Source organism: Acidovorax sp. AC410 (assembly GCF_979253235.1).
In genome coordinates this window covers 4748712-4804227 of record NZ_CEEDCG010000001.1, presented here as the reverse complement: position 1 = coordinate 4804227, position 55516 = coordinate 4748712, and the positions used below count along the sequence as shown (strand labels likewise).

The window sequence follows — 55516 nt, the reverse complement described above, 5'->3', positions numbered from 1 at the left end:
GCCCACGCGGCATGTGGCTGCATCCCCCAATTGGGTGCCCCGCCCTATCGTGTGACGCGTGGCACAGACAGTGCGCCGCTTTGCGCCAAAGATCGGCGCAGCCCCATCCTTGCATGCGCTGCATGCGCTGCCCTGCGCAAGATGGATTGTCTTTTTTATCTTTGGAGCCGAGAGGATTTCGACCATGCCCGTGACCACCAACGCCCCTTCGTCCGCACCGCACCGCCACCACCCAGGCCGCCGCCGCGCGCCCGTGGCCCGCATCACCCTGGCGGCGCTGCCGCTGCTGCTGCTGGCGGCTTGTGGGGGCGGGGGTAGCGGCGATGGCGATGGCGGCCCGGTCGAGCCGCCCGGCACCGGCCTGATGGTGGGGGGCACGGTCAGCGGCCTGGGCGAGGGGCGCAGCCTGGTGCTGCGCAACTACCGCGCGGACAACCTGACCGTGACCGCCAATGGCCGGTTCGTGCTGGGCCGCCGCTTTTCCGCCTACGAGGGGTACCAGATCAACATTGCTTCGCAGCCGGACGGACAGCGTTGCAAGGTGACACAAAACTCCATTACCGCAGGCACGACGCATGTGACCGACGTGGCCGTGAACTGCGAGAACCTGCCCGCCGGCACCCACAACCTGGTGGCCCAGGTCACGGGCCTGGTGCCCGGCAGTCCGCTGGTGCTGCAGAACAACCAGGGCGATGACCTGCGGGTCACGATCGATGACCAGTACCTGTTCAACACGCCGCTGGCGGGCGGCGCAGCCTATGCGGTGCAGGTGCAATCGCAACCGGCTGGCCAGACCTGCACCGTGACCAACGCCAGCGGCACGGTGGGCAACACCGATGTGCGCTCGGTGCAGGTGGCGTGTGGCGGTGAGCCCCTGGCGTTCCCCGAAGGGGCCTGGGTCGGCGACCGCTGCGGCCCCGGCGCCAGCAACCCGAGCTCGCGCAGCCACCTGAACATTTCGCGCACGGGCGAGGGGCGCGCCACCTTCAGCCAGGGCCGGGTGTTCTTCGACAACAACCCCTTCTGCTCAGGCTCCGGCAGGGTCGCCTATGACGACAACCTGCAGGGCACCCTGGTCGTCGACCGCCAGGAAACCCGGGGCAGCCTCACCGCCTTCTGGGGCCAGCAAGCCCTGCGCTCCGGCAGCCAGCAGCGCGTGGTATGGGCGCGCAAGGGCCCCTACCTGTGCCTGCTGCCGATGGCCACGGCAACGGTGATCTACCCCAACCCAACCACCGAGTACACCACGCTCGACGGCGTGGAAAAGGACGCGGACGAGGCCATCCGCATCAGCGCCTGCCATCGGGTGTCGCGCTTCTGATGCAGGGGCGGCCGGTGTCACAGATCTCCATCCCGAAGTGACCCACCGGCCCCGCAGGAGCCGGGTCACCCAAAGGGTGTCGCCCGCACCAACGCCGCGTGCGCGGCAGCAACTTGAGCGGCTCCGGCAAGGCGCTGCCGCTGCTGCAGGCCATCGCGATCACGCTGGAGGTGCAGGCGACACAAGCTCTTGCGAAATAGCGCTTTGGACCATGTACCACAGCTGCTACCCTGCGATGCGCTGAACACCATAGAAAGCAAGCACACACGGATGGGAAAGAAAAAACAAGCGACTCCCAGTCTGGTAGTGCCTGCTTGCCCCGACCTCTGGTCCGCCAGCAGCCAACAGTCGTACGCCTACCAGTTGCCGCTCCACCACGCGTACAGTGACCGCCACTACACCTGCCAGCACTGCAAGCAGGCGACGGTGTTCACCGCGCTGCAACAGCGCGAGGCCTACGAGGTGCGCAAGGCCTACATATGGCAAGACCGGGTGCTGTGTGCCGAGTGCTTCGCCACCCGCATGCAGATCGAAGCCGGGCTGCGAGCTTGCGCGCACCGCTGGCAGACCGACAGGGTCGCATGCCAGGCCGACACCCCGTTCCTTCGGTGCTGGCACGGCCTGCTGCAGCAGCATGTGGACTACGGCGGCAGCCTAGACGAGGGCAACACGCACATGCTGGAGGCCCTGCTGCGGGGGCGCGAGGACTGATGGCTCATGGCTCTCTCTGCGCGCCGGGGAGGCATCCGTTGAACAGGTTTCTGCGTTGCATCACCTATGCGATGGCGTGGAGCGGCCCCGGCTGCTTCGTGTACACCCAGCACTGGTTCGACAAGACCATTCGAGGTGGGACCGCCATGCCGGATGCGGCCCACACCGTGCTTGTAACCAACCACGATGGTCTCTACCGCTACATCACCGCCGCGCAGCACGCCCACTACGAACGGCTCATCTGGGCCACCGCCGTGCTGATGGTGGTGTTTTTTGCCGCGTGCTATTGGGAGAAGCTGCGTCGCGACAACCTACGGCAACGCTGATGCGCCGCCGCGGTGGCCAGGACAGGCGCGTACACTCCGCCGCCATAGGCGATGGACTGCGCGTATTTCGGCTCTCCTGGACATCCCGTTCGGCACTGTGGACACCGAGTTCGGCACCGCGAGCAGAGGGCACCAAGAGGCCGGCCAAGCCATTGCTGAGTCCAGTTGGGGCGATGGGCTAGACTTTCCGCTCTCGTCCGGGGCTGTGTGAAAACGTCGATAGACGACTTTTGCGGGGGTACTTCAACCCTTGCGCGCATCCAGCTCGTGCGTTGTAGGCCGATCTGAGCGGTCGATTTCTGGGCGGGCCTTCAAACCGACGGTCCAACACGCGTTTTCACACAGCCTCGGCCCAAAGCAGCCTTCCAAACAGACCGGCAAAATTCGCAGTTGTCTGCCTCCAGGTTAAGCGTTCACTGGTCGTAGCACCGTGGGCCTTGGGGGAGCATCATGCAAAACGCCAGCGGTCGGTAAACACCAAACTGAATTATTCCCTCAGCAAGCTGTCGCATTGTGTATTCACCATCGATGACACGAAAGCTGCCCGTTTCGTTGCACGATTTTGAAGACCAGTAGCCTTTGGCAATGTAGGAGTTGGGTCCGCACCAGCCGAGGGTTGTCGATGTGTAGGTGGTGTGGTCCCGCATCCCGCTAACGACCGTAGCTGTCAGACTCTCTCTCTCCAAGGTCACATCGACTGCCACGGGGCAGTCGGCGGCCTCAGGCCCTATGCACGCAATCTTGATGGTGCCAGCGGTAGCAAACATCGGCAGCGACAGCACTGCGAGAAGAATCAGGTTTTTCATACTCACCTCGTGACAACTTCATGGGAAACCCTGCAGCGACATGGAGGCAGCACCGCGGACGCCTGCTTATCCATCGTATCAGCGGCATCCGGTCTTGCCGGGCGAAACCGGACAGCCTGTTGCGCCAAGGCTGTCACCGCCTGCAAACCGGTTTTCCGGCAGTCTCGCCGGTGCCCGCACCTTCCAGTTTGCATACCGCTTCGATCTTGCGGGTGGTGAATTGAATTGAACCTTGCGCGAGTTGGCGCATGGAGAGTTCGCCATTGACTGTCCTGAAACTCCCTGAAAGGACGCAGTTCTGGCCGATGGGGACCCAGCCACTGGGCTGGCCGCCGGCGGTGCTGTTGCCGCACCATTCGAATTCGGTCCATCGGCCAGTGCCGTCTGCGTTGAGTTGGCGAAATCCCGCGATCAGTCTCTCTTTGTCGAGCGTCGCATCAACCACCACAGGGCAGTCGTCCCCCATGCCGGTGATGCACGCCACCGTCACCTTGTCCGCTCGGGCGGGGAACAGAGGCATGGTGGTACACCCTGGCGGCCGGCCAATGGCGCTGCAATAAACCTGACTTCTCCGGGTCTCGAACACCAGCGAGGCTTGCGCCATTTGCCGCTTGGTCAGTTCGCCGTTGACGGGTCGGGATCTCCCGGTCAAGGCGCAGGTGGTGGTGCTGGATGCATCTAGCCACTGCAGTGGCGCATTGCCCATCAGCGTGAAAGGAGTGCACCACAAAAAGGCCACGCGCCCCACCGAGCCATCGCCGTGGCGCTGGCCGTCGAACGAGGCGAAGAGGGCCTCCATGTCCGGGTTCAGGCTCACCGCCATGGGGCAATCGTCCGACTCCGGGCCAATGCAGGAAATGTCCAACTCGGCAGCGCCTGCGATCAAGGGGGCACACAGCGCGAGGGCGGTCAGTACGCGGTTCACTCCAGTTCCAATCATTTGCGAAATCTGTGAGTGACCGCTCCTGGCCAAGGCTGTGTGAAAACGTCGATAGACGACTTTTGCAGGGGTACTTCAAGCCTTGTTCGCGTCAAGATCGTGCGTTGTAGGTCGATCTGAGCGGTCGATTTCTTGCTGAGTCGTCAAGCCGAGGGCAAAACGCGCGTTTTCACACAGCCTCGACCGATAGCGAAAGTCTGGCTGTTCGCGCCAGTGCCCTGCACTACCCAAGAGCCGACCCGGGGAAGCCGAACAGTTGCCCATCGTCAGCGCAGCGACCTGGGAATGTCCACGAGAGCCGATCTGTGTGGCCAGTTCCCGCCCGCCGTTCCCTCTGTCCAATCCCATGCGCCCCCACTGTCCAGCAGCGACCAAAATACGCTCACTGCGCGCCTCAGGGTGGCGAGACCACCGTATGCGCTTCCCGCATCTGCCCGGTGTCCACCATCTCGGCGAACGACCGGCCCCAGCCGATGTAGATCTTGGCGCCGATGAAGCCGCGCACGTCCAGGCCCGGGTACTCGATGCGCTGCGGGCTGCCCGATGCGGCGCGGTTGGCTGGCGCATCGCAGGCGCCCGGGCACTGGAAGGTCACGAAGCCGTTCCCGCCCAGAAACATCAGCTGGCTATTGTGCAACACCGCAAGCCACAGTTGCTGCCCGGGGATGGCAGGGACGTTGCTCACGTCGATCACCATGCGGGTGTCGATCAGCGGGCCTTGCAGGCTGGCCGCGATCACCACTTCCGGTGCAGGTACCACAGCCCCGGGGCCGATGACCACGCTGGACGTGCCCTGCTGCGTGTAGCTGCGCAAGGTCATGTAGGCGTTGTTGTTGGCGTCCCTGGCGAGCTCTCCGACCAGGAACTCCCCATTGGCCCCCACCGTCATCGAGCGCACGCTGCACAAGACGCCCGACGGTTGAACGGGGACGGTGTCGCAGTCGTTCGGGGAACGGACCAGGGTCGTGACGCTGCCATCGGCATCGATACGGCGGATGGACTGGCGGCTCAGGAAGGTCGTCACCCAGTCCCTGCGATCCAACACGAACAGGCGGTCCTGCCGGTCGAACGCCATGTCCACCAGGTCGCCAAACCTGGCCACGCTGGCCGCTCCGTCGGCCTCGCCTTCGGTTTCGGTGTCGGCCCCTTCGGTGCCAGACACCACAGTGGCCTGGCCGTCTGCGGCGTACTTGCGGATCACATGGTCATTGGAATCTGCCGAATAGAGGGTGCCTGCAGAATCGATCGCCAGGATCACACTGGCGAAGGTGCGGTCGGGGTAAAAGGCAAAAACCTGCGAGGAGTATTTGCTGGTTGCGCTGACGAAGGTGCTCACCACACCGTCGGCTGTGATCTTGCGGATCCGGCCGGACACGGGCGGGCCGTTGGGGGTCGCGCGGGGGGTGGACTGCGCCACATAGACCGTGCCTGCCTTGTCCACGACGATGCTGCTGGGGCTGCACAGGGTGGCGGCCTGGCCCACGCCGTCCTGCGTGCCGCACACCCCTGGCTGGCCCGCCAGGGTGGTGACATCCCCTGCGGGGCTGATCTTGCGCACCACCTGGTTCCCGTTGTCTGCCACGTAGATGTTGCCTGCGGCGTCCACCGCCACTGCAGACGGCAGGGCGAACTTCGCGGCAGGGCCATTGCCATCCGCGTAATGAAGCGAGTAGACACTGGGCGCCAGGGTACCTGCCACCGTGGTGACCTGCCGGTAGTCGGCGCTGAGCCTGCGGATGAGGTTGTTGCCGCTGTCTGCAATCACGACTTCACCGGATGGGGCCAAGGCCAGTCCCTTCCAATTGGAGTTGATGCGCGCGACGTCGGCGGGGCCGTCCAGGCCGGGCGTGATGGTGTCCGCAAAGGCGCCCCCGTGGGCGGCAAGCATGGTGGCCGCGAGGGTGGCCAGCAGGCCTGTGCGTCGCAGTCGGGTGGGGGGTACGGTGTATGGCATGGAGCTCCCTCAAAAATGGATGGCGTTTTTGTACGAGACCCCCACTTTATGGTTCGACGCCTGCAAGTGCCGTAACGATTTGTGGTGGCCAGGCTTGCGTTGGCACAAGCGCCATTCCAACAGGGAGTGCTGCGCGCGTCTGTGACAGAGCGCACAGGCAAATACGCGCATCCAGCGCGCGCACCAGTCCACTGAAGCCGAGAAAAACAAAGCCCGCTTGCGCGGGCTTTTTTCATCTACCGTATGGTGTGGACGAGCTGGTAGCGCTTGCTGGCCATCATCTCGTACAGCGTGCTGCTTTGCTTGTCACTCTTCAGTCCGTAACCGACATACAGCGTGGAGCCCCGCAAGGCGCGCAGATCCTGGTTCGAGATCAGCACGGTGGTCCTGTTCTCCAGCCCGTGGATCCAGGGTTGGGGAATGCCGAACGGTGTAAGGGGTGCAAAACCGTACCCGTTGTAGCTGAATCCCGATGAATCCGGCCCAAAGACCATGAGATAGACGTCGCCCTCTACGCCACTGGCCAGGTGTTCGCTACTGATCTGCACCCGCACCGTGAGCGTCTGGAGCTCCATCGGCCCCGTCACGGTCATCTCGCCCAACTGTGGCGGCGCGGTGCCGTCGAACACCACGGGCGTTGGCTTGACCGGCGTGGCCCCGGCAGCCCCGGTGCCCAACTGCCCCACGCTGTTGCTGCCCCAGGCCATCAGGGTGCCCTCCAAGGTCAGGGCCAGGGTGTGCTGGTTGGCCGCCGCGATCTGGGCATAACCGCTGCCGACCAGTTGCGGGCTTTCTGCATCGCCGGTGGACGCCGTGCCCAGCTGGCCGCTGGCGTTGGAGCCCCAGGCCCACACCGAGCCATCGGTCTTGAGCGCCACCGTGTGGGCCGCACCCTTGGCCACCTGGCGGTAGCCGCTGCCCAGCGATGCGGGCGGCTCATCGCCCTTCCACTGCCACAGGGTTCCATCCTTCTTCACCCCCGCAGCGGTGACTGCGTTGAGCGTGACCTGTTCGAAGTTGCTGTCCACCGGGCCGGCGCTGCCATAGCCGGTGCGCCAGGTGTTGAGGAAATGGTTGGTTGCCACAAAGCGCAGGGCGCCGCCATCGAGCACCAGCAGTGCGTTGTAGGGGCCGGTGACCAGCTGTTGGGTGCCCGCGGGCAACGGGTCCAGCAGCGCATTGCTGTCGCCGCCACCTTCGGCCACGCTGTAGACGCTTTTGGCATCGCCCCAGAACCAGACCGAGCCGTCGGCCTTCTGGGCGGTGTCCGACGTCAACAGCTTGGCAAAGCCCGTGCCGATCTGCACCGGCGAGGTCTCGTAGAACACCTTGCTCTTCAACAGGGCGTGGCCCCACATCCACAGGCTGCCATCGGCCTTGAGCGCCACCATGTAGCGGCTGCCCACCGCCACCTGGGTGAAGCCGGCGCCGATCTGCACCGGCTTGCCCGCATCGACGGAGGTGCCGTTGCCCAGTTGCCCGTTCATGTTGTTGCCCCAGGTCCACAGCGTTCCATCGCTCAGGACGGCGGCCGAGTTGGACGAACCGGTTGCGAACTTCACGACCGTTGCGGCGTGGGCACCGAGCGCGGCAGCGAACAGGGTGCACACGATTCCCAGTTTCGCCGCCAGTTGGCGGGGTACAGCGGTCTGCAGCGCCTGCAAGGGATGGGCCAACAGGTCCAGGAAATTCATGGGGATCCGCCTTTCAAAACAAAAAGGAATGAAGGGAAAAATGACTGAATCAAAGAAGGAAGCACGCACCCCGGATTCGGCCTTACCGGCGCGCTGCGCAGTATGGGGTGGAGAACGCGGGTTGACCCTCCCCCGGACAGGTAGGGCTTCGGGTTGTCAGTTGCACCGCCTGGGTGCGAATGGTTCTTGGCGACACGCCTGTGGCGCCTTGCACCGCCCCTTCACTCCAGGAACAGTTCCGCAAGCATCGAGCGCAGCCATCGGTTCCCGGGATCGTGGTGGAAGCGCTCGTGCCAGTGCTGCTTGATGGCAAAGGTCGGCAACGGGAACGAGGTCTGCACAAGGCGCACCGCCGCAATCCGTGCCAGGGTCTGGGCGACGCGTGCGGGCACCGTGGCGACCAGGTCGGTCTGCGCCAACAGGTTGCCCAGGCCCGGCAGCGTGTGCAGGGTCAGCACCACATCGCGCTGCATCTTGAGGCGCTTGAGCTCCTGCTCCAGCAAGCCATGCCCCGTGCCCGGTGCAATGATGGCCACGTGGCGTTCCCGCCGGTAGAGCGGCCGGGTGACCCGCGAGGCCAGGCGCGGGTGCGCTTTTCTCACCACGCAGGCAAACCCTTCCTCGAAGAGCTTTTGCTGGTAGAAGCCCGCATCGAGTTCGGGCATGTAGCCCACGGCCAGATCGGTATCGCCGGATTCCAGGCGGGCCGCCGTTTCGGGGGCGATCCGCAGCACCTCGATCTGGATGCCCGGGGCCACTGTCTCGACCTTCTTGACCAGTCGCGGCAGAAACTCCAGATGGCTGACGTCGGTCATGCTGATGCGAAAGTGCCGCTTCGAGGTCAGCGGGTCAAAGACCACCTGCTGCTTGGTGGCGCTGCGCAGCAGTTCCAGCGCTTGCCGCAGGGGCACGAGCAGATCGGCCGCATGCGGCGTGGGCACCATGCCCTGCGCAGTTCGCACGAACAACGCGTCGTTGAACTGCCGCCGCAGCCGCGCCAGGGCCAGGCTCACCGACGTCTGGGGAATGTCCAGGTTTTCCGCCGCGCGCGACACGCTGCGCGTCTTGTAGACCTCATCGAACACGGAGAGCAGCCGCATGTCCATTATTTCAAATCCTGCTGAGAGCTATGCCGCGCATTAAATAGACGCAATGTTGCTCTCCCCCTAAAGTTTGCGCAATCCCCGTACCGCATTCGGGGGACACAGAAGGAGACAACAACCATGGCATCCGACACGCGGTCCATTTTTTTCACCGCATTCCCATCCATACGCGCTGCCGCACTGGCATGCCTCTGCCTGGCCGGCCTGCCGGCCTGGAGCCAGGAGTGGCCGCAAGGCCCCGTCAGGCTCGTGGTGCCCTTCGATGCAGGCTCGACCCCGGACCTGGCCGCGCGGGCCATTGGCGAGCGGCTGGCGGCCCGGCTGCACCAGCCCTTCGTGGTCGAGAACAAGAGCGGTGCGGCGGGCAACATCGGCACCGACGCGATTGCCAAGGCGAGCCCCGATGGCCGCACCATCGGCGTGAGCATCGCCGGCCCGCTCGGGGTGAACGCGCTGCTGTTCAAGAAGCTGCCCTACGACCCCGCCAGGGACCTTGCCCCCATCACCATCGCCGTCTCCCAGCCTTCCGTGCTGGTGGTGGGCAAGAAGCTGGAGAGCACCGACGCCAAGGCGCTCGCCTCCACCATGAAAGGGGCGAAGCTGACGTTTGCGTCCATCGGTGCCGGGTCGATCTCGCACCTGGGCATGGCCGCGCTGGCCGCCCAGAGCGGCGCCGATGCGGTGCATATTCCCTACCGCGGATCGGGGGCGGCCGTCACCGCCCTGTTGTCCGGTGAGGTCGACATGGCGCTGCTGCCGGCGGCGGCGGTCATGCCCCACGTCAAGGCAGGCAAGCTGTCGGCCCTGGCCGTGGCTTCGCCGACGCGGTCGCCCTCGCTCCCCCACGTTCCCACCCTCGCAGAGAGCGGCCTGCCCGCCATCCAGGCGGACGCCTGGATTGCCTTCGTCGCGCCGGCTCGCACCCCCGACGCCATCCTGAAAACCCTGCAGAACCAGATCGCGCAGATCCTCGCCGAGCCGGCCATGGTGGAGCGATTCCGCGCGCAGTACATGGACCCCGCAGGCGGTTCGCCCGAAGACATGCGCAAACAACTCGGCGCCGACATCGCACGCTGGAAGCCGGTGATCGAAGCCAACCGCATCGCCCTGGATTGATTGACTGATTGACCGACACATGAAGGAAGAGAACGACATGGCTGCATCGACACTGCTGGAGCCCGCGCGCCACCTGCCGGTCTTTGGTGAATACGACGTGGTGGTGGTGGGCGGCGGGCCGGCCGGACTGGCGGCTGCGGTGAGCGCGGCGCGCAGGGGGGCCCGGACCCTGCTCGTGGAGTCCTACGGCTTTCTGGGCGGCATGGGCACGGCAGGCGGCGTCACCAACTTTGCCGGCCTGTACGGCCGGCATGAAGGGGAGATGAAGCTCTTGGTGCGTGGTGTCGTTGACGAGCTGCTGGACCGCCTGGAGGCGCAGGGAGGGCTGAACCAGCCGCAGGACGGCATGCAGGGGCGCATCCGGGTGCGCTCCTACGACACCTCCATCTACAAATGCGTGGCCGACCAATGGCTGCTCGGTGCGGGAGTGCAGTTGCTGTTCCACGCGCGGGCCGCAGGGGTGCTGCGCGATGGCAACCGCATACAGGCGCTGGTTGTCGAGACGAAATCGGGCCGGCAGGCGATTCGCGGCAACGTGTTCATCGACTGCTCCGGCGACGCGGATGTGGCGGCCTTCGCTGGCGTTGCGCACGAGGTTGGCGATGGGCACGGAAGCGGCCTGTTCCCCTCGACGATGTTCCGGGTCGGCCATGTCGATGCCGATCGGGCGCTGCCGGCCGTGGGCGAGTTCAAGGCGATCAACGGGTTCATGGAACGGGCGCAGGAACAGTTCCCGGGCAGGTACCAGTTTCCCCGCGAAGGCGCGATCCTGCGGCCCCAGATCCATCCGGCGGAGTGGCGTGCGAACGTCACCTCCATCGCCAATGCCCAAGGGCAGGCCATGAACGCCGTGAACGCCGTCGAGCTGAGCGACGGCGAGGTGGAGGGCCGCCGGCAGATCGCCGAGTACTTCCGGTTCCTGCGCGAACAGGTTCCAGGGTTCGAAGGCTCGCGCATCGTGGAGATCGCGCCGCAGATCGGCATCCGCGAAACCCGCCGCATCGAGGGCCTGTATGCGCTGACGGGCGATGACATTCTCGGATCGGCCCGCTTTGACGACCGGATCGGCTTCAACGCCTGGCCCATGGAGCTGCACCGTGCAGGCGGCATCTCCTGGGGCTTCCCGACGGACGAGCGCAGGGCCTACAACGACCTGCCCTGGAGGATGCTCGTGCCCACGGTGTTGGAGAATCTGCTGGTGGCAGGCCGCTGCGCATCCATGACCCACGAAGGCCAGTCTGCGGCGCGCGCCAGCGGGGGTTGCTTCGTGATGGGGCAGGCTGCGGGCACGGCCGCCGCCCTGGCCGGCGCCCAGCGGCTGCAGGACACCGATGTGCAGCAGCTGCAGTCGTGCCTGCGCGAGGACGGTGCGCTGCTGGAGGCCTGAGCTCTGCCTGGGCGAAGCTGGCAGCGGTTGCTGATCCGGTGGCGCGGGACCTGTTGACGGCCTGCAACAGGCCAGGCGAACAGGGCGCCGCCCGCCGCTATAGTGTGCCGCTGGCGCATGCGGGGCATTCACGGAGCCCGCTTGCCAGGCGACGAAGCCTACCGTGTGCCCGGCCGCACCCATTTTCTCACCACACAAAGCGATGCACCTCCGTCCAGCCCTGCCCTGTGCCCCATCTGCCCACCGCTTGGTGATCGTGGAGGGCATCATGGGCTCAGGCAAATCCACCACGATGCGGTTCATCGCGCAAAGCCTTCAGGACGCTGGCCACGCCACCTCGCCTGTGCATGAAAGGACCGACCCGCATCCCGTGCGAGCGACAGACGAGTTGGAACACTGGTTCCAACCATGGCTCGACGCAACGCCCGCCCAATTGGCCGCGCGCAGCGTCAGCAGGTGGGCAGCGCTGGTCGAGGAGTCGCAGGCAGACGGCACCATCCGCGTCATGGATGGCCAGCTGTTCCATGGCGACTTCACGAACCTGTTCCTCATGGAGGCCACCCCCGCTGCCCTGCACGACCACACCCAGGCACTGGCATCGGCCCTCGCTCCGCTGAACCCTTTGGTCGTGTATTTTTGGCAGGAGGACGTCGCGCAGGCCATCCGAACCGTGTGCGAGGAGCGCGGCGCCGACTGGGTGGCATACCAGGTCAACTGGAAGCTTGCAACGCCGTACAGCAAGCGCCGCGGGTTGACAGGGCTGGAGGGGTTGATTGCCCTGTACCAGGACTACCGGCGGCTGACTGACGGGCTGTTTGAACGCCTTCCACTTTCAAAGCTGGCGATCGATAACTCAAGGTAAGATTGGCCCGCCTACCACGCACTCATCTTGCAGGCCTTGGGCTTGCCGTCGGTCGCGCCTGACCGGAAATCTGCGCAACCCCGACACGTGGAATGAGTCTTCCGTTAAGAACTGGCATGCAATGACCATCGTTTTCATGCATACACATCGGCGCATACGGAGGGTGTCAAAAGCCCGAGAAGTGGACCTGCACAGGCAGTTTCCCTGGCTTGCGGAGGTTCACGTCGGAGACATTCCCGACGATGTCCAAACGCTGGCTGTGTCGGTGTTTGACCACTGGCTCTCAAAGGCGGAGGCCTGCGCTTTGCTTGAGAATGTGCCTCGTGATGAGCAGAAGCGTCGCGATGGTCTGCTCAGCAGTTTCTGTCGATACATGGCACAGGATACGGAGGTATTGTCCTTCGTTATGCGTGGCCGCGACAAAGACCGGTGCGTTTTTAGAAGCTTTGTATCTGCTGTTGATCTCGCAAGCTATTGCCAAGCCAATGGTGGAAAGCTTCTCAAACATCGGCATTTTCATGTGGTGCTTCCAGAGCTGGGCTGTGCGTTCTACGAGAGCTGGGATGACACCTGCATTTTCTATTTTGTTTCCCAAGCTGTGGAGAGCAAGGCGATCCAATGGGCGCAGATGGCTGGCGTTCATATCCTGAAGAGTTGAATTCGTCCATCGTGTGATGCTGGTGTCTGCGTGGGAGCAAGGCCGCCGCGGCATTTCGCCAAGCATGGGATGATGCCTCCCCATACACCCCACCCGCCACCATGAGCCACCGCTGCTTTCGCTTCAAGCCATCGCACCCGGACCTCAGCGCCCAGCAGATCGCGGCCATTCGGCGCGTCAGCCCACACTCCATCGCCGAGATCCGGCGCCGGGCGGCGGCACAGGAGTCCGTGCTGGACATCGCGGTGTTCTCGGGCGAGTGGCCCGCTAGCAAGGCCCAGATCGTGGCGCTGCTGCAGGGCATCGAGGCGGGGACCCTGCCGCTGGTGGTCTTTGATGCGGCGCTGGCAGGGCGTGCCCACGCACAGGCGTCGTCCGAGGAGCCGCTGACCATCGGGCAGGCGCGCCAGCGCCTTCGGTTGCTGCGGGAGATTGCGCTGGAGCAGGACATGCACGCGCAGCTCGAAGCCGGCCACATCACCGCGCCCGAGGAGTACACGCCCCCGCCGGAGGACGAGGCCTGAGCACCCGCCCTCACTGGGCCTGCCCATGGCATCATGCCCACCCCGCAAGGACGCCACGAACAGAGGAGCGCCGGTGAGCAGCATCGACCAGGAGACCGCAGAACGCCTGGGCTTCCCCAAGCCCCACTACGTTGCCATCGAGCGCGAGCGGCGCTGGCTGTGCCACGAAGTGCCGCGCGAACGCATTCACCGCACGGAGGCGATCACCGACCTCTACGTGACCGGCGCGCGGCTGCGGCTGCGGGAGGCCCGCCCGGTCGGCGGCGGCACCCCCAGGCTGCGGCTCACGCGCAAGGGGGACGTGGACATCCACACCCGGCTGATCACGTCCATCTACCTGCCCGAGGAGGAGTTTGCAGTGCTCGCCGCATCGCTGCCGGGGCGCCGCATCAGAAAGCTGCGGCACCGGCTCGTGCCGGTGGACGGCGTGTTCGTGGTCGTCGACGAGTTCCTGGGCGAACTCGCCGGCCTGGTGCTGGCCGAGGCGGAGTTCCCGAGCGCCGAACTGCTGGCCGCATTTGCGGGACCTGACTTTGCGATCCGCGAGGTGACCGACGACCCGCGTTTCACCGGGGGCTACCTCGCGCACAGCGGCATCCCTGCGTAGCCGCGGGCACGCACCGCACCGACACGCGCCAGTTGCGCCCGCACCTGTTTCGCATCGCGCACAAAGCCGTGCGTATTTCGGCCTTGCTGCACATCGGGGTCGGAAGATCGTACACACCACGGCCGCCGCGCGGGCCTGCCCCACCCATCGCCCAGCCTCACCCAAATGGGTGCGCGCGCTCGCTTTGTGACACCCGACACAGACGGATCGCCGCGGCTCGGCAAAGATTGGAGCAGCCCCACCCTTGCGTGCGGACCTCACCGCACCGCCGCACTGCTGCGAGCGCTACACGGGTGGGCTGTCTTTTTTATCTTTTGAACCGAGAGGGTTTCGACCATGCCAGTGACGACCACCACCCCGCCCCCATTGCACAGCCCTTCTCGCGCCCTCGCGAACAGCAACAGCACCGCCGCAGCGGCCGCGTGACTGCAGCCCGCGTAGCGCTGGCGGCACTGCCGCTGCGTGAAAGACAGATACCCCATACAAGGCGACTCATGACACAACATGCACTCAAAAAGCGACAGCAACGCATCGGCCTTTTAGCCGTATTGATTGTTCCCATGCTCTCCGCATGCGGAGGCGGTTCCGGCAGTTCGGTCGAAACGCCTGCCCCACCACCCTCTTCTTCGGCCACCTTGTCCCTCCTTGCTGGTTATGCGGTCAGTGAAGGCAATCAGGACGGCCCCACAAGCACGACCGCGAGCTTCAGCACGAAAGTGGGGGGAATGGCCTTGACCAGTTCGGGGGAAGTGGTCATCGCAGATACCAACAATAACCTGGTACGCAAGCTCAGCGCCAATGGCGAGCAAGTCAGTACCTTGGCCGGAGGCTGGGTGCCTTTGGGCGCCACTCCTGGCACCCCATCCAGTTATTCGGACGGCAACGGCCAGAACGCGCGGTTCTACCGCCCCGCTGCGGTTGCCGTGGACGCAGCAGGAAACACCTACGTGGCCGATGCCGCGAACCACCTGGTGCGCAAGATCAGCACAGCAGGACTCGTGACCACCTTGGCTGGCCGGGCAGGGGTATGTGGTAACCAGGATGGTGTGGGCAACGGCGCCACCCTGTGCAACCCCAGCAGCATCGCCGTAGACAAGACAGGTACGGTCTATGTGTCAGAAGCTGATCTCCCTGGTCAAGCTCAAACAGGTCGAATCCGCAAGATCACTGCGGATGGTGCAGTGAGCACAATCGCCAGCCAAACCAGAGGACGCAACCCACTCCTCGCCACTGATTCTGCGGGGACTCTCTACGCAGCAGACGCCGGACTGATCCTCAAGTACTCGGCAAACGGCCTGGCCACTGCGGTGTCGGGCACCGAAGGGCAGCTCGGCAAAACCATCGTGGCCATGACCTTCGACCCAGCTGATCGCCTGATTGTGCTGGACAAGGAGGTGATCTCCGAACTGATGCTCGGCCCCCCATCCATACGGTATGTACGGCTTGGCATTCGCCATGTCGGCAGCGATGGACGTGTCACGACCCTGGTCAGCGCCCCATCCGACTGCCACAATTACAGCGGACGCAGCAACGATGACCTGTGCCAGGCCATTACCATGGTGGCCAAAGCCAATGGCCAATTCCTGGTGGCCGAAGGCATCGGCGGCAGCAGTACCTCCTATAAATACGTGCAGTTGCGCAGCTACACACAGCAGGGCACGTACACGGTGGTCGCAGGCCCGGTTTCTCCCACAGGGGCCAAAGATGGGCAAGGCGATGCCGCGCGCTTTGACCAGCCTTCGGCGCTGGCCTTCGATGCATCGGGGATGCTGTATGTGCGCGACAAGGGCAACAACACCATCCGCACTGTGCAAGCAGACGGTCTGGTAGGCACCCTGGGCCAGCCCGGAGGGCGGTGCACTTCGATCACAGGCCTGGGCAGGGAATTGCTTGTAAGTGGAGTTTCCACAGTCCCCGGATCGGCCTTGGCCGCTGACGGAGCAGGCAACCTTTACACCTATATTGATTCCCGCATCCTGAAGTTGCGCAATTGCGAGGCCGTGCTTCTGGCGGATGTGAATCCATTGCTGAAAGTGGATCCATCGACGGGCACGGGCAGACCCGCCGTCAACCCCATCACCGGCATTGCTGCGGACAGCACAGGCAACGTCTATGCGTCCTCCTACCAAGGAGTCATCTTCAAAATAGACACCAAAGGGACAGCCACATTGTTCGCAGGCAGCGAAGCCCAGTGGGGGCACACGGATGGTCAAGGCCAAGCCGCAAGATTTTCGTGGCTGGGCAACATGACCACCGATGCAGCCGGTAACCTCTATGTGGTCGATAGCCTGAACAACTTCAAGAGCTTGGGTCCAACCATCCGCAAGATCACTCCGTCCGGGCTCGTCAGCACTTTGGCAGGTAACCCTGACGCCCCCCCCGGCCATGCCGATGGCCTTGGTTCAGCGGCCCTGTTCTCGGTGGATTGGCCAGAGGAGCCAAAGACCGCCAGCCTCGCGGTGGACAACAAAGGCAACGTGTATGTCTCCGACCCTGCCAACAGTGTGATCCGCAAGATCACTCCTGGCGGCCAGGTCAGCACCCCCGTGGGACAGGTGGGACGCCGGGGATTTGCAGCAGTGGACCTGCCAGGCAGCATCGGCCGCCCCGCCGGCATTGCAATCCGTGATTCCAGTCTCTCCATCTCCGTCCCCCATGCGGTGATCCAGGTCAGGCTTCCTGATTGATCCCAGGATACCGAACCTTCTCGATGGCTTCCTTCTTAGAACCTGTTCAACGTCTTTTTGAAGCCGCGCAAGTCCCTTTTCGGGATGGGATGCTAGGCGCGGTGCGCAGCCGATAGCCCGTGCTATCGGCAAGCGCCGCAACGCCGCAGACCGCCCGAAAAGGCACTTGCCCGAAGGGTTGGGGCGAAATCGGGCGATTGGACGCCCCGGCTGCTTGCATGGGCATGAGCCCATGCGGCGCATCCGAAGCATCCACTCATCCCGATTGCGCCCCAACGCGGCTGCAAAAAGACCTTGAACAGGTTCTTAGGAGCCAGCGAGTGACCGCCGCAGTACAGTCCGTAGGTGATGCGTGGCTTCTCATGGCCCACGATGTCCGCTGAGAGGTTCTCCGAGTTCCCAGCGTTTTCCAGCAAGGTCACCACAGTCTTTCTGATCGAGTGGAGGACCTTATCGTTGGGGAACCCGAGAACCTGTTTCAGCTGATAGATTCAAGATGGGATAGCCGGACGCATACGTAGGGTGGACACTCACGGTGGAGCTTGTTTGGTATGGCATCGTGGGCATGTTGGCTGTGGTGGCACACCGAGTGCGCTGGCGGCATTTCTGGCTCCTAGCCCTCTCCACGCTGCTGTCCATCGGCTGGATCAAGGCTGCCAACGCCGGAGCGCTGGATTTTCTGTACGACTCGCACTGCTGCACGCACCACCGTGCACGGCACGCGACTGAGAGGGAGAACCACCGATGCGACGGCAGATCTGGCGCACCACCCTGGCTGCGCTACTGGCCAGCGCCAGCTTGGGCGCTGGCGCGGGGATGTCTTTGCCCATCACGGCCGTGGAGCTCGATGGCGTGAGCATGGCCAAGCTGCGCGGCTCCATTGCCTTGCCGCGGCCGGACCTCGCCATCACCGAGCTTTTAACGTACGTCTACCCCGAAGACATCCTGCGCAAGGACAGCCCCCGGTCTGCCCCTTACGCGAGTTTTTCGACAGAGGTGTTCGAGACCGGACCCGGTTACCAGCGCAAACGGGTCGGAAACTGCAAATTCGAGCAAGCGCAGTGGACCTGTCGGGGCCATGACCTGATCGCCTTTGACAACGGCATTGCGGCAGGCGTGTCCACTACCATGCCGACCGCGCTGGTCCTGCGTATCCTGAACTTCGCCCAGCAGTTGGCCGCGGACGAGCGGAAATTTTTCATAACGTCGTACGACAACGGCGACCGGTTCTCGGTCACCGTGGGCGACGGCTGCACCTCCACGATGTCCCTGCGGCGCAAGGGCGAGACTTTCGAGGTGGTGTTTCCGGAATGGCGCAACGCGCGGGTCTGCCATTGAGGCAGCACATTGCAAACGGCTGCGACACCAGCCACGGCAGCAACGGCTGCCTCACCCCCTTGCCATCTTGCTTGCACCGACGACATAAACCCATCTCCACGCTCCGCGCACGCCACGGCGCCGTCCACCACGCCGTTCACCCTGCCGTCGCTGCTGTGGTTGGGCCTTTGCCTGCTCTGGCCCCTGTGCGCGGGCGCCCAGGAGCAGCTCTTGGCCGATTGCTGCCTTACTAGCAGCAGCAGCTTTGGGCCCAAAGCCGACAGTGCGCAGAACCTAGACCATTGTGTTGCAGGCATATCAGCGAGCACATGGGCACCGCATTGAGCAACCGTCAGAGCATAGCCAAGGTGTTCAGTTCGAGCCGATCGACATCAATGACAGCACTTGATCATGCAACACTGTCCCCGCCTGAACCTCCTTTGCCCATGCGGGAGAGGCGGCAAACACTTGCTTCGCATCGCCAAGGCCGCACCCTCGCACTTCACTAATGGCCTTGATTGTTTGTATCGGGGTGGCGCCAGCTGCGCGCAACTCGAGAAGGGCGCCCTCAAAAGATGTGCCTGCTTCCAATGCGGCCCTTAGGATGCGTGTCGGGTGTTCCATATGGCTTACTCTATCGCGGAATGACTCCTTCTGGCCGAGGCTGTGTGAAAACGTCGATAGACGACTTTTGCAGGGGTAATTCAACCCTTGCTCGCATCGAGATCGTGCGTTGTAGGCCGATCTGAGCGGTCGACTTCTGAGTCGACTGACAGGTCAAGGGCGCAACGCGCGTTTTCACACAGCCTCGGCCGATTCTGGCCTTCGTAGCCGCCCATCATCTTTAGGTTTCGCATGGTTCACCTAGACTGCTCTGGTATCTGGTTCGGTTCGCAGCTGGACGAGAAGCACCTCTTTCAGTGGGCTGCGGAGATCCCCGGCTTTTTGCGCTGGGAGCAAGACACCTTGGTAATTCGCTCTAGGCTGTCCGAGGCATCCCTGCGAGATCTGCTTTCATTGTTCAGCCGCTACGAAATTCCGATGGCGCAGCTCGCTCAGTTTCAGACATCCAAAAACGAGCATTGGTTTGCTGCGCCGCACATGTACTGGCACAAGAGGGTGTTCGGCAGCCAGAAACCTAACCGGGCGTTGCAGTGGACCGCCCCAGCGTCCGCTGAACTTGAACGTTATATGCCACCGGAATGAGCTCGTCTGAGCAAAGGCCCTGGGTCATCCTCTCGACGCGGTACGGCGGCGACACTCGCGAACCCACCACGGATCAACTGCGACGCGGGTTGGCGGAGGTTTATCACGAGAACATTCCGTCCATGACGGAGCGTGACTATGCTGAGCACCCTAACGCATCGCTCCGCTATGGGTTCGATGACGGCCCGATGTATCTCTTAAACATTTATCGCAGCAAGACCGTATATTTCTCGCAATGGTCCGATCAAGACTATGAGCGCGAGCTCGAGCCGGAGTTGGAGCGAATCAACGTAAGCGAGAGCGAAGCATTTCGGCTATGGGACCTACTCGCGGCCGGAAAGATTGATGAGATCAAAGGGAGCGTGTGGGATGCAACATAACGTGCCAATCGACATGGACGCACAGCAGCAGGCCGCGGCTTTCGCCGCAGTTGCGGTGCGCCGGTCATCTTCACGTTAGGCATTTGCAACATGCACGAGCAGATCCTCCAACTTGAGGCACCAAAGAGCCGCACGTTGCACTTGTGGTTTGAGCCTTGGGCTGAAGGTTTCGCATTTCCTGCAGGCACGGCAATTGAACTGCGAGCTAAGTCGCCCGTTGAGGGAAAGCTAGAGATTGAGGCATCACCGGAGCAACGGCGGTCTATGTTTGGTCAGAGAGCACGCTTCGAGTTTTAGTCAACGGGGCCGAAGTCTTGTCATTCCAACAACCCGTCCCTGAAGGGCTCAATAAGGAGATGGTAGCGCTCTTGTTTGGTGCTCCACCAATTCCAACGCAGCGGAAGGTGGCGCATCTCCAAGGCGTCCCAGGTGGCGCTTCTGGCGCTAGTCATTTGTGAGTCAAGCTGATGCGTCAGGTCTAACCAGTCAATCAAGCGGATAAACAACAGCGGCCAACTGTCGTGCGCTTTTGCCCATTACGTGCCGCCGTTGTTTGCCGCTTATCTCCAACGTTGAGCGCCCGCTTTCATTTGATTTGACCGGCTGCTCTTGGCCGACAGCCGAAGTCTAGCTGTCAGCGCCCCTACCCTGCATCACCCAAGAAGGCGACTCAGCGAAGCTGGAAAGATGCCCATCGCCAGCGAACTTGGAATGTCCACGAGCGCCGATGTATGTGTCCGGTTCACCCCGGCCCCGCCGTACCACTGAATTCGATCCGACTGCCCAGAAGTGACCGAATACCCAGCGCACGGATTCCACCCGGGTTCAGGTACCGGCACCTCCCTCCATGCGCGCTTTCAGCGCCGCCAGGCCCCGGTCTGCCCGCTGCCGCATGACCCGCCTGGCCAGCGGCAGCAGCAGGCAGCGCACGGCAAGGCTCTGGCTTCGGCTGAACATGCGCCAGGTGAGCTCGCAGGACTGCGGCGCCGTGGCATGCAGCGAGATCTCCATGCGCGGCAGGAGCGGCACAAACCGCCCCTCGGTGGCGAAGAACCCGGGGGCCCTGGCCTCCTGCACCTGCAGGGTGACCTGCCGGCGCCCCCGGAGTGGCACGGCCACGGTTTCAAGGTACTCCTTGCCCGGCTGCCCATGGGCGAGCGCGCCGATTGATTCGATCGAAATGACGCCCGGGAACCACTCGCCAAACTGCTCCATGTTCGATATGTAGCCAAACACCGCCTGCACAGGCCGGTGGATGGAGACCGTCTTTTCGACCAGCAAATGCATGGTGTGCCCTCTTCAAAAAAGCCATGCTAATCTGTAGAGCAAGGTCTACAGTCAAGGGAAATTTCGATGCGCATATCGGAGCTGGAAAGCCGCACCGGCCTGGGCCGCCACGCGCTGCGCTTTTACGAACGCGAGGGGCTGCTCGTCGGCGTGCAGCGCGGCCAGAACAACTACCGCGACTACCCCGAGTCGGCCGCCCGGGACGCAGCCCTGCTGCAGCAACTGCAGTCGCTGGGCTTCTCGCTGCAGGAGATTCGCCAGGTGCTCGATGCCATGCGCGCCAAAAGCATCGACTGCGCCAAGGGCGCCCGCCTGATGGCCGACAAGCGCACGGCGATCGAGGCCCAGATCGCCAACCTGCGCAAGGTAAGCAAGGTGCTGCTGCGCGAACAGCAGCGCCTGCAAGAGCGTGCCGCGCGGTACAAGCCTTCCGGCGCACCGTCAGCGCCGCCAGTCCCCGGGCGGCCTGCTGCCTCATGACCCGCCCGGCCCGTGGGGGAGTGGCGCCCCGGCATGCGGCAAAAGCCCCCTGCGCGGCAAGAGCGGTAGGTGCCGCCCCATGGTCGCGAAGAATGTGAAAGCGTCCCGGATCCGCTCGGTGGCCGCCCGGCACAGGTTCTGCGCACCGACCACGCGCGCGCTGCCCGTGCGCGACAATGCAACGCGGTCCCGCGACCCGAACCATTGGCAGTGCGCCCTCCTCCACCTTCATCGCCAAGGCAGAGCCCATGTCTTACGTCATCCACCTCTGGGAGCACGAGGCGCCACGCTCGATGGAGCAGGCTCTGCAACTGCACGAGCACCTGCTGGACTCGCCAGACCCCGCCCCGCTGCGCCGCTTTGCCGACCTGCTGGCCCGGCTGGTGCAGCGCTTTCCGGCCCAGGTGGGTGGCGTGGGCGCAGACGCCGGTGATGGCACCTGGGTCGAGCCTGCGCCCCCGCAGGTGCAGACCCAGGGGGTGGTTCTCAGCCTGGCGCTGTACGGTGACGGCCCCGCGCAGTTGCTGCCGGCGCTGATCGACGAGGCCGATGCGCTGGGGCTCACGGTACTCGACGAGCAAGGTGGCTGCGTCTACCTGCCTGGCCGCCTGCAGCTGGACATGGACGGCGTCTCGCCCCGCCCGGCGGCGGCCCGGCAGCCCGCGCCGGCAGATGCCGAGCGCCTGACGGCGGGCATTCTGCGGGCGCGCACCAAGGCCGTGCTGCAGGCCCCCTTGCAACGGCACGGCTTTGTGCTGGCCAAGGGCGGCGATACCTGGTCCGAGTTCCAGCGCCAGACGCCGGCCGGGCTGCAGGCCATCAAGATCTACCGTACCAGCGAGCTGTGGCAGCACCTGTTCTATTGCTCGCTGACGCCGAGCCTGCCACCCGCCGTGGCCGCCGCCGTGGCCCCCGCCAAGGACATACGCCTCTTCGTGCCAGCGGGCACCGCACTGCAGGACTTTGCGCGCTTCGACTACTCGAACGACTTCGATTGCTTTATCGCCTGCACCATCGACCAGCTTGACCGGCTGCTGCCCGCCTTCCTGGCCTCGATCGAATCGCTGTGCCTGCCTGCACTGGACGCTTGCCAGACAGCGTCTGACGTGCTGGATTTCGATGCGGCCGGCACTGCACCAGGCAGCGGCGCCCACCTGGCCGACAGCGCCGTGCTGCTCGCCCTGAACCACCTGACCGCCCGCGAAGACATGGCCCTGGCGGTGGAGCGCCAGTGCCTCAAATCCGGGCACGACCGCGGGCGGCAGCGCATACTGAACGAGGTGGCAGGCCGCCTGGCGGCCTTATAGCGTCTGGTGCTGGCGCCGGGGGCGGGCGCCTGGCTTTTGCCGCGCCAGCGCGTGCGCTCGCAAATCCATAGCTGCCCCGCCAGCACCGGCCGTCTTTTGGCAGCAGCCGCATCAATCTCCTGGCCGCCCAGCCCAAAATACTGTAAATTCATCCAGTCTTTTGGAGATGAGCATGGATGTTCTGGACGCCACCTACACCGTCGCCCTGTGCGACTACCCCGGCCTTGCGCAGGCCCAACGCACCGCTGCAGAGGTGCGCTTTGCCGTTGCCCTGGAGCACCAGTTCGGCAGCCCCGACGACATTGCCGCCACCCTGCACACCATCGACGCGCTGGAGCGCGTCGAGCCCGAGGACGTCTCGGCGCACGACCTGGTGGCCCTGCAGCGCTGGGTGCGCGCCCTGTCCATCGCGCGCCTGGCGGGCTACCGGGGCCTGGCCGTGCGCGACGGCAGCCGCTTCGAAGTGCGCCTGGGGTAGCAGCCTGTGCGCAGGGCACAGGCCACGCCGTCCGCCCGCGCTGCCGGCACCCACGTACGAACCGCACCTGCACCATGGACCAGTCGAGCCTGTTTGGCGATGCACCGGTGCGCGCCTCCATTCCCGGTCTGGTCTACCAGGCGGGCTTTCTGGGGCGGGCAGAAGAGGCAGCGCTCATCGCCACCCTGCAGTCACTGCCGCTGCACGCCGCCCGGTACAAGGAGTACCTGGCCCGGCGCCGGGTGACGAGCTTTGGCGGCTCGTACGATTTCGACACCCACCAGTTGCGGCCGGGCAAGCCGCTCGACGAACGCCTTGCACCCCTGCGGGCCCGCGTGGCTGCGTGGCAGGGGCTGCAGCCCGGGGACCTGTTTCACGCCCTGGTGTCCGAATACGCGCCGGGCACGCCCCTCGGCTGGCACCGCGACGTGCCGGACTTCGAACGCATCATCGGCGTGTCACTGGGCGGCCCGGCCACGCTGCGTTTTCGGCCCTGGCCCTACAGCCCGGCGCTGCAGCGCCAGATGGTGGCACTGGAGGTGGAGCCCCGCTCCATCTATGTGCTGCAGGGCGATGCGCGCTGGAAGTGGCAGCACAGCGTGGAACCGACCCAGGAGCTGCGCTGGTCGGTGACTTTCAGGGACAGGCGCTGAGCGCAGGCCCCAGGGATCCTCTGCATAAACCTCGCGGATCGGCGGTAGTGCGGATCGGGATGGGCCGCAAGGCGTCTTCGTGCAGTCAATAGCAGGGCTATTGGCAAGAGAAGCAACGCAGCGGACCGCCAAAGGCCGCGCTGCCAACGGCCGCAGGGATTTGTGCAGAGGGTCCCTACCCCTACACTGCTGCCATCGACGGCCACAGCGCCCATGCACAACAGGCTGGAGGATCCCCATGTACTACGCCATCGTGGCACTGCTCATGTTCGTGCTGCCCATCGCCTCCATCGGGTGCGAGGTGGCCTTCACGTCCGCAGCGTTCGACGGCATGTCGATACTCAAGTGGTATGTCTTCTGGGCCGTAGGGTGGCGGCTTTTCCTGGCGGGTGCGCGCCAGGTCCTGCAGCCGGAATACACCGCACGGGTGATCCTGGGACACAAGGGCGAGGAGTCCATGCTTCTGGTGCGCGAACTGGGCTTTGCGAACCTCGCCTTGGGCACGATGGCGCTGGGCAGTTCTCTGTGGCCGGCCTGGCGCATTCCGGCAGCCCTTGCCGGGGGTATCTTCTACCTGCTGGCCGGGGCAAACCACCTGCGGCAACCGCACCGCAACCGGCTGGAGAACGTGGCGATGGTGTCCGATCTTTTTGCAGGCGCGGTGCTGGCGCTGGCCATGGCCGGTGCCTGGCCGCGTTGAACGAAGTGGGTGCGGCTTCCATCGGAACCCTCGCGCCAGACCCGCCGTGCGAGCCTTGCCTCGCCAGTGTCCTGTCCCGCCAATGAACGTCAACTCGTTGAAATCGATGCACGAGTCATCAATATCTGAACAGACCATTTCCGCGCCTGTCGAAGCAGCGCCGACAGTGGACTCATACGGATTTGCATTCGACCGTATAACCAGGCGGGAAGCCGCAGACAGTGCTGTAGCACGGCAAGGCGAACCAACGACGCCAGGAGGCTGTCGGACTTGGAAATCGTCGGCTGCAAATCGGCCGCAGCGGTCCATTTTTCACCGCCTTTTTGCCCCATAGCCTGGCTATGGGGCTGCAAATCCGGCAAAAACTGTCCTCGCTGGGGCCGATTTTCGCTTTCGACGCTCCAAGTCCGACAGCCTCCTGGACGGTTGAAGGCGAGTCCGTATCAATCGTGGCGCAGCAGGTCACCGAACACGGTGGACTCACCCTCCTTGCGGTCGGCCCCGGGCGCGTCATACAGCACAAGCCAGCTCGGCTTTCGCCCTGCCAGTCCCGGCGGCAGGTCGCAGATCGCCTCGGCGCGATTGGTACCGTGCCCGTGCGGCAGCGAGACCGATTCGGTCAGACCCGCCTCGAAGCGTGCCGGCTCCCGGTTGGCTGCCAGCAATGGGCGCGCTGCAGGCCACTTGAAGACGCGGATGTCGCCGTTCAGCACCATCGTCGGGCCGGCCAGTATGTAGAGGTCGTCGCCGGAAAAATGCAGGTCTCGCACCCCCAGCCCGTCCAGCTGAAGGAAGTGCTTGCGCAGCAGGATGCCGGTGGCGTCCAGTGGCACCAGGCGCAGCTGGTCCCCGCGCGCCTCGACTTCGATCTCGATCAGCGCCGACCAGCCGCGCAGCACCGGGCCGCGCAGGCCGAGCAGCAGTCGGCGCCCGTCCACCGCCAGGCCTTCGATGTCCAAACCGTTGTCCTTGCCCGGGATCGCCATGTAGGGGCCGAAATGGGGGTCGTCGGCCAGCGCGCGGGTCAGCAGGTTGCTTTGCGCATCGCCCTTGAGCCGCAGGGCCCGCCGGCCGTCCTGGGCCTCTCGAACCAGGCAGGGCTCGCCGTTGGCGTCAGGCTCGATGGGCAGGCATGCCAGCAGGCGGCGGTTGCCATCGAGGGCCACTTTCGCCAAGCGCTTGGCGTTGTCGGCGTGGTCCCGGTCGGGCTTGGCGTTCTTGCGCTTCAAGCCATGCGAGCCCACCACCCACAGAAAACCATCGGCCACCGCCATGCCTTCCAGGTCAGCCTCCTCGCCGGCCGCGCCGGGCAAGTCCAGCAGGTCGTCCAGCTTGAAGTCGCGCACCTCGCCAAAGCGCAAGGCTTCCTGGCCCACGGGGTCGAGCCGGCGCAGCCGGTCCAGGCCGCAGGCTTCATCGCCTGCCACCCAGAGCCAGTCGCCGGTGAAAGCCGCACCCGACAGATTGCTTTGAACAAGGGAGTCGGGCGCAAACTCCAGGCGAACAGCGTTCGCGCTTCGGGTGTTGGGCATGGTGGGTTCTCCGTGAAAGGCGTTGTTGCAAAGGCCACAGCCTGCAGCGCCAGCATACAGCGGCCATCCAAGCTCAAAGTGAGCGGCCGAAGTTGTCCCTGGATCGCAGCAACATCCCGTACCTGGGCGGGTAGAAGGGTAGAAGAAAGTCCCGGCCAGCGCCCTACCCTCCCGCCCCTGCACCAAGCCGCGCAGGCGCCCATCAATCACTCACCGAACCACCGGCGCATCAGGCAGCTCGTTGGCGTAAGCCATACCGGCGCCCCGCCTGGGAAAATGCGCCGCCTGCCTGGCCGACACCGCATCCACCGCCTGCGCCAGGCCTTCTTCATAGCGGCCTTCGCGCAGGTGCACCGCCAGTTGGGACACCAGCGCCTGCCACTCGCCCGGCGCCACGCTGCGGGCCAGGCCGCGGTCGGCAACGATCTCGATGGCGTGCTCGGGCACCAGCAGGTAGATCAGCACGCCGTTGTTGTGCTCGGTGTCCCACACGCGCAGCTTGCTGAACAGCATGAGGGCGCGTTCGCGGGCGGTGGCCTCGCGGTGCAGGTAGCTCCAGGGCAGCGCGCCTTCGGCGCAGATGCGGATCTGGCCCGTGTGCAGCTGCTCGCTGGCCGCCACGCGCGCCGACAGGCGTGCCAAGGCGTCGTCGGGCAAGGCCCGGCGCACGTCGCCCTCTTGCCAGCGGTGCACGGCCAGGCGCCGCAGCGCGCGCAGAGATCGGGACAGACCCATGGCTACCACCCTCCGGAGGCACCGCCCCCGCCAAAGTTGCCACCGCCGCCCGAGCTGAAGCCGCCGCCCGAACCACCGCGCGAGCCGCCGCCTCCTCCGAAGCCGCCACCGCCAAGACCTCCAAGGCCTCCAAGCCCACCGAGCCCGCCGCCCCAGGGGCCGCCAGAGCCGCCCTGTCGCATGGTGGTGCGCCGGCCCGCGCCGGCCAACAGCGTGAACAGCAGGCCCGCCACACCGGCCAGCCCCGCCAGCAGCACGCTGGAGGTAAGCACAAAGGCGCCCACGCCTGCCGCACCGCCCGTGACGACCGAGCCGAATGCGCTGCCGAACACCGAGCGCGCGATCGGCCCGCCGATCAGCACGCCCATCACCAGCACGATGGCGGCCTCACCCCAGCCAAACCCCGACCCGATGCCTTGGCCTGGCGCGGGCTGCGACGGTGCAACAGACGGCTCGGGCAGCGGCTCGCGCGCAATCAGGGCGCCCAGCTGCGTGGCCGCGGCCTGCAGCCCGCCGGCAAAGTCGCCGGCACGAAAGCGCGGCTGCAGGGTGCCGTCGATGATGCGCGCCGCCGCGATGTCGGGGATGGCGCCTTCGAGCGCCTTGGCCACTTCGATGCGCATCTTGCGCTCGTCCTTGGCGACCAGCACCAGCACGCCGTCGCCCACATCGCGGCGCCCGATCTTCCACTGGTTGGCCACGCGGTTGGCGTAGGCGGCAATGTCCTCGGGCGCGGTGGTGGGCACCATCAGCACCACCACCTGGCTGCCCTGGCTGGTCTCCAGGGCGGCCAGTTGCGCTTCAAGCGCCTCGCGCTGCGCTGCATTGAGCGTGCCCGTGCCATCCACCACATGGCCGGTGAGTGCCGGCACCGGCTGCACGGGCGACTGGGCCCAGGCGCAGAGCGAGCCGAACAGCAAGGTGGCGGCAACGGCGAGGTGGCGCCACCAGGGCTGGGCGTGCGGCATGGGCCCGCAGCTCACGGCTTTTGGGGGGTGGACGAGAAGTCCACCATGGGCGGGGTCGAGATCTGGGCCTCGTTGGGCACGGCCATCGGCGGCTTGGGGTCATAGCTGAACACCTTGGCCGTGATGTTGGTGGGAAAGCTGCGCGCCAGGGTGTTGTACTGCTGCACGGTGTCGATGTAGCGGTTGCGCGCCACGGCGATGCGGTTCTCGGTGCCCTCCAGCGTCACGCGCAGGTCGCGAAAGCCCTGGTTGGCCTGCAGCGTGGGGTAGCGCTCGGACACCGCGATCAAGCGCGACAGCGCACTCGACAGCTCGCCCTGCGCCGCCTGGAACTTGCGCATGGCCTCGGGGTCGTTGAGGGTCTCGGGCGTCACCTGGATGGCCGTGGCCTGGGCGCGGGCCTGCACCACGCGGGTCAGCGTCTCCTGCTCGAAATTGGCCTCGCCCTTCACGCTGGCCACGATGTTGGGCACCAGCTCCGCGCGGCGCTGGTACTGGTTGAGCACCTCGCTCCATGCGGCCTTGGACTGTTCGTCCAGCCGCTGAAAATCGTTGTAGCCGCAGCCCGTGAGTGCGAGGGCGCCAGCAAATGCAAGAAGAAGGGTGGTGAGGCGTTGGATCATGTTCGTAGGCCGTGGGCAAGACAGCGCCCGGCGGCGAATCGAACATAGGCCATTCTCACGCGGCGACGTGTAGGAGCGGGGCTATTCCCAGGTGCTGCAGCTGCTGCGTATTTCGGAGCTCCTGGACAGCCGGTTCGGCACCGTGGTCACAGTGTTCGACACCACGGTCAGACGTCGGCAGATCGCCTGCTCCCTCGCTGAGGAACAGTTGGGACGGTCGGCTAGACTTCGGCTATCGGCCAATACCAGACACTCCCATGCAGCAGTCCAACGCAGTTATCGAGCTCGATGCTCTTTTGACCAATGCTGATCCGGACGCAATGGACTGGAATGAGTACGCCTATGAAGACGGCGAAGAGCTTCTCTCTAGGTTGAACCCAGAAGACCGCGAGGTATTGTTTCGCGTTGCAAAGACGAAGCCAGCTAGCTGGCGCGAATGCCTAGTCAGCATTCTTAATCCATCTACGGCCGACGAGAGCGAAGTTCTGATTGGCGCCCTTTCGGACGTGGACGACAACGTTGTTGGCGAAGCGCTAAGCAGGCTCTACTTTTTCTGTGGTTTCAGTCGCTCTGCCGAGGGCGTTTTTGAAGACACGCGGACACGAGTCGCGCTTTTTTGGGATCGGGTCAGATCGGACCAGGCCGTCGTGCAGCGAATTCGGCAGCTTTCTCAAAAGAACTCCTACCTTGCTGCCTATTGGAATGCATTCTCGGAGTCCATAGGCGCACTTGAGCAACGTCTATAAATGCTAGCAACGAAGGACTGCTTTTGAACTTGGAGCGACGACTGCTTCGGGCCAATGGCCGCCGCTGATACGATGGCGGCAACCGGCCAGAAGCAGTCGGTTGGGGCAGATGAAAGCGGACATTGAACGTTGGAGTTCAAGCGCGGCCGCAGTCCGTCGCGTGGATCGACTTTTTAGCCCGGATCACCAAGGGAAATAGTAGTGCTCGGAACATAGTGCCACCCGATTGAGCGCGTGACGCTTGCATCCGACCATGGCGCAACTTGATCCCGACTGACCGAGCAGAAGCTCCAACGCCTGCGCCCGTGCGGACTCAACTACTTGATCCTTTCGCCCCAAAAGAACCACCTCAAGCCTTTCCTCTTCGGACGATTTCACTCCGAAAATGGGCCATCGGACCTCCTCGAATGCGAACTCCATGTACCACCAGTGGAGGCACTGAGAGCAACGGTAGTAGCCTTCGTTCCCAGCCTGAAAGTCCTCTTCAGTGAGTTCCAACATCTCAGTCGAAAAATGCTCTGGATACTTATCCGCTGATGCTGCCACGAGCGGTGCAAGTAGCTCCGGGCATCGATAAGTAGGATCAGCAAAGAACGACGCGCAACTCTTGCAGGGGCACATGGGGGCAACAAAATTTAGGCGACAAAACCTGCAGGATAAACTGGACCTTGCGGGATGTCAGCTCTCGGGAATGGGGCCCAGCGTCGGCTTTGGGCCCCGGGTTGCCGGTGATACGATAGCCGCCATCGGCCAGAAGCGGGCACTGAACTCCGTGCTTCCAGGTTGCTTGAGCATGCCCATTTGGAGATTGGAAGAAAGAGCTCTTCGCTGCAGTGTGCACGCTAGTGGGTGCGATTTTTCTCTATCTGAGTTTCGTGTCTGCTCCGGCGGAGTCATGGACTCCCAGTGAATTGGCTTACGGAGCTATTGCATACGGGCCCATGTTTGGGTCTGCGTTGCTGGCCGCCTTTGGCTTCAGGAGAACGCTCATCACGCTTCCCTGGCTGAAGCTGGCGTTCATGTCCTTGTTCGCCGTCATGGCCTTGGGGGCAGGCTACAACGCAGCCGGGGCCTTGTTCGGTTTCGCCTCGACCGGATTCGCTTGGGCCATATTCGTTCAACTGCTGCGTCGTCCTTCAGTTGAAGGATGAAGAGTGTCTGATTTGAGCAAGAGCGAATGTCGGCTCAGGGCCCAAAGCGGAAGTAGCCAAGCCATGAGGATTCTTAGTGTTTGACGCATGAGGTCTGACCCGAGCATGAGGCCACAAACTAGTGGTCAGGCGTTGAGTGCGCGTAGTACCTGGATCGCCAATGCCCCATCGCCAACGCCAGTTCCTCTATTATGTGCGCCAAGGTTCTGGCTAGCTGTGATGTCACGCCATTCGTAGACCTCTGGCCCTGAGTGTTCCGCCTCGATCTCAAATTCGATGAAGCGCTCATGCTGTGTGAGCAAGACCCCGAACAAGCTTGGCATGCCTGGATAGTCGACATCGAGGCTAATGATGATCGACCTCGACAGGTCCGCGCCTCGCAGCTCAGCAGAAAGGAGAAGCGCTTCGGGCATTGGATGAGTACGCCAGTACTCCGCCTTTTTTTGGATTGAGCGTAGCGTGCGAGCGTTCTGCTGCTGCACGTTGAGTTGACGCGGTTCACGCATTGTCCAAATGCTTATCTCTGTAGGGTGGTTCAAAAGTCCGCTGCTGGCCGGTTGCCGCCATCGTAGCAGGGCAGCATCGGCCCGAAGACGACACATTCCCAAGCGAAGTCGTCTTCTGATTCTGCCGTCCTCGTTCGGGGTGCGTTACATCAAGCGCGGCAATAGCGGACCTTTGAACACAACTGAGTCTGATGGTCGACAGGTGTAGTCAATCAATGTCAGCAATGCTTAGAAGCCACCAAAGTCCACGAGCACTCTGCCACGCAGCGTACGACGTAGACATGGTTGCCTCGTCAGTGGCTTGACACCACCGCGCGTCGTCAAGTCGGAACACGTGAATGTCGTCGAACGGACGTGGGAAGGCCGCATTCAGGCCGGCAGCCACTACGGCTCTAATGTGTTCCTGAGAGATTCCGCGCGTATTGTGATGACAGCCACCGGCAACTGCCACAGATACCAGCGAACCTTCAAACTCGAATTTGTTGAGGGTGCTGTATCGCAACGGCTGAGCTGCGATGGCCCCAAGCTCCGCGGCTTGAGCTTGAAATGCAGGCAAGGCGAACAAAGTGGCGAGCGGATTGGCAGTATCAATCGCCGGCAGTACCGTCGGCTTGGGTTTGAGGAAGAACGAGACGACATGTCCACACTGACTGAGCAAGGTCAGTAGCTCATTCAGCTCAGGCTTGCTGACCTCGTAAGACTCACTTCTAGTCATTTGTAGGGGCCGAAACTGCGAAGGCTGGTCTGTTCATCTTCAATGGCTCGAATGACCGCTCCTGGCCGGATTCTGCCTCATGTCTTCGCTAGGTCAATACTCGAAATTTCCAGCGTGCTTTTCCCACTCTATCGACCGCAGGTGCTGCAGAATTTCAGGTGATGGCGGCACAGAGAACTCTTCTTGAAACCACACAACCACAAGCCCTGACGCGTCGCCTTCACCATTTCGTGTCGGCGACAACGACTCGAATCGCGCTGTGCAATAGATCTGCGGAAGGCGTGCCGGGAACCCGGAGGGATACTCTTCCCCTGGGGGCAATTTGATTTCGGCTTCTACAGGCGGCACGATCATCGGGGCGACGCCGTATCGAGCGTGGCTTTCGTCTGTAGCAATTCGCTCAAGAAGCCTCAGATTTTTTTCCCTTGTCGGAAGCCCGTTCAGGAGGCCTTCGTAGGTTCCGCGCAGCCGCAGTTCACGAAGAGTGATAGATCGAGAGGATTCGAGAACGATTTGCATTGGTGAAAGCCGCTAGGAGAATGTCCGCTCTTGGCCGACAGGAGCCGGACTAGCGAAAGATAGCCGCTACAACCGGGGCACCGAGAATGGCGGCAATCACCACTATGACTGCCACGAAACCACGACTTGGCTTCGCCAATCCTGATTTCTCCTGAAACTCCTGCCAGAGTCGATCTTTGTCTTGATTTGGTGTTTTCATGGTGGTGCCAAAATTGCTTGGGCGAGGTGACGAATGTCCGCTCTTGGCCGAGGCTGTGTGGAAACGCACGTTGCGCCCTTGACTTGCCGGCCGACTCAGAAATCGACCGCTTAGATCGGCCTACAACGCACGATCTCGATGCGAGCAAGGGTTGAAGTACCCCTGTGAAAGTCGTCTATCGACGTTTTCACACAGCCTCGGCCGATGGCAGCCATCGTATCAGCGGCACCCACGTGCCCGAAGCAGCCGTACGTTCCTCGCCGCCGTATTCGGTGAGCTATCGGACCCTAATCGTTGCAAATCTCATTGGTGTGTAGGCCTCTACCGCAAACTTACAGAGCTCATCTCGCTCCTCAGGAAACATCAATCCAATGTTGCCCGTCTCTAGTTGAGCAAAGACGCTCGCAAACCCGCTACCCGACGCCAACAGTGCGCAAAAAATCGCCCAGGAGGATCCAAATTCATGAGCTCTAACCTCTCGAAGACGTGGTTTTCCCGCTGCAGATTGGAGCCAGCGTAGAAGCACCATGCACATCTTACGAAGAGCCGGTTCGTCCACTGATGCAGCTTCTTTCGCAAAAAACCCACCAGTGCTCCCATTGTCGAGGAACTGTGCCATCTCGCGAACAAGCTGCTTTGAGATGTCAATATGACTTGCAAGATTCATCTGTGACTCGTTTTCGAACGACCGCTTCTGGCCGATAGCCGAAGTCTAGCCGCCGGTATCGATTTACGGCCAAGATGGGATGACCCGCCGCTTTCGGTGTTCCCTCATTTTTTTCAGCATTCGCGCGAATCTAGGGCCCTGTTGCGCCCTCGCATACCACCCAAACTGCTGATGTCTTTCACCTCGCCTGCGCAACGGCTGTCCGCCTGCTGTGACGGCACGGCCATTCTTTGCTGGGCCTCGCCTGCCGGCGCTGCTAAATTTGCGCAGCTCTTGCTTCGCCTTGGAAAGCTACGTATGACGCTACGCAACTGCCGCACCGACAAAATCCAACACGCCCGCCACCCTGGCATGGCACAGCCACGGAGCCGGGTTGCAGCGCCGTGGCGGTGGCTGCTGCCCTTGCTACTAGCCTCCGGGAGCGCCAGCGCCCAGACGGCGCCCGATGTCGCGCAGCCAGGGCTCAAGGCCTGCTCCATCATCGTCGAGGCCCGCGCGGTGCCTGGTGGCGCGGCGCTCAGTTTCCACGAGACCACGGGGGTGAGGTTCTCGGACACGCTGGGCAACATGGGCCACATCCATGGCCGCCAGGTCACCCGCTGGTCGCAGGATCCGAAAGGCCCCGACCTGCCCCCCGAACCGAGCCTCACCGTACAGAGCGGGACCGTGCTCACGCTCTCGGAGCACCACTTCGGCTGCACCGTTGGGGTGGAGACGCTGGACGGCCGCACCGTGCTCAAAATCCGCCAGGGCTTCAGCTACCCTGGCATGCCGGCCCAGGTGAAGGAGGGCGTGGTGCCGCTGCAGTAGTGGCGTGGTAGCCCAAGCACCCGCGGGCTTCGCGCGCAGTGACTCCTAGCCTCCTCAGCAAGTTGAATTGGAAAACCAAGCGAACGACCGCATTTGGCCGATGGCAGCCATCGTATCAGCGACAGCCTCGGGTCCAAAGAGGCGATACAGCGGTGCTCAAGATAGCGTCTAGCTTTTGGCGTTCGGGCCCGGGAAGGACGCGGCATGGGCTTTGACCTGGGCGCGCAGACCGGCTGGCAGCTGTTCAGTAAACCTCTGAAAATTCGCAAATCGCCCACCGAACTCCGTACCCGGCGTTCTCTCAATAAATATCACCCATGGCCCCTTGGCCTTGCCTTGGTCATGAAGGATGACCACCCAATCTGTTCCATTGACCGCGAAGTGGAAACTGCGCCACAAGGAGCCATTGCCATTCAAACGACGACCGGTGTATGTCAAAAAAGGTAGCGCCCTCAGCGCTCGAATGCTCTGGGCGACCTCGGGTCGCAGATAGCGCCACATAACGAGCCGCTCTTTGAGCCATGCAAAGGGGGAGCGATTAAACATCGAAAATTGACGTCAACTTCTGCTTCTTGCCGATAGCCGAAGTCTAGCCGGTGGCTCCAGCGCCCTGAATCCCCAAGAGGGCGACCGGACAAAGCTGCACAGATGCTTACGTCCGCGATCTGGAAATGACCACGAGCGCCGAACTGAGTGTCCAGCTCCGGCCGTTCCAGCTGTCCAGCTCAGTTCGTCCCCACTGTCCAGCAGCGACCGAAATACGCAGCTGCCAAGGTCTGCACAGGCGCCACCTGCCCATGCAAGGCGGGCAGCGCCCTGGGGTGTTTACCTCAGGCCGGGATGCCAGCGCCGGCGGCGCGCTCGATCTGCGCTTGCAGCGGCGCCAGGAAGCCCTCCATCGTCTGCTCCCGCAGATCGACGGCCTTGGCGCCGCCGCCGGCCACCACGGTCACGTCCTCGATGCCGATGACGCCGAGGATGAGCCGCAGATACTGCGTGGCAATGTCGCGATCACGGATGGGCGACCCCTCGGTGTAGACGCCGCCCGAGGCCATCAGCAGGGTCGCCTGCTTGCCTTTGACCAGGCCCTTGCCGTCCAGTCCGAGCGTCGCGCCCTTGCGCACGATATGGTCCACCCAGGCCTTGAGCGACGCGGGGACGTTGTAGTTGTAGACCGGGGTCGAGATGACCAGGTGCCCGGCCGCGAGCACCTCGGCGACCATCTCGTCCGACAGCCGCAGTTCGTCCCGCATCGCCTGCGATTGGTTCGCGGGCGGCGTGAAGTAGGCATGCAGCCAGGGCGCCGTGACGAACGGGGGCGCGCCATCGGCATCGGCCAGGTCGCGGTGCACGACATGGCCACCCGGATGGGCGGTGCGCCAGGCCGCAAGAAAGCGCTGGGTCATCTGGCGCGAGACGGACTGGGCGCCGCGCGGGCTGGTCTCAACAACGAGGAGTTGGGTCATGGAGGTTTCTTTCCTTCTTTCTTTCGGGGTGGCTGGTGGGCCCGGTGGGTGCGCCGGGCGGGGCCGCCAATGGCGTCGTGAAGGGACTTTAGGCGCCACGCTGCTTCTGTGGAAGCGATGAAAATGTGATACTTTTCATCTGCTGTAGAGATGGATATGGGAGATGGACCGATGATTGGAAGCCTCACCCTCGACCAGTTGCGCGTGCTGGTGGCCATTGCCGACACGGGCAGTTTTTCGGCCGCCGGGCGCAGGCTCAGGCGTGTGCAGTCTGCAGTGAGCCAGGCGGTGGCCAACCTGGAAGCCATGCAGGGCGTCGCGCTGTTCGACCGCCAGGGCCACCGGCCCCAGTTGACCGAGGTGGGCCGTGTGCTGGTGGACCAGGCGCGGCTCGTGCTGGCCAGTGCCTCACGCTTCGAGGCGGTGGCGGCCAGCACGCGGGCGGGGGTGGAGCCGCAGTTGGCCATCGCCATCGACCCGCTGGTGCCCACCGCCCCGCTGATCGACAGCCTGCGTGCGCTGAGCCAGGCGTTTCCCGATCTGCCGGTGCACTTTTCGACCGAAGGGCTGGGCGGGTCGCTGCGGCGGCTGCGCAGCGACTCGGCGGCCATGGCGCTGTGCCTGCTGCTGCCGGGCGTACCCGAGGACATTGCCGCCTACCCGTTGCTGCGCGCCCCCCTGCGCGCGGTGGCCGCGCCGGGCCATCCACTGGCCGCCCTGGGCCGCCCGGTCACGCAGGGCGACCTGGCGCCGCATGTCCAGCTGGTGCTGTCGGACCCGGCCGATCCGGGTGGCCCCAACTACGGCGTGGCGGGCACCCGGCTATGGCGCTTCGCCGATCTGGGCCGCCGCATGGACTTCCTCTTGGCGGGATTCGGCTGGTGCCGCATGCCCGAGCACCTGGTGGCAACGGCCATCGCCTCGGGGGCACTCATCGCCATCGAGATCCACGACGACCCCACCCCACCCGAAGGGCTGACCATCTACGCGGCCCACCGGCGTGACCGCGCGCTCGGCGTGGCCGGGCGATGGCTGCTCGACGACCTGCGTCGCAGACTGGTCCACTGAAACCAACGCCGCCACCAGCGCGCCTTGGCCCGAAGCTTTACGCAACCTCCCGCACAGTGCAACGCTGCCCCACGCGGCATTGCCATGAATACTCGCGACGCCCCTGCGTTGAAATGAACCGCACCGGCTGGAACCGCTGGCCAGTTCACTTTGAATCCTGGCGAGCCAGCGTCATGGCCCACCAGCGATCAGTAGCGTTTCTTGTTGCGATCCCCAAGCAGAGTGCTGCAGCCTGCTGCGTTGGTAGGCAGCCTCAAGAAGGCAGAAACCCCGCCAAATCGGGCCCTGCCGACTTGGACAATCGAATCTTCACACGCTGAAGGCCTCGTGGCGCGATGCCGAAGCTCGCCGCAAAGCTGCGACTCAGATGAGCGCTGTCAGAAAAACCCGATGCATACGCCGCCGCAGTCAGAGTGGCCCCCTCGGCGAGACACCGAAGGGCTTTTTGGAGTCTGAGCCACCGTACATAGGGTCGAAAAGGCAAACCATGCACCTGCGTGAACCAGTGAAGAAAGCGCCCCTCGGACAATCCGAGTACCTGCGCAGCATCGCACGCGCGCAGTGGTTGGTCGAGCTTTGCGCTGAGCCATTCGGCCAGCGTTTGTTCGCGTGTTCCTGCTGAAAGTGGATCGTTGGAATCGCCTGCTTTGGCTTGAATCCATTGCTGCAGGCGAGTTTCCAGTTGCTGCACTTGGACTGGATCCAACTCGCAAACGTTTCCGCCTGAAATCGCACGCCAGCCACGCGCAATCGGCATCGCTGGATCGAGGAACAACAGCCGAACCGGTTCGGCGGATTGCATGCAGTGGGACGCACCGGCGTCCACCACATGGCCCATGCCTCGTACCTTGTAGTCTCCGGCACTCAATTCAAAAGCAGTGGACGGTGACCAGGCGATCTGAATCAGGTGATGGCTGTGCGGCCTGTTTTGCTGAACAGGCCCTACATAGGTCCCCCAGCCACGGCCGAGGCACAGCAAGGGCACGCCGGCCTGCCCTGGGACCTTGGCGTTGTCGCCAGCATCAGCGAATTCTTCTGGGGGGTGAACGGGCATGCCCTGGGGATCATGGGCGGCGGTAGCCGGTTTGTTCAAGACGCGGGCGGGTTGCACTGATTCAATCCTTCCTCATGACTGACATCCATCATGCCCCAGCAGTGCCCAGGTTCAGGTCAGCACGGCTGGCCTGTCGGCATGAAATCGCGATGATGAAATCCGCATTGCGGGCCTGCGATGAAAAGGCTGCTTTGCGGCACGCGGTGCGTGCCCACATTCTGGGCCAGCGGTACCTCATCCCCCATGTAACCAGCCATGCCTGGATGATGCGCATGGCATGGAAGCGGGGTGACAAAGTCGAATCAATGGGCCAACTGCGTCGGCTCCTGTTTGCCCTCCCGGCATGGCTCGTGGGCTGGGTTCCTGTCGGCAATCCTGGACTGGCCAGCGTGAGCCCGCTTCGTCCCGTCCCCATGTCGCAAGACCTGGCGGTTTACTTTGTGAACGACAGCATCTGGCGACACGTAGTTTTGAGGCTCGGACTGCTCGCGCTCGTTGCGCTGGTGGTGTTCGCCTCCTCGGCTTAGCTGGACTCGCGCCGTGCCGCCCAACTCGCATTGAATGCCCTTATGTCGAAATTTGAAGACTTGGTGCATATCTTGCATAGATTTTGCGAACGCTTCAAAGTATCATTTCTAATTCATTTACCGCATGCACTATTTTCTATCTGCACGAATATATGGCGCAGCATTCCATGAAACTACTCATCGTTTTGTTTTAGGCTCAAGCCACTGCAAAGTCGCATATTGGAATGTTCCAACCGATTTTGACAGAATCGCTGATTCGAGCTTGCATGACCGGCTATCCGGTTAAATTTTTTGAGTTGGAAGGCGGCGTATGTTGCGCGTATTGGCTGGTGGGTTGTTTTTGTTGATTTTGGCTGCCGCTGCCGTTAAATACTCTGGCGGGGAAAAAAGGCTGATGGAACCGGCTGCAGGAACGATCTGGACGGAGGCGACGACCGGGATGCAATTCGTGTGGGTGCCAAGCGGGTGCTTCGACATGGGGTCTGAGAAGAGCAGGGATGATCAAAAGCCGATGCATAAAGTTTGCTTGAAAGGCTTCTATCTCGGAAAATATGAAGTAACGCAAGCTGAGTATGAAAAAATAGTTGGCAAGAATCCATGCGCGGTGGAGTGCAATACTTATCTGGGGCCTGACCGAGCGGTGGTCAACCTTTACCGCGAAGATGCCGAAATTTTGGCTGAAAAATTTGAAGCACTCACTGCGAATCGATTCAGGCTACCGAGTGAATCTGAGTGGGAGTATGCCTGTTTGGCAGGTGGCAGGCACAAGGAGTACTGCGGCGATGGCGATTTCATGGATTTGGCATGGATGGGGGGTTACACCTACGGTCCACAGCCTGTTGGCCGCAAAAAGCCCAACGCCTGGGGACTGTTCGACATGATGGGCAATGCCAATGAGTACGTTCAGGATTGCTGGCATGGGAACTACGTCGGCGCACCCAACGATGGGAGTGCCTGGATTGACGGCGGCTACTGCCATGCCCGGCTGTTCAGGGGGGGCGCAACTCGGTCGCACGATAGTACCAAGGCCACCTTTCGCATGTCCATCGAGAAGGACATGGACGCTCCCAATTTCATGGACAAAGGTGTTCGACTGGTCAAGATACCTTGAGCCAATGTGCACGCCAGTCAATTATCCAATTGCTTTTTTATGACCAGCCATCAGCTTTGCATGCGATCCATCCATCAGTCATTGTTCCGATTATCGATCATGCTCCTTCTGATGGGTCTTGCAGCTTGCAAACCATCTGGATCAAAACAGCTGAAGCTGCCTGAAGTGACAAACAGCATTGGAGTCACGATGGTCTCTTTGCCCGGAGGCACGTTCATGATGGGGGATGATGCGGAGTCGGCCAAGAAGCCCTGGGGAGCTTCGATACCGGCACATGCAGTTGACGTGCCACCCTTTCAGATGGCCAAGACGGAAGTCACTGTCGCTCAATACAAGAAGTTCCTTTCATCAATAGGACGGGAAGGCGAAAAGAAGCTAAATGACACTGGTTTTCTAAAACACAACAGTTTCAGTGATGATGCACCGGTACGGTATATTGATGGCCAGGAGATAGACGATTTTATCGAATGGCTCAATCGTGTGGATGGGCCGGGGTATCGCCTGCCTACTGAGTCCGAGTGGGAATACGCCTGCCGAGCGGGCAATAGCACGGATATGTATTGCGGTGGAAATGATATTGATCCGATAGGCTGGCACAGGGAGAACAGCGGGCAGAAGATCCACCCCGTTGCGGAGAAAAGGCCCAACGCTTTCGGGCTCTACGACATGTCAGGCAATGCAGAAGAATGGACGGCGGACTGCTGGCACCCTACGTATGAGGGTGCGCCAACTGATGGCAGCGCACGGGAGAAGGGTCCAAAAGATCGTGCACAGGGGAGAGGGCTCAACAGGTGCGAATTCCTCGCTGTACGCGGAGGTTCGGTCGAGCAGTGGCGTAACCGCGCAACAGCAACATACCGCGACTCCAAATTACCTAGGGTTTGGCATCCTGAAACAGGATTTCGCCTCGCGCGAACGAACTGATTGGTTGAGCATTGGGGGCATGTACAGGGGGTGCCTGGGATGAAGACTGGCCCGTTGCGCACCCTGTGCGAGCAAGACCTGCCGCAAGGTGGTGGCGAAGCTCCTCGGGTGGTCCTGCATCACCTGGCTGCGTATCGCCACAGGCTACTCCAGGTACCCGTCCGCGACGCGCAGGCTGAAAAATCACGCAATGCAAGGGAAGATCAAGGATGCTGGAGTTCGTCGCCTCGGAAGGCCTGCAGGCTCCATGCACTGTGTCAACGCTGGGGTCTGTACGGCCATTGAAATTCTCGAAAGTTTATGACTGATCCCAAAAAAATAGCCAGCCTGGAAAAACTCTATCAAGCGATGGACTCCGATGAAATTGAATATCGAATGGCACATGGCGAGTTGAGTCCAATAGCCCGCGAAGTTGCACAATCGGTGTTGCAGCGACGGGATTCCTCTGGCTCCGGCGTTGTTGACTACAAGTCTGATGAAAGCTCGAGCACTTCACCCTCAGGGGTAATCTTCCAGCTTGCGCTGGCTGCGTTGATTATTTTTGTTATCTTTTTATTCCTTCACTATGTGCTGGGCTTTTCGAAGGCCTTTTTTGCTTATATTGCCGTTGTCATTGTGATACCCTGCTGCGGCGCCTTGTTTGGAAAGGCGTTTCCGACCGCTGGCATCATCATTGGCTCAGCCATTCTTTGTTATGGTGCATATTTTTATTTCTCCACCCCTGACTTTAAAGGAACAGGTCTTGAATGGGGTTTAAATAAAGCATTTCTAATCGCCTACACCCTGGGCTTCATCATGGCGGGTGCATCATTCATTATGGGCGCATTTTTCAAGGGCACTGATGAAGAACTTAAAGAGAAACTGGACAGATACATTGAAGGCATTTCAAAAGCCGAGACCAAAGTGTGACAGTTAAAAAATCGCAATCTTTTGCGGAGTTTTTGATGAAGGGGCCGGACGATCTGCTTCTACCAGTGGGCAGCAACTACAGGCCTGCATTGTTTGGAGACTATTTGGTGGCAGCGCAAGTCGGCCGCTCAGCCGCCTCCGAGCTTTCTGTCGGTAATGCATCGCTGAAGTACAAATCTTCCATATCTTGCGAAGTGTCATAGTGGATCGCTCGATGCAGACTCGCTTGAAGTGAAACACCCCCTGAGTCGCTTCGCGCCCTGCCCGCAGGCGCGGCATCCAAAGCCGCCGCGCGCGCCCTGCTTCGGTACATGCTGCCGACACGTGCTCGCCCCCACCTCCTACAGCGCGGGCCTGCGTTGCCGCCGATGCTCCTGGGTCACAACCAACCTGGAGAACCCCCATGCGCAAGATGATCCTGATGGCGATTGCCGGCTACCTGTGGAAGAAGTACAAGGCCCACAACGCGGCGGGCAGCGGGCCTGCAGCCACTGCCACACCGCGGCCCACGGCCCGGCCCTGAGAACTGAATTCGTTGCGTGACAGCCAGCAGCCCTGGCGCTGCTGGCTGAGCGCGCTCCAGGCAAGACCATCCGCCTGTCTGGCGTGGCCGCGGGCTGCAAATCCGGTAAAAAACTGTCCTCGCTGAGGCCGATTTCCGCTTTCGACGCGTCAGGGCCGGCAGGCTCCTTTGCAGGGCACGCCGGGTAGCCGATGTAGGAAAACGCCTTACCGCGCCCCACCCGCTTTTGCCCCATTTCCCCCTCTGGCGCAGCATGCAAGCCCCGCGCCACGCCGCCGCCGCCCCGCTCACCGTGTAGGACCGGCCTCCCCTTGTCCGCCGAAGTTGGCTGACTGCCCCGCAACCGTTGCCCACCCACAATCCGATACAACTGTGTGCAAGGTACCGCGTGAACCCTGCGGCCCTGCCCTATCCCGGGCGCATGCACTGAAACGGCCATGTCGGACACCGGCCCATGGAAGGAATCATTTGACGTACCAACTCAACCCCGCCCCATCGCCTTCGCAGCCGAACAGCGCTGCACGCACCGGTATCGCCGGGCTCGACGACGTGCTGGGTGGCGGCCTTCCCCCGCGCCATCTGTACCTGGTTGAAGGCAGCCCCGGCACCGGCAAGACCACGCTGGCACTGCAGTTCCTGATCGAGGGGCGCGACAAGGGCGAGCGTGGGCTGTACGTCACCCTGTCCGAGACTTCCGAAGAACTTGCGCAGGTGGCGCAGTCGCACGGCTGGACGCTCGACGGCATCCGCGTGTTCGACCTGGTCAGCGACGAGGGCCTGAGCGAAGAGGCCGAGCAGACCATCCTGCACCCCTCCGAATTCGAGCTGGGCGAGACCACCCGCGAGGTGATGCGCCTGGTCGGCGAGCTCAAGCCCCAGCGCGTGGCGTTCGACAGCCTGTCCGAGCTGCGCCTGCTGGCCCAGAGCCCTCTGCGCTACCGGCGCCAGATACTCGCCTTGAAGCGCTTCTTCGCGCAGTTGGGCTGCACCGTGCTCATGCTCGACGACAAGACCTCCGGCGAGGGCGACCAGCAGCTGCACAGCATCGCCCATGGTGTGGTGCATCTGAACCAGAACACCAACACCTACGGCCCCGACAAGCGCCAGCTGCGCGTGGTCAAGTTGCGCGGCGTCAAGTTCCGCAGCGGCGACCATGACTTCGACCTCGACCGTGGCGGGCTGGTGGTGTTTCCGCGCCTGGCGGCGGGCGAGCACGGCGGCAAGTTCGACGAGACCCCCATCTCCACCGGCACGGCCGCGCTCGACGACATGCTGGGCGGCGGCCTGTCGCCCGGCAGCAACCTGCTGCTGGCCGGCCCTGCCGGCGTGGGCAAGACCACCACCGCCATCAGCTGCGCGGTGGCCGCCATGCGGCGCGGCGAAAAGGTGGCCTACTACCTCTTTGACGAGGGGTTCTCGTCGCTGCGCCAGCGCTCACGCGCCCTGGGGCTGGACATCGACCCGTTCATCGCCAACGGCCAATTGCTGATCCGCTCGTTCGACCCTGCCGAGGTGTCGCCTGGCCAGTTTGCCCACGCGGTGCGCCAAGCCGTCGAAAAAGACCAGGTGCGCCTGGTGGTGCTCGACAGCCTCAACTCGTACATGCAGGCCATGCCCGGCGGGCAGTACCTGCTGCTGCAGATGCACGAGCTGCTGTCGTACCTGAACTCCATGGGCGTGGTCACGCTCATCATCCTCTCGCTGCACGGCACCGTGGGGGAGATGCGCTCCGACATAGACCTCAGCTACCTGAGCGACGCCATGGTGCAGTACCGCTTCTTCGAGGCACGCGGCGAAGTGCTCAAGGCCATATCGGTCATCAAAAGCCGCACCGCGCAGCACGAGTCCACCATCCGCGAGCTGCGCCTGGGCGCCAATGGGGTGCAGATCGGCAAGCCCCTGACCGACTTCCACGGCATACTCCTCGGCGCAGCAAAGTACACCGGCCGGCAGGCCCTGCTGGGGGATGCCGATGGCGCCCCCGCGCAGTCCTGAACACGGATGCCGCGCATGGAAAGCCGCGTTCTCATACTGGCGCCGCATGGCCGCGATGCGAAGGTGATCGCATCGGTCGTGTGCGGCGATGGTTTCATCTGCGTTCAATGCCCCGACGCCCCCACCCTGCTGGCCGAGCTTGCGGCGGGGGCCGATGCGGCCATCCTGACCGAAGAGGTGCTCGCTGGCGGCCTGGCTGAATCGCTGCAGCAGTACCTCGCTGGCCAGCCGGCCTGGTCCGACCTGCCCTTCGTCGTGCTGGCCACGCGCCAGGCCAGCCGGCGCTCGGTGCGCGCCACCGCCTCGCTGCAGGAGCTGGGCAACCTGGTCATCCTGGAGCGCCCGGTCAACCCCGAAACCCTGGTCAGCGCCGTGCGCTCTGCCCTGCGCGCGCGCAAGCGCCAGCACACCACGCGGCTGCACCTGCACGACCTGAACAATGCCAAGCAGACCGTCGATGGCCTCAATGCCGACCTGGAAGGTCGCATCGCCAAGCGCACCAGCGACCTGGCCAGCGCCAACGACCGCCTCACGCGCGAGATCGCGGACCGCGAGCGCATCCAGTCCAAGGTGGTGCAGGGGCAAAAGCTCGAAGCCATCGGCCGGCTCACCGGCGGCATCGCGCACGACTTCAACAACCTGCTGCACGCCGTCAGCCTGAACCTGCAGTTCATCGCCCGGATTTCCACCGAAACGCGGGTGACCGACTACGCCCGCCGCGCCAAGGAATCCGTGGACCGCGGCGCCCGCCTGACGGCCCAGCTGCTGTCCTTCGCGCGCGCGCAAAGCCTGATGCCGCGGCTGCACGACGTGAATGCCATGGTGCTCAACCTGCGCGAGCTCATCGAGGTATCGGTGGGCTCCAAGGTGCAGGTGCAGCTGGACCTGAGCGCAGAGCCTGCGTGGGTTCTGCTCGACGGCGCGCAGTTCGAGATGGCCCTGTTGAACATGGCCGTCAACTCGCGCGACGCGATGGCCGATGGCGGCACCATGACCATCCGCACCGCACTGGTCGCCGGCCCGGGCAACGCAGAGGGCACGCGCCAGGTACATATCAGCGTGCAGGACACCGGCTGCGGCATTCCCGAGGCATTGCAGGCCAAGGTGTTCGACCCCTTCTTCACCACCAAGGCCGAGGGAGAAGGCACGGGCCTGGGGCTCAGCCAGGTCTATGGCTTCGCCAACCAGTCCGGTGGCGGCGTGGACATTCAAAGCACCGAAGGAGAAGGCACCACCGTCACCCTGCGCTTCGCACAGGCCCCGCAGGCCCGCGAAGACGACGCCGACTCCCCCACGGCACCGCAAGGCCCGGCCCAGTCCGAGGCGCGCACCGAGGTGCTGGTGGTGGAAGACGACGACGCCGTGCGCCAGGGCATCGTCGAAGGCCTGCGCCTGCTGAACTACCGGGTGCGTGAAGCCTGCGACGGCGAGAGCGGCCTGCGCGAACTGCACCGCCGCGTGCCGGACCTGCTGATGGCCGACTACCTCATGCCCGGCATGAACGGCGCCGAGTTCATCGCCGCCGCGCGCAGGCTGCACCCCGGCATCCCCGTGCTGATGGCCACCGGCTATGCCGACATGGCCGAGGTGGAAAAGCTCGTGGGCCCGCAGTCGGTGCTCAAGAAGCCCTTCGACCTGGAAACGCTGCACACCGCCGTGGGCAACGAACTGGCGCGCGCGCGGGCTTGAGCGGCCGCGCGCGCCCGCACGATCCACACCCCAGTGCGCCCACGCGCCGGCAGCGGCCCACCGCAGGTGATGGGCGTCACGTCTGGCCCCGTTTGTGGGGTTCCCTCGCGCGGCAGCGCTGGCAATAATTCCTGTATTTGTCCATGCCCAACACCACGCCCCTGACCCCCTCGCACGCAACAGCGCAGCCCCTGCGCCGGTGCGCCTCCCTCGCCTGCCTGGCCCTGGCCGCATCGCTGGCGGCCTGCGGTGGGGGCGATGAAACCCCCGGCCCCTCGCCGGCAGACCGCTTCACCATCGGCGGCACGGTGAGCGGGCTGGTCGCGCCCGGCGCAGGCAGCAACCCCCACGCCCCCAGGCTCGTGCTGCAGAACAACGAGGGCGACGACCTGACCGTCACGGCCAATGGCCGCTTCGCCTTTGCCACGCCGCTGGCGGCAGGCAGCGCCTATGCGGTGCGGGTGCAGTCGCAGCCCGCCGGCCAGACCTGCAGCGTGGCCCAGGGCAGCGGTGCCGTGCCCGGCGCTGCGGTGCAGGCGGTGCAGGTGGCCTGCGCCCCCGCCGTGCTGGGCCTGCCCGAGGGCCTGTGGGTGCGCGAAGCCTGCGGCCCCACCGGCACCACTGCCGGGCAAAGCGGGCGCAGCCTGTTTCGCATGACGCGCCAGGATGAGACCCACGTCACCGTCACGCAGGGCACCATGGTCTACGACAACGCCCAATGCACGGGCACCGGCAAGGTGTTGACCGAAAGGGACTACGCGCGCTTCGAGGTCGACCGCAAGGAGACCCGGGGCGCGATCACGGCCTGGTGGGGAAACTGGGACTACACCGTGAGCAGCGACCGCCCCACCCGCGCCGTGTTTTCGCGCTCGGGCCCCTACCTGTGCTGGAACGTGGACCATTTCTGGGCCCAGTTCCCCACGATGGACCAGGTGGAAAGCGCAGTGGCCAGCGAGATCGCGTCACGCCAGTGCTACCTGAAGGCGGAGTGACAGGACACTAACAGGCCTGCCCCCATGCGCGACGCAGCCATCGAACAAGCCATCCTGGCCCTGCTGGCCGAGCGCGCGCCGGGCAAGACCATCTGCCCTTCCGAAGTGGCGCGCGCACTGGCGCAGGACAACGAAGCGCAGTGGCGCCCGATGATGCCCGCCGTGCGCAGCGCTGCGGACCAGCTGGCGCGCGAAGGCCGCCTGCAGGTGCTGCAGCGCGGCCAGGCGGTGGCCTCGGCGGTGCTGGCGGTGGGGCCGATCCGCCTGGCCAGGCCCGCCGCGCCCAGCACCAGGTGACCCGCCAGGCTACGGCCTGCACAGGGCATCCATCTTCGCCCGTGGCAATGCAGATGGGGCCTGTGCGCGGGCTTGGCACCATCGACAACCATCTGCGGTCCTGCAACCGGGTCAGGGCATTCGGGAGCTTGGCACGGCCGATAGCGCCTGGATGAACGCGGCCAGACCCATGCACCCGGGGCTGCGGCTTTCATCCCAAAGGCACTGCACCCGCACACCCGCTTGCGAAAAGTGGACGTTGAATGCGTTGCCGGTGATCTCCAGCTCGGCGTGGTGCCCGGCCATGACGCTCCTGGCAAAACCCAGGTACCGTTCGCGGTCGTGCGCGGTGGGCATGTCGCTGTCGATCAGGTCGTGCAGCCATGAAGGCATTGGTGCGTATCTCCCATCGGTGAACAGGTCCACTGGCGCAGCGGCCCCCTTCCCCCTTGATCGTAAGCGCGACCCGTTGCGCACGCTACCATTGCCGGCACACAACACAGGGAGGTCAAGGCATGCGAAGAATGGCAGCAACGGGATGGGCAATGGCAGTGGCATTGGCAGCGGCACTGGCCGGGTGCGGCACGGCGCCAGACAAGCTCAAGGACTCGGACTTCAACATCCGCGAGGTGGCACTGGCCGTGCCTGCCAAGGAGGCTTCGACCAAGTTTCGTGACAGCCTGCGCCATTGCCGCAAAGGCACGGCCTTCTGGGGCACCACCCTGGGCATCCCGGACTGTGGCCAGGAGAGCGCCGACGGCTCCATGACCTGCAACATCTACGCGGACAAGGGCATGGGCCTGGGACGCTCGAACATCGTGCTCGGCATCGTCGCCATCCAGCCCGCGCCCACGGGCAGCACCGCCACGCTCAAGGTACAGACCTGGGTGGGCCGCAACCACATCGTCCTGGACGCCTGGGAGAAGTATGCGCGCGGTGAGCACAAAGAGGTGTGCCCCGGCAAGTGACCCAGCCAGCCTGGCGCAGCCCCCTTGCGCGGTGAAGCCGGTCGGGGGCCCGTGCCTGTGGTTCAGCGTGTTGCCGGCGGCTGCAGGTCCTTCATCCGCCCGGCGATCAGCATATCCGCCCAGGACTGCGCCTCGCGGTTCATCCACACCGAGAAAGTTGCCATGGCCGCCTTGTTGGCGGCCAGCTCTTTCTTGCCGATGGGCGAGCATGCTGCGGCCTGTGTATTGCGGTGGCTGCGGGACACCCAGTCGGTTTTCTTGGACGGCGGGAACTGCGGGAACCGGACATCCGCATCGGCTCTCATGGCCACGCCCAGGCCGCTGCGAAAAGGTCGCATCTGAGCTTCGCTGGAATCGCCTTCTTGGGTGATTCAGGGTACGGGCGCGGCAGGCTAGACTTTCGCTTTCGGCCAGAAACGGGCTGTTGCGGCAGTTAAAAGCGGACGCTCAACGTTGAATCAGAGCCGCGAGCGTCAGCTCGCCGACGCTAGTCGGATCGAGCAATAGGCTAGACCTCATTCGGTGGCGTCTCATCAAGCACCGACCAAACGCGCAACCCCTCGGCACGTGCGGCTTTGGCCAATTCTCGATCCGCTGTAGTCAAGACCGTCTGTGACTCTCTAGCCAAGCTTGCATAGTTCCCATACTTCAGGCTTGCCAATTGAAGCGCATCGGAATAGTCGAGCCCAGTGCGAATCGCTAGCTCGCGAACCAACGGATAGTAGTCACGATCGTGAAGTGCGATTTCTGGCAATGTCCGGCGCATCCCCGTAAACCAAATAGTCAGTTCATGAGCCGCCTCCAGGTACTCATCTCGACTTAGAACTTTGACCCTTCGCCACTTAGTCTTCAGGACACTAAGAGCCTCATGGAAGCAAAACTCCGTCGTGTAGACGGTTGGCCGGCGATTGAAATATTCACGAACCGCCGCAGCACCAGGGTCGTTGACGTAAAGGAGGACCAGTGCCGAAGCATCGAAGAACTCGGCGCGAGCAAATACTGAATTCATGAGTTCTAGCGTTTGAGATAAGAGGCATGACTCGGCTTGCCTGGGCATGTCCTCTCGATTGAAGGGTTAGAGCGCATTGAAATCGAAGTACGGCCTCAGCGACACTGGGAGGCATTTGTAGCCCAATGCTATAGATAAGAAGTAGCGGTGGTAGCCGTCGCGAACCGAAAGACGACCGGTACGCGCCGAAGGCTTCTGATGGACTTCGAGTGGCGGCAGCGCCTCAGCGGTGACCATCGCTCGCATGATTGCAACTGCCCGCTCTTTATGCAGACCGGTGAAACCCACATCTCGAATCGGCGCTTCCACTTGGGAGATTGACACGATCGCAGTGGGCCAATTCGGATCGGAGAAAGCTAGGAAAGCCGAACCTCTCGGCTTGAATAGCTGAGCGCCACTCAATGCAAGCCATTCGTCTGGGACTTCGAACTTTAAGGTCTCGAACGGATGCTGAACGTGCATGTGCCCTCTAACGTGATGTACCCCGCAAAACCTGCGGAACAAACTGGTCCCTGCGGGATATTCTGGACACTGATTCCTCCTGGAAGTGGCTTGCAGATTGCGGCTGCGGTCAGTGTGCTGTTCAAAAGCGCAAGTATAAAATTTCGAAAAACCCGGCAAGCTTCAACTCCGCAAACTTTAGCTCGCCAGGTGGCAGGCACTGGACACTTAGACAGCGCGGTTTGGACTGCACGCCAGCGGGTAGCGAATCAACGGCAGCTTTGGGGTAGTTTTGTCCAACGGCAGCTTTGGGCCCACAGCGGCCTTCGGCCAACCCACCACCGTTGTTCCGCGCGCGCGATCTCCCCATCGCTCACCTGAGCATCTTGCGCACGCTGGCGCACGCTGGCGCGCTTGAACACGCCGCACGATGCCACGCGCGTCGGTTGGGGCAGGCCGCTGTTCTCTTGGGCCGACGCGCAAGGCGACCAGTGATGCAACCACTGGCGTTCTTCCCCACGGCGGGGCACTGCAGTGGGACGGCAGCAGTACGCGCGCGGTGGATGCACGGGCCTTGCAGCGGCCTGCGGTGGAGCGCCGGACACTGGCAAAGGTGGTGACCGGTGTCACGCGCCGTGAGAACCATTCGCATGCACACTGGCCCTACACACCAACCAGGTGGAGCCAGGGCATGCCATGCATCGGCCATGCACCGTGAGCCTCCACCCCATCGAGAGGAGCCTTGCATGTCCGTTCCATCCCTGGCGCCGCGCGCCGCCCCGCGTCCCCTGCCACTGTGGTCTGCCCGTGCTGTGCGGCGCATCGCGCCCCTGGGCCTGAGCCTGGGCCTTACGGCCGCCCTGCTGGGCGGCTGCGGTGGGGGTGGCGGTGACGACCCGGCACCTGCACCTGCACCTGCACCTGCACCTGCACCTGCACCTGCGCCCGCGCCCGCGCCGGCCCCGGCACCTGCGCCCACGCCTGCACCAGCTCCTACACCCGCGCCGGCACCGACGCCTGCGCCTTCACCCGCGCCAGCCCCCACGCCCGACCCGACCTACCAGACGCTGGGCGTGTCGGTCACCGGGCTGGCGGCGGGCCAGAGCGTGGTACTGCAGAACAACGGGGCGGATGACTTCACCTTGGGCGCCAACGGCATCGTGCGCACGGCAGCCAGCTGGCCGCTGGGCAGCAGCTATGCCGTCACCGTCAAGACCCAGCCCACGGGCCAGCGGTGCACGGTGGCGCTGGGCATGGGCACACTGGCCGCCAACATCCCCTTGGTGCACGTCGAATGCGTGCAGCTGCCAGGCGACCGCAACACACTGGGCGGCACCATCGGCGGCATTCCGGCCGGGGTGACCGTGGTGCTGACCACGGGCGGCGAAGACCTGCCCCTCAGCGCGGACGGCGGCTTCACCTTTCCCACGCCGCTGGCCGCTGGCGCGGCCTATGCCGTCACGGTCAAGTCCACCCCCGTGGGCACGGGCTGCGTGGTGCGCAATGGCACCGGCGTGGTCGCTGCCGCCGCGGTGGACACGGTGCAGGTGAGCTGCGCAGTCTCTGGCTCGGTCACCGGCTTCTGGGAGCAGGACAAGTGCACCGCAAGGCCGGATGGCATCGGCCTGAAGAACGGCTGGCGCATCACGCAAGGCAGGCCCGTCTTCATCTACGTGGGCGCGGGCGGTGTGAGCTACCGCAATGCGCAGTGCACCGGCGTGGGCACCACCATGGCGGGCCCGCTGGTGGGCGCGTTCACGGTGACGCAGACGCGCCAGGAGATCACCAACGACATTTCGGCCTACTGGGGCGTGCGCGATGGCATGAACTTCCCCACCATGCCGGTGGTGATGGTGCGCAGGGGCACCCATCTGTGCCTGCTTGAGGACACGGCCACCCCCTCGGCCTACCCCGACGGGGCCAGCACGGCAAATGCGATGGCGGCGGCCATCGCCGCGGGCACCTGCTACCAGCCCCGCTGACCCCACGGCCAGGCGCGCGCATCCAGTGCTCCGCGCGCCCGCACGATCCCGCTGCTGTTCGCAGCGGGGCGTGCGGCGCGGCAGCGCCGCTCTCGCAAGCCAGAAGGCTGCAGCCAAGCCCCCAAAATCTCAGCCACTGGATCAAGTCCGATGAATGAAGCCGAACACAATGCAGGGCTCGCAGCGACGCCGCAATACCGCTACGCGGATCGCCTGGGCGATCAACTGTTCGTGGCTGGCCAGGTGCCTCTCGACTCCCTGGGCCACCTGGTAGGCCCCGAAGACCCGGGCGCACAGGCCTTGCAGTGCCTGCGCAACCTGGAGCGGCTCCTCGCCGTACACGGATTTCTAGCAACGGACATTCGACGACTGGTCGTGTACGTGATCGGAGACCAGGCAAGTCTCTCTGCGGCTTGGTCAGCGGTCGCAGGCTGGTTTGGTGGCCAGGTTCCGCCAGCCACCCTGCTCGGTGTTGCCGCACTGGGCTACGTGGGACAGCTCGTAGAGATTGACGTCACAGTGATCAAGGCTTGAGGGCATCCCATCCCATACCGCCTGACCGGTCCATCGGTGGGATGCCTCAAAGGCTGCGCTTTCAAGTGCCCCCAGAGGCTATGGCGCCGGGGACGCCACCCTGTAGCAATCCTTGCCGGCGCGCTTGGCCTCGTACAGGGCGTCGTCGGCCAGGCGCATGAGCACTTGCGGCTCGGTGCCATGGTCCGGCGCATAGGCCACGCCGATGCTGGCGCGGACGCGGGCTTCGCCGCCGCCCAGCGCAATGGGCTGCCTGAGCCTCTCCAGCACCCGGTTCAGCACGGCCTCCACCTGGCCCCGGTCTTGCACGTTGGCGAGCGCAATGGCAAATTCATCGCCCCCCAGGCGCGTCACGGTGTCATGGCTGCGTACACAGGCCAGCAAGCGCCTGGCCGTCTCCACCAGCACCTGGTCGCCCGCGGCGTGCCCCAGCGCGTCGTTCACGGCCTTGAAGCCATCGAGGTCGATGTAGCACACGGCCACCAGGCTCGATGCCCCGCCCAGTTGCTCGAGCGCCGTGCGCAGGCGCTCGGCAAACTGCGTTCGATTGGCCAGGCCGGTCAGGGCGTCGTGCAGGGCCAGTTGCGCCAACTGGTCCTCCCGCCCCTTCATGGCGGAGATGTCGACAAACATCCACAGCGATTCGTCGCCCGAGACCGGGGTTCCGCTCAGATCGATCCAGACCGGGCTGCCGTCCTTGCGCCGCATCTTGAGCTGGGTGCGGTAGCGGCGGTTGTCGCGAAGGTGCTCATACCCTTGCGCCCCGACCCGTTCGTAGGACTCGTCGTCCAGATAGAGCTGGCGCGAAGGGCCCCCATCCAGTTCATCGGGGCCGTACCCAAAGATCGCCTTGAACGCCTTGTTCGACCAGACCGTGGTGCGGCTCTTGGTGCGCACCATGCCGATCAGCTCGTTGTCCAGCATCAGCTGCTGTTGCTGGAGCAGGCCGGCGATGCGCCGTTCGGCCAGCACGTGGCGTTGGCGCTGGACATACAGGCCGAAAGATGCCCCCACCATCGACACCCCGGCCAGCAGCAGCAGCGCGGCGATGATCTGCACATCGCGCCGCCAGGGCGCCAGGAAGTCGCTCGGCGCCAAACCCGCCAGAACCGTCAGCTCGAACCCGGGAACCCGGTGGTAGGCGGTCACCCGCTCGATGCCGTCGAGCGCCGTGGGGGTGCGGTACCAGCCTTGTGCAGGGTTGCGCTTCAGAGCGTCCCTGAGTTCGCTGGATACGCTGGCGGAGCCGAGGTTTATGTCCCCGATGGGCTCGTCGGGCACGAAGCGGGCAATCAGCCGCAGGTCCTTCGAGCGCAGGGAGATGGCGCCCGACTTGCCCAGCTTCAACCGGCTGAAGCTGCGCGCGAAATGCGCGCTGGACAGGCCGGCGTACGCCACGCCGCCAAAGCTTCCATCCCGGTTCTCGATGCGCCTTGCCAGCACGATCCCCCACTGCCTGGTGATCCGGCCCAGAAGGGGCTCGGAAACGGCCAGGCCATCGGTGAGGCGCGCGGCTTCGAAATAGCCACGGTCGGCAATGTTCACCGGCGCGGCGCCCTGGGCAAGCCCCGCGCGCACCATGCCGTCGGGTCCGGCAATGCGAATGGCGTCCACCTCGGGCAGCAGCTTTTCCTGGTGGCGCAGCACCTTCTCGATGGCCAGGGCCCCGGCCTCGTCGGCCAATCCGGCCCGGTAAGCGGAGGTTGCGCTAGCCAGTGCGTTGTCGACCAGCCTGAGTTCACCGGCGATTTCCGCAGCCAGGCCTGCGGCCATGTTTTGCGCGACCTCGGCGGCCCGGGCCTCGTCAGCATGCAGGCTGGTCTTGAGCCCGACCCACCCCGCCCCGAACAGCAGCCCGATGATGGCCAGGTTGCCACACACCAGGTGAATCGCAAAACGCCTCAGCTTGGCGTCAGAAAGATCGATGGAGTGCGGCAAGGGGTTTCAGCCAATAGGGAGTGGCCATTCCATTATTGGCGCAGCGTATCGCGGCACCCCCCTGGAAAACACCATCTTCCTTGAGAATGTGCATGGCTACTCCCCCGCCTTGCCAATGGCAGCATGCAGCACCTGCGGCGTGCAGGGCTTGGGCAGCACGTCAAAGCCCAGTTGCGAGATGCGCGCCAGTTGCTCGGCATACCCGGTCATCAGCAGCACCCGCTGCGCAGGCCATGTCTCGCGGATGTGCTTTGCCAGGCCCTCTCCGTTGAGCTCGCCAGGCATCATCACGTCAGACAGCACCAGGTCGGGCCGCTGGCCTTCATCCAGCAGGTAAATGGCTTTGTCGGCGCGGTCCACCCGGGTGACGCTGCATCCCAGCGACTGCAGCAAGGGAACCAGCGACTCGGCCACCTCGTCGTTGTCCTCCACCAGCAGCAGGCTCATGCCCAGGGGCGTGAACGATGTGTCGGAGGCGGGCTCATCCCTGGGTGCCCTGGGGGCCGTGCTGGGCAGGTACAGGCTGATCTTCGTGCCCTTGCCCAGCTCGCTGGCGATTTCCGCGTAGCCGCCCACCCCCTGGCAAAAGCCATACACCTGGCTCAGGCCCAGGCCCGTGCCTTCGCCCACCGGCTTGGTGGTGAAGAAGGGTTCGAACACCTTGTCCAGGTCGTCCGGCGCAATGCCGCTGCCGGTGTCGGACACTTCGATGACGACCATCTCGGCTTGCGCCCCTTGTGCCCCCACCGGCCGGGGCCCGGCATTGCGCACCTGGATCGACAACGCGCCCCCCGTGGGCATCGCGTCGCGCGCATTGATGCCCAGGTTGAGCAGCGCCAGCTCCAGCTCACTCATGTCCAGAAACACGGGCGCGGTCGAAGGGTCCACCTGCACATCCAGCTGCACGCGGCTGCCCATGACCGGAACCAGCAGATCCTGAATCGCCGGGAGCTTGTGCTGCAGCTGCACGTACTCGGCCACCAGGGGCTGGCGCCGTGAGAAGGCCAGCAGCTGGCGGGTGAGGTTGGTGGCCGACTTCACGGCCCGGGCAATGGCTTCGATCTGGCGCAGGCCCGACTGCGGCGCCGTGCGCTTGAGCAGGTGCAGGTTGTTGCTGATGACCATCAGCGCGTTGTTGAAGTCGTGCGCCACGCCACCGGTCAACCGGCCCAGCGCCTCGAGCTTTTGCGCCTGGCGCAGCGCCTCTTCGGCGCGCTGGCGGCTTTCGGTTTCACGCTCCAGTTCCTGCAGCGTGTTGTGCGCGGCGCGCGCGCTTCGCAGCGCCGTTCTGGCCGTGACGACCAGGGCCGCCACCGGCAGCGCCCCCATGGCGAACAGCAGCGCGAGCTGCTGGAACAGCTCGCGCAGCGGCACGTTCAGGCGCATCGCGGTGGCCACGTACAGGGGGTAGTCGCCGACCTTGCGATAGGCAATGATGCGTTCCTTCTGGTCGATCGACGAGATGCCCTGCAGGCGCGCCGAGTCCTCGCCGGCCTGCACGCGCTGCATCACCGGCGCATCGGGCTGCAGCTTGCCGGAGGGGATGGCGCCCTGGGCCCACCGGGTGTAGACCTCGCCATCCCCGCGGAACAGCGTGACCGCCAGGTTGGGCTCGTCCGCCACCAGGTCGCCATAGAAATCGTGGAAGTAGGCCGTGAGCAGCGCCACGTTGATGACGCCGCCAAACTTGCCCGCGTCGTCCTCGAAGGGGACACTGACGTTCAGCACCCGCTCGTTGGACGTGCGGGTCACGATGGGCCTGGACAGATGGGGCCCCGTGCGGCCCTGCAGGTGGTGCTGAAAATACTCGCCGTCGGACAGATCGACCCGCGGGAACGGGAACAGGCGGCTGCTGGCCAGCGGCCGGCCTTGCGCATCCAGGATCAGGATGGACTGGATCTGGGGCTGGTCCACGCTGCGCTTGCGCAGCTCTTCGTGCAGAAAGGCCTCGATGCTGCGCAAGTCCTGCGGCTTCTTGCCGTTGACCAGGGAGAAGGCCTTTTCCGCGACCGCCTCGGACGTGGCCATGACCTTGGAGGCATGCTCGTGCGCCACGCGCAGCGAGCGCGACACCCGGGCGTCGGTTTCTTCCGTGGCACGCAGGAAGCCGACGACCCCGAAGATGGCGTAGATCGCCAGGGGAACCGCCACGCTCAGCAACGCCATCAGGCGCAGCCAACGCACCGATTCTGCTGCCTCTCGGGAGCCTTTACCGCCTGCTCTTTTCTGGGTCCACATGGGTTGTTCCTGGCGAGCGGGTCAATGAAATCCACCACCGGTGGCTGGGCCATGGCGCCCACCGCGACCAATGGGTATAAATAATAACTTAAAAGTCATGACGTCGCTCCATCGCCACCGCCCCACAAGCGCCCCAGCTCGGCAGCCGTCTGCGGCTTGCCATAGAGGTAGCCCTGCAGCTCGGTCACGTCCAGGCC

Annotated in this window: 58 protein-coding genes (1 of these 58 running past the window's edge); 34 read left to right on the top strand and 24 right to left on the bottom strand. The window is 63.8% G+C overall.

From position 1 onward, the window contains the following. Nucleotides 1-184 precede the first annotated feature (184 nt). The 3 genes from AC0IZS_RS22315 (at nt 185) to AC0IZS_RS22305 (ending at nt 2358) form a co-directional block, all read left to right on the top strand. The gene (locus AC0IZS_RS22315) at nt 185-1321 is read left to right on the top strand and encodes a hypothetical protein (RefSeq protein ID WP_471637637.1); all 1137 of its coding nucleotides are present in this window, start codon (nt 185-187) and stop codon (nt 1319-1321) included. 306 nt (nt 1322-1627) lie between these two features. Beyond that, the gene (locus AC0IZS_RS22310; RefSeq protein ID WP_471637636.1) at nt 1628-2032 is read left to right on the top strand and encodes a zinc-ribbon domain containing protein; all 405 of its coding nucleotides are present in this window, start codon (nt 1628-1630) and stop codon (nt 2030-2032) included. A 38-nt stretch (nt 2033-2070) separates the two neighbouring features. Beyond that, the gene (locus AC0IZS_RS22305) at nt 2071-2358 is read left to right on the top strand and encodes a hypothetical protein (protein ID WP_471637635.1); all 288 of its coding nucleotides are present in this window, start codon (nt 2071-2073) and stop codon (nt 2356-2358) included. Between the two features lie 413 nt (nt 2359-2771). Here the strand turns inward: AC0IZS_RS22305 and AC0IZS_RS22300 are convergent, their stop codons facing one another. The 5 genes from AC0IZS_RS22300 to AC0IZS_RS22280 form a co-directional block, all read right to left on the bottom strand. Then, complete coding sequence (locus AC0IZS_RS22300) at nt 2772-3164, bottom strand: hypothetical protein (RefSeq protein ID WP_471637634.1); 393 nt, start codon at nt 3162-3164, stop codon at nt 2772-2774. Nucleotides 3165-3297: 133 nt separating this feature from the next. Further along, nucleotides 3298-4089 (bottom strand): hypothetical protein, encoded by a 792-nt coding sequence (locus tag AC0IZS_RS22295; RefSeq protein ID WP_471637633.1) that lies wholly within the window; start codon nt 4087-4089, stop codon nt 3298-3300. Between the two features lie 409 nt (nt 4090-4498). Continuing rightward, a complete protein-coding gene (locus AC0IZS_RS22290; RefSeq protein WP_471637632.1) occupies nt 4499-6058 on the bottom strand; it encodes an NHL repeat-containing protein in 1560 nt (519 codons plus the stop codon). 236 nt (nt 6059-6294) lie between these two features. Next, a complete protein-coding gene (locus AC0IZS_RS22285; RefSeq protein WP_471637631.1) occupies nt 6295-7752 on the bottom strand; it encodes an RCC1 domain-containing protein in 1458 nt (485 codons plus the stop codon). Between the two features lie 221 nt (nt 7753-7973). After that, nucleotides 7974-8852: a LysR family transcriptional regulator gene (locus AC0IZS_RS22280; RefSeq protein ID WP_471637630.1), complete on the bottom strand. Its 879-nt coding sequence runs from the start codon at nt 8850-8852 to the stop codon at nt 7974-7976. A gap of 123 nt (nt 8853-8975) precedes the next feature. Here AC0IZS_RS22280 and AC0IZS_RS22275 point away from each other — a divergent pair, with 123 nt between their 5' ends. The 8 genes from AC0IZS_RS22275 (at nt 8976) to AC0IZS_RS22240 (ending at nt 18034) form a co-directional block, all read left to right on the top strand. After that, nucleotides 8976-9971: a Bug family tripartite tricarboxylate transporter substrate binding protein gene (locus AC0IZS_RS22275; RefSeq protein WP_471637629.1), complete on the top strand. Its 996-nt coding sequence runs from the start codon at nt 8976-8978 to the stop codon at nt 9969-9971. 37 nt (nt 9972-10008) lie between these two features. Continuing rightward, nucleotides 10009-11358 carry an FAD-dependent oxidoreductase gene (locus AC0IZS_RS22270; protein ID WP_471637628.1) on the top strand — a complete coding sequence of 450 codons (1350 nt, stop codon included), beginning with the start codon at nt 10009-10011 and terminating at the stop codon, nt 11356-11358. 247 nt (nt 11359-11605) lie between these two features. Further along, nucleotides 11606-12220 (top strand): P-loop NTPase family protein, encoded by a 615-nt coding sequence (locus AC0IZS_RS22265; RefSeq protein WP_471637627.1) that lies wholly within the window; start codon nt 11606-11608, stop codon nt 12218-12220. 121 nt (nt 12221-12341) lie between these two features. Then, complete coding sequence (locus tag AC0IZS_RS22260; RefSeq protein ID WP_471637626.1) at nt 12342-12878, top strand: hypothetical protein; 537 nt, start codon at nt 12342-12344, stop codon at nt 12876-12878. A 101-nt stretch (nt 12879-12979) separates the two neighbouring features. Then, on the top strand, nt 12980-13402 hold the full coding sequence (locus AC0IZS_RS22255; RefSeq protein WP_471637625.1) for a hypothetical protein: 423 nt from the start codon (nt 12980-12982) through the stop codon (nt 13400-13402). Between the two features lie 25 nt (nt 13403-13427). After that, the gene (locus AC0IZS_RS22250) at nt 13428-14009 is read left to right on the top strand and encodes a CYTH domain-containing protein (RefSeq protein ID WP_471637624.1); all 582 of its coding nucleotides are present in this window, start codon (nt 13428-13430) and stop codon (nt 14007-14009) included. 494 nt (nt 14010-14503) lie between these two features. Next, a complete protein-coding gene (locus AC0IZS_RS22245) occupies nt 14504-16696 on the top strand; it encodes an NHL repeat-containing protein (protein WP_471637623.1) in 2193 nt (730 codons plus the stop codon). 744 nt (nt 16697-17440) lie between these two features. Next, nucleotides 17441-18034: a hypothetical protein gene (locus tag AC0IZS_RS22240; RefSeq protein WP_471637622.1), complete on the top strand. Its 594-nt coding sequence runs from the start codon at nt 17441-17443 to the stop codon at nt 18032-18034. Nucleotides 18035-18385: 351 nt separating this feature from the next. Here AC0IZS_RS22240 and AC0IZS_RS22235 read toward each other — a convergent pair whose 3' ends face one another. Then, nucleotides 18386-18637 carry a hypothetical protein gene (locus tag AC0IZS_RS22235; protein ID WP_471637621.1) on the bottom strand — a complete coding sequence of 84 codons (252 nt, stop codon included), beginning with the start codon at nt 18635-18637 and terminating at the stop codon, nt 18386-18388. A 231-nt stretch (nt 18638-18868) separates the two neighbouring features. On the opposite strand from AC0IZS_RS22235, the gene AC0IZS_RS22230 reads away from it, so the two are divergent. Both AC0IZS_RS22230 and AC0IZS_RS22225 read left to right on the top strand, forming a co-directional pair. Further along, nucleotides 18869-19219 (top strand): hypothetical protein, encoded by a 351-nt coding sequence (locus tag AC0IZS_RS22230; RefSeq protein WP_471637620.1) that lies wholly within the window; start codon nt 18869-18871, stop codon nt 19217-19219. Then, entirely contained in the window at nt 19216-19599 is a 384-nt protein-coding gene (locus tag AC0IZS_RS22225) for a hypothetical protein (protein ID WP_471637619.1), read from the top strand. Before AC0IZS_RS22230 ends, AC0IZS_RS22225 begins: the two co-directional genes overlap by 4 nt. Before the next feature lie 825 nt (nt 19600-20424). On the opposite strand, the gene AC0IZS_RS22220 is transcribed toward AC0IZS_RS22225, so the two are convergent. Then, entirely contained in the window at nt 20425-20886 is a 462-nt protein-coding gene (locus AC0IZS_RS22220) for an SRPBCC family protein (RefSeq protein ID WP_471637618.1), read from the bottom strand. Between the two features lie 66 nt (nt 20887-20952). On the opposite strand from AC0IZS_RS22220, the gene AC0IZS_RS22215 reads away from it, so the two are divergent. The 5 genes from AC0IZS_RS22215 (at nt 20953) to AC0IZS_RS22195 (ending at nt 24504) form a co-directional block, all read left to right on the top strand. Next, nucleotides 20953-21366, top strand: coding sequence for a MerR family transcriptional regulator (locus tag AC0IZS_RS22215; protein ID WP_471637617.1), 414 nt, complete (start codon nt 20953-20955; stop codon nt 21364-21366). A 248-nt stretch (nt 21367-21614) separates the two neighbouring features. After that, nucleotides 21615-22673, top strand: coding sequence for a hypothetical protein (locus tag AC0IZS_RS22210; RefSeq protein WP_471637616.1), 1059 nt, complete (start codon nt 21615-21617; stop codon nt 22671-22673). Between the two features lie 172 nt (nt 22674-22845). Further along, nucleotides 22846-23151, top strand: coding sequence for a hypothetical protein (locus AC0IZS_RS22205; protein ID WP_471637615.1), 306 nt, complete (start codon nt 22846-22848; stop codon nt 23149-23151). Nucleotides 23152-23225: 74 nt separating this feature from the next. Next, complete coding sequence (locus tag AC0IZS_RS22200) at nt 23226-23804, top strand: alpha-ketoglutarate-dependent dioxygenase AlkB (RefSeq protein WP_471637614.1); 579 nt, start codon at nt 23226-23228, stop codon at nt 23802-23804. A 238-nt stretch (nt 23805-24042) separates the two neighbouring features. Next, on the top strand, nt 24043-24504 hold the full coding sequence (locus AC0IZS_RS22195; protein WP_471637613.1) for a DUF6790 family protein: 462 nt from the start codon (nt 24043-24045) through the stop codon (nt 24502-24504). A gap of 443 nt (nt 24505-24947) precedes the next feature. Here AC0IZS_RS22195 and AC0IZS_RS22190 read toward each other — a convergent pair whose 3' ends face one another. The 4 genes from AC0IZS_RS22190 to AC0IZS_RS22175 all read right to left on the bottom strand — a co-directional run bounded on the left by AC0IZS_RS22190 (nt 24948) and on the right by AC0IZS_RS22175 (nt 28362). After that, entirely contained in the window at nt 24948-26036 is a 1089-nt protein-coding gene (locus tag AC0IZS_RS22190) for a DUF3616 domain-containing protein (protein ID WP_471637612.1), read from the bottom strand. A gap of 210 nt (nt 26037-26246) precedes the next feature. Further along, nucleotides 26247-26771, bottom strand: coding sequence for a TPM domain-containing protein (locus tag AC0IZS_RS22185; RefSeq protein ID WP_471637611.1), 525 nt, complete (start codon nt 26769-26771; stop codon nt 26247-26249). 2 nt (nt 26772-26773) lie between these two features. Further along, the gene (locus AC0IZS_RS22180; RefSeq protein WP_471637610.1) at nt 26774-27739 is read right to left on the bottom strand and encodes a TPM domain-containing protein; all 966 of its coding nucleotides are present in this window, start codon (nt 27737-27739) and stop codon (nt 26774-26776) included. A gap of 11 nt (nt 27740-27750) precedes the next feature. Further along, nucleotides 27751-28362 carry a LemA family protein gene (locus AC0IZS_RS22175; protein WP_471637609.1) on the bottom strand — a complete coding sequence of 204 codons (612 nt, stop codon included), beginning with the start codon at nt 28360-28362 and terminating at the stop codon, nt 27751-27753. Nucleotides 28363-28619: 257 nt separating this feature from the next. On the opposite strand from AC0IZS_RS22175, the gene AC0IZS_RS22170 reads away from it, so the two are divergent. Then, nucleotides 28620-29108, top strand: coding sequence for a hypothetical protein (locus AC0IZS_RS22170; RefSeq protein WP_471637608.1), 489 nt, complete (start codon nt 28620-28622; stop codon nt 29106-29108). A gap of 941 nt (nt 29109-30049) precedes the next feature. Continuing rightward, nucleotides 30050-30259: a hypothetical protein gene (locus AC0IZS_RS22165; protein ID WP_471637607.1), complete on the top strand. Its 210-nt coding sequence runs from the start codon at nt 30050-30052 to the stop codon at nt 30257-30259. 125 nt (nt 30260-30384) lie between these two features. Here the strand turns inward: AC0IZS_RS22165 and AC0IZS_RS22160 are convergent, their stop codons facing one another. From AC0IZS_RS22160 to AC0IZS_RS22145, 4 genes are all read right to left on the bottom strand, one after another. Next, complete coding sequence (locus AC0IZS_RS22160; RefSeq protein ID WP_471637606.1) at nt 30385-30765, bottom strand: hypothetical protein; 381 nt, start codon at nt 30763-30765, stop codon at nt 30385-30387. A gap of 208 nt (nt 30766-30973) precedes the next feature. Further along, the gene (locus AC0IZS_RS22155) at nt 30974-31423 is read right to left on the bottom strand and encodes a hypothetical protein (RefSeq protein WP_471637605.1); all 450 of its coding nucleotides are present in this window, start codon (nt 31421-31423) and stop codon (nt 30974-30976) included. A 150-nt stretch (nt 31424-31573) separates the two neighbouring features. Further along, a complete protein-coding gene (locus AC0IZS_RS22150; protein WP_471637604.1) occupies nt 31574-31999 on the bottom strand; it encodes a hypothetical protein in 426 nt (141 codons plus the stop codon). Nucleotides 32000-32048: 49 nt separating this feature from the next. Continuing rightward, entirely contained in the window at nt 32049-32198 is a 150-nt protein-coding gene (locus AC0IZS_RS22145; protein WP_471637603.1) for a hypothetical protein, read from the bottom strand. Nucleotides 32199-33267: 1069 nt separating this feature from the next. Here AC0IZS_RS22145 and AC0IZS_RS22140 point away from each other — a divergent pair. Both AC0IZS_RS22140 and AC0IZS_RS22135 read left to right on the top strand, forming a co-directional pair. Continuing rightward, nucleotides 33268-33675: a hypothetical protein gene (locus tag AC0IZS_RS22140; protein WP_471637602.1), complete on the top strand. Its 408-nt coding sequence runs from the start codon at nt 33268-33270 to the stop codon at nt 33673-33675. A 204-nt stretch (nt 33676-33879) separates the two neighbouring features. After that, a complete protein-coding gene (locus AC0IZS_RS22135) occupies nt 33880-34122 on the top strand; it encodes a hypothetical protein (RefSeq protein WP_471637601.1) in 243 nt (80 codons plus the stop codon). Nucleotides 34123-34505: 383 nt separating this feature from the next. On the opposite strand, the gene AC0IZS_RS22130 is transcribed toward AC0IZS_RS22135, so the two are convergent. Further along, nucleotides 34506-35141: an FMN-dependent NADH-azoreductase gene (locus AC0IZS_RS22130; RefSeq protein ID WP_471637600.1), complete on the bottom strand. Its 636-nt coding sequence runs from the start codon at nt 35139-35141 to the stop codon at nt 34506-34508. Nucleotides 35142-35312: 171 nt separating this feature from the next. On the opposite strand from AC0IZS_RS22130, the gene AC0IZS_RS22125 reads away from it, so the two are divergent. Next, a complete protein-coding gene (locus AC0IZS_RS22125; RefSeq protein WP_471637599.1) occupies nt 35313-36209 on the top strand; it encodes a LysR family transcriptional regulator in 897 nt (298 codons plus the stop codon). Nucleotides 36210-36462: 253 nt separating this feature from the next. Here AC0IZS_RS22125 and AC0IZS_RS22120 read toward each other — a convergent pair whose 3' ends face one another. Then, nucleotides 36463-37320 (bottom strand): AraC family transcriptional regulator, encoded by an 858-nt coding sequence (locus AC0IZS_RS22120; RefSeq protein ID WP_471637598.1) that lies wholly within the window; start codon nt 37318-37320, stop codon nt 36463-36465. A gap of 17 nt (nt 37321-37337) precedes the next feature. Between AC0IZS_RS22120 and AC0IZS_RS22115 the strand changes: the two genes are divergently transcribed. From AC0IZS_RS22115 to AC0IZS_RS22080, 8 genes are all read left to right on the top strand, one after another. Beyond that, the gene (locus AC0IZS_RS22115; protein WP_471637597.1) at nt 37338-37790 is read left to right on the top strand and encodes a DUF3703 domain-containing protein; all 453 of its coding nucleotides are present in this window, start codon (nt 37338-37340) and stop codon (nt 37788-37790) included. A gap of 310 nt (nt 37791-38100) precedes the next feature. After that, the gene (locus tag AC0IZS_RS22110; RefSeq protein ID WP_471637596.1) at nt 38101-38901 is read left to right on the top strand and encodes a formylglycine-generating enzyme family protein; all 801 of its coding nucleotides are present in this window, start codon (nt 38101-38103) and stop codon (nt 38899-38901) included. A gap of 99 nt (nt 38902-39000) precedes the next feature. Then, on the top strand, nt 39001-39825 hold the full coding sequence (locus AC0IZS_RS22105) for a formylglycine-generating enzyme family protein (protein WP_471637595.1): 825 nt from the start codon (nt 39001-39003) through the stop codon (nt 39823-39825). Between the two features lie 300 nt (nt 39826-40125). Beyond that, on the top strand, nt 40126-40734 hold the full coding sequence (locus AC0IZS_RS22100) for a hypothetical protein (protein WP_471637594.1): 609 nt from the start codon (nt 40126-40128) through the stop codon (nt 40732-40734). Between the two features lie 991 nt (nt 40735-41725). After that, a complete protein-coding gene (locus AC0IZS_RS22095; protein ID WP_471637593.1) occupies nt 41726-43252 on the top strand; it encodes an ATPase domain-containing protein in 1527 nt (508 codons plus the stop codon). Nucleotides 43253-43267: 15 nt separating this feature from the next. Beyond that, nucleotides 43268-44941, top strand: coding sequence for a response regulator (locus AC0IZS_RS22090; protein ID WP_471637592.1), 1674 nt, complete (start codon nt 43268-43270; stop codon nt 44939-44941). 143 nt (nt 44942-45084) lie between these two features. Next, a complete protein-coding gene (locus tag AC0IZS_RS22085; RefSeq protein WP_471637591.1) occupies nt 45085-45933 on the top strand; it encodes a hypothetical protein in 849 nt (282 codons plus the stop codon). 24 nt (nt 45934-45957) lie between these two features. Continuing rightward, nucleotides 45958-46230, top strand: a complete 273-nt coding sequence (locus AC0IZS_RS22080) for a DUF3253 domain-containing protein (RefSeq protein WP_471637590.1) — start codon at nt 45958-45960, stop codon at nt 46228-46230. Between the two features lie 111 nt (nt 46231-46341). Here AC0IZS_RS22080 and AC0IZS_RS22075 read toward each other — a convergent pair whose 3' ends face one another. Next, nucleotides 46342-46602 carry a hypothetical protein gene (locus AC0IZS_RS22075; protein WP_471637589.1) on the bottom strand — a complete coding sequence of 87 codons (261 nt, stop codon included), beginning with the start codon at nt 46600-46602 and terminating at the stop codon, nt 46342-46344. A gap of 152 nt (nt 46603-46754) precedes the next feature. Between AC0IZS_RS22075 and AC0IZS_RS22070 the strand changes: the two genes are divergently transcribed. Then, entirely contained in the window at nt 46755-47177 is a 423-nt protein-coding gene (locus AC0IZS_RS22070) for a hypothetical protein (RefSeq protein ID WP_471637588.1), read from the top strand. A 62-nt stretch (nt 47178-47239) separates the two neighbouring features. On the opposite strand, the gene AC0IZS_RS22065 is transcribed toward AC0IZS_RS22070, so the two are convergent. From AC0IZS_RS22065 to AC0IZS_RS22055, 3 genes are all read right to left on the bottom strand, one after another. After that, a complete protein-coding gene (locus AC0IZS_RS22065; protein ID WP_471637587.1) occupies nt 47240-47515 on the bottom strand; it encodes a hypothetical protein in 276 nt (91 codons plus the stop codon). A gap of 170 nt (nt 47516-47685) precedes the next feature. Beyond that, on the bottom strand, nt 47686-48186 hold the full coding sequence (locus AC0IZS_RS22060) for a type II toxin-antitoxin system VapC family toxin (protein WP_471637586.1): 501 nt from the start codon (nt 48184-48186) through the stop codon (nt 47686-47688). 66 nt (nt 48187-48252) lie between these two features. Then, the gene (locus AC0IZS_RS22055; protein ID WP_471637585.1) at nt 48253-48648 is read right to left on the bottom strand and encodes a ParB N-terminal domain-containing protein; all 396 of its coding nucleotides are present in this window, start codon (nt 48646-48648) and stop codon (nt 48253-48255) included. Nucleotides 48649-49373: 725 nt separating this feature from the next. On the opposite strand from AC0IZS_RS22055, the gene AC0IZS_RS22050 reads away from it, so the two are divergent. Both AC0IZS_RS22050 and AC0IZS_RS22045 read left to right on the top strand, forming a co-directional pair. Continuing rightward, a complete protein-coding gene (locus AC0IZS_RS22050; RefSeq protein WP_471637584.1) occupies nt 49374-50609 on the top strand; it encodes a hypothetical protein in 1236 nt (411 codons plus the stop codon). A 150-nt stretch (nt 50610-50759) separates the two neighbouring features. After that, the gene (locus AC0IZS_RS22045) at nt 50760-51143 is read left to right on the top strand and encodes a RidA family protein (protein ID WP_471637583.1); all 384 of its coding nucleotides are present in this window, start codon (nt 50760-50762) and stop codon (nt 51141-51143) included. A 78-nt stretch (nt 51144-51221) separates the two neighbouring features. Here AC0IZS_RS22045 and AC0IZS_RS22040 read toward each other — a convergent pair whose 3' ends face one another. The 3 genes from AC0IZS_RS22040 to AC0IZS_RS22030 all read right to left on the bottom strand — a co-directional run. Further along, nucleotides 51222-53081: a sensor domain-containing diguanylate cyclase gene (locus AC0IZS_RS22040; RefSeq protein WP_471637582.1), complete on the bottom strand. Its 1860-nt coding sequence runs from the start codon at nt 53079-53081 to the stop codon at nt 51222-51224. Nucleotides 53082-53177: 96 nt separating this feature from the next. Next, nucleotides 53178-55265, bottom strand: a complete 2088-nt coding sequence (locus AC0IZS_RS22035) for a hybrid sensor histidine kinase/response regulator (protein ID WP_471637581.1) — start codon at nt 55263-55265, stop codon at nt 53178-53180. Nucleotides 55266-55414: 149 nt separating this feature from the next. Further along, nucleotides 55415-55516: the 3' end of a putative bifunctional diguanylate cyclase/phosphodiesterase gene (locus tag AC0IZS_RS22030; RefSeq protein ID WP_471637580.1), read on the bottom strand. The gene runs 2568 nt beyond the window's last position; 102 of the gene's 2670 nt are visible here — the last part of the coding sequence; the start codon falls outside the window, past its right edge — the gene reads right to left on this strand; the stop codon is at nt 55415-55417.

Coding starts and splice junctions, on each gene's coding strand:
- AC0IZS_RS22315 (WP_471637637.1), top strand. CDS start 185: ATGCCCGTGACCACCAACGCCCCTTCGTCCGCACCGCACCGCCACCAC.
- AC0IZS_RS22300 (WP_471637634.1), bottom strand. CDS start 3,164: ATGAAAAACCTGATTCTTCTCGCAGTGCTGTCGCTGCCGATGTTTGCT.
- AC0IZS_RS22290 (WP_471637632.1), bottom strand. CDS start 6,058: ATGCCATACACCGTACCCCCCACCCGACTGCGACGCACAGGCCTGCTG.
- AC0IZS_RS22285 (WP_471637631.1), bottom strand. CDS start 7,752: ATGAATTTCCTGGACCTGTTGGCCCATCCCTTGCAGGCGCTGCAGACC.
- AC0IZS_RS22280 (WP_471637630.1), bottom strand. CDS start 8,852: ATGCGGCTGCTCTCCGTGTTCGATGAGGTCTACAAGACGCGCAGCGTG.
- AC0IZS_RS22275 (WP_471637629.1), top strand. CDS start 8,976: ATGGCATCCGACACGCGGTCCATTTTTTTCACCGCATTCCCATCCATA.
- AC0IZS_RS22270 (WP_471637628.1), top strand. CDS start 10,009: ATGGCTGCATCGACACTGCTGGAGCCCGCGCGCCACCTGCCGGTCTTT.
- AC0IZS_RS22260 (WP_471637626.1), top strand. CDS start 12,342: ATGACCATCGTTTTCATGCATACACATCGGCGCATACGGAGGGTGTCA.
- AC0IZS_RS22255 (WP_471637625.1), top strand. CDS start 12,980: ATGAGCCACCGCTGCTTTCGCTTCAAGCCATCGCACCCGGACCTCAGC.
- AC0IZS_RS22250 (WP_471637624.1), top strand. CDS start 13,428: ATGGCATCATGCCCACCCCGCAAGGACGCCACGAACAGAGGAGCGCCG.
- AC0IZS_RS22245 (WP_471637623.1), top strand. CDS start 14,504: ATGACACAACATGCACTCAAAAAGCGACAGCAACGCATCGGCCTTTTA.
- AC0IZS_RS22240 (WP_471637622.1), top strand. CDS start 17,441: ATGCGACGGCAGATCTGGCGCACCACCCTGGCTGCGCTACTGGCCAGC.
- AC0IZS_RS22235 (WP_471637621.1), bottom strand. CDS start 18,637: ATGGAACACCCGACACGCATCCTAAGGGCCGCATTGGAAGCAGGCACA.
- AC0IZS_RS22230 (WP_471637620.1), top strand. CDS start 18,869: ATGGTTCACCTAGACTGCTCTGGTATCTGGTTCGGTTCGCAGCTGGAC.
- AC0IZS_RS22225 (WP_471637619.1), top strand. CDS start 19,216: ATGAGCTCGTCTGAGCAAAGGCCCTGGGTCATCCTCTCGACGCGGTAC.
- AC0IZS_RS22220 (WP_471637618.1), bottom strand. CDS start 20,886: ATGCATTTGCTGGTCGAAAAGACGGTCTCCATCCACCGGCCTGTGCAG.
- AC0IZS_RS22215 (WP_471637617.1), top strand. CDS start 20,953: ATGCGCATATCGGAGCTGGAAAGCCGCACCGGCCTGGGCCGCCACGCG.
- AC0IZS_RS22210 (WP_471637616.1), top strand. CDS start 21,615: ATGTCTTACGTCATCCACCTCTGGGAGCACGAGGCGCCACGCTCGATG.
- AC0IZS_RS22205 (WP_471637615.1), top strand. CDS start 22,846: ATGGATGTTCTGGACGCCACCTACACCGTCGCCCTGTGCGACTACCCC.
- AC0IZS_RS22200 (WP_471637614.1), top strand. CDS start 23,226: ATGGACCAGTCGAGCCTGTTTGGCGATGCACCGGTGCGCGCCTCCATT.
- AC0IZS_RS22195 (WP_471637613.1), top strand. CDS start 24,043: ATGTACTACGCCATCGTGGCACTGCTCATGTTCGTGCTGCCCATCGCC.
- AC0IZS_RS22190 (WP_471637612.1), bottom strand. CDS start 26,036: ATGCCCAACACCCGAAGCGCGAACGCTGTTCGCCTGGAGTTTGCGCCC.
- AC0IZS_RS22185 (WP_471637611.1), bottom strand. CDS start 26,771: ATGGGTCTGTCCCGATCTCTGCGCGCGCTGCGGCGCCTGGCCGTGCAC.
- AC0IZS_RS22180 (WP_471637610.1), bottom strand. CDS start 27,739: ATGCCGCACGCCCAGCCCTGGTGGCGCCACCTCGCCGTTGCCGCCACC.
- AC0IZS_RS22175 (WP_471637609.1), bottom strand. CDS start 28,362: ATGATCCAACGCCTCACCACCCTTCTTCTTGCATTTGCTGGCGCCCTC.
- AC0IZS_RS22170 (WP_471637608.1), top strand. CDS start 28,620: ATGCAGCAGTCCAACGCAGTTATCGAGCTCGATGCTCTTTTGACCAAT.
- AC0IZS_RS22165 (WP_471637607.1), top strand. CDS start 30,050: ATGTTTGGGTCTGCGTTGCTGGCCGCCTTTGGCTTCAGGAGAACGCTC.
- AC0IZS_RS22160 (WP_471637606.1), bottom strand. CDS start 30,765: ATGCGTGAACCGCGTCAACTCAACGTGCAGCAGCAGAACGCTCGCACG.
- AC0IZS_RS22150 (WP_471637604.1), bottom strand. CDS start 31,999: ATGCAAATCGTTCTCGAATCCTCTCGATCTATCACTCTTCGTGAACTG.
- AC0IZS_RS22145 (WP_471637603.1), bottom strand. CDS start 32,198: ATGAAAACACCAAATCAAGACAAAGATCGACTCTGGCAGGAGTTTCAG.
- AC0IZS_RS22135 (WP_471637601.1), top strand. CDS start 33,880: ATGGGCTTTGACCTGGGCGCGCAGACCGGCTGGCAGCTGTTCAGTAAA.
- AC0IZS_RS22130 (WP_471637600.1), bottom strand. CDS start 35,141: ATGACCCAACTCCTCGTTGTTGAGACCAGCCCGCGCGGCGCCCAGTCC.
- AC0IZS_RS22125 (WP_471637599.1), top strand. CDS start 35,313: ATGATTGGAAGCCTCACCCTCGACCAGTTGCGCGTGCTGGTGGCCATT.
- AC0IZS_RS22115 (WP_471637597.1), top strand. CDS start 37,338: ATGACTGACATCCATCATGCCCCAGCAGTGCCCAGGTTCAGGTCAGCA.
- AC0IZS_RS22110 (WP_471637596.1), top strand. CDS start 38,101: ATGTTGCGCGTATTGGCTGGTGGGTTGTTTTTGTTGATTTTGGCTGCC.
- AC0IZS_RS22105 (WP_471637595.1), top strand. CDS start 39,001: ATGCTCCTTCTGATGGGTCTTGCAGCTTGCAAACCATCTGGATCAAAA.
- AC0IZS_RS22100 (WP_471637594.1), top strand. CDS start 40,126: ATGACTGATCCCAAAAAAATAGCCAGCCTGGAAAAACTCTATCAAGCG.
- AC0IZS_RS22090 (WP_471637592.1), top strand. CDS start 43,268: ATGGAAAGCCGCGTTCTCATACTGGCGCCGCATGGCCGCGATGCGAAG.
- AC0IZS_RS22085 (WP_471637591.1), top strand. CDS start 45,085: ATGCCCAACACCACGCCCCTGACCCCCTCGCACGCAACAGCGCAGCCC.
- AC0IZS_RS22080 (WP_471637590.1), top strand. CDS start 45,958: ATGCGCGACGCAGCCATCGAACAAGCCATCCTGGCCCTGCTGGCCGAG.
- AC0IZS_RS22075 (WP_471637589.1), bottom strand. CDS start 46,602: ATGCCTTCATGGCTGCACGACCTGATCGACAGCGACATGCCCACCGCG.
- AC0IZS_RS22070 (WP_471637588.1), top strand. CDS start 46,755: ATGGCAGTGGCATTGGCAGCGGCACTGGCCGGGTGCGGCACGGCGCCA.
- AC0IZS_RS22065 (WP_471637587.1), bottom strand. CDS start 47,515: ATGCGACCTTTTCGCAGCGGCCTGGGCGTGGCCATGAGAGCCGATGCG.
- AC0IZS_RS22060 (WP_471637586.1), bottom strand. CDS start 48,186: ATGAATTCAGTATTTGCTCGCGCCGAGTTCTTCGATGCTTCGGCACTG.
- AC0IZS_RS22055 (WP_471637585.1), bottom strand. CDS start 48,648: ATGCACGTTCAGCATCCGTTCGAGACCTTAAAGTTCGAAGTCCCAGAC.
- AC0IZS_RS22050 (WP_471637584.1), top strand. CDS start 49,374: ATGTCCGTTCCATCCCTGGCGCCGCGCGCCGCCCCGCGTCCCCTGCCA.
- AC0IZS_RS22045 (WP_471637583.1), top strand. CDS start 50,760: ATGAATGAAGCCGAACACAATGCAGGGCTCGCAGCGACGCCGCAATAC.